Origin of the sequence: Priestia sp. FSL P4-0332, assembly GCF_038005845.1 — a bacterium.
Classification (GTDB): domain Bacteria; phylum Bacillota; class Bacilli; order Bacillales; family Bacillaceae_H; genus Priestia.
In genome coordinates, this window is sequence record NZ_JBBOUA010000001.1 from 455,001 (window position 1) to 512,671 (window position 57,671).

Annotated in this window: 55 protein-coding genes, 1 pseudogene and 2 riboswitches (1 of these 58 only partly in view); of the genes and pseudogenes, 38 read left to right on the forward strand and 18 right to left on the reverse strand. The window is 37.2% G+C overall.

Features of this window, described 5'->3' with window-relative positions; all coding sequences use genetic code 11:
• Positions 1-46: 46 nt before the first annotated feature.
• The 5 genes from MKY06_RS02440 (at position 47) to MKY06_RS02460 (ending at position 5,426) form a co-directional block, all read left to right on the forward strand.
• Positions 47-544 (forward strand): GNAT family N-acetyltransferase, encoded by a 498-nt coding sequence (locus MKY06_RS02440; RefSeq protein ID WP_098448877.1) that lies wholly within the window; start codon positions 47-49, stop codon positions 542-544.
• 249 nt (positions 545-793) lie between these two features.
• Positions 794-2,566 carry an extracellular catalytic domain type 1 short-chain-length polyhydroxyalkanoate depolymerase gene (locus MKY06_RS02445; protein ID WP_289910827.1) on the forward strand — a complete coding sequence of 591 codons (1,773 nt, stop codon included), beginning with the start codon at positions 794-796 and terminating at the stop codon, positions 2,564-2,566.
• Between the two features lie 279 nt (positions 2,567-2,845).
• The gene (locus MKY06_RS02450; protein ID WP_340960185.1) at positions 2,846-4,099 is read left to right on the forward strand and encodes a LysM peptidoglycan-binding and 3D domain-containing protein; all 1,254 of its coding nucleotides are present in this window, start codon (positions 2,846-2,848) and stop codon (positions 4,097-4,099) included.
• Between the two features lie 209 nt (positions 4,100-4,308).
• Positions 4,309-5,070, forward strand: a complete 762-nt coding sequence (locus MKY06_RS02455) for a M15 family metallopeptidase (RefSeq protein WP_098288033.1) — start codon at positions 4,309-4,311, stop codon at positions 5,068-5,070.
• 227 nt (positions 5,071-5,297) lie between these two features.
• A complete protein-coding gene (locus tag MKY06_RS02460) occupies positions 5,298-5,426 on the forward strand; it encodes a YjcZ family sporulation protein (protein WP_013055210.1) in 129 nt (42 codons plus the stop codon).
• A 53-nt stretch (positions 5,427-5,479) separates the two neighbouring features.
• Here MKY06_RS02460 and MKY06_RS02465 read toward each other — a convergent pair whose 3' ends face one another.
• On the reverse strand, positions 5,480-6,016 hold the full coding sequence (locus MKY06_RS02465) for an SH3 domain-containing protein (RefSeq protein WP_025601874.1): 537 nt from the start codon (positions 6,014-6,016) through the stop codon (positions 5,480-5,482).
• A 160-nt stretch (positions 6,017-6,176) separates the two neighbouring features.
• Positions 6,177-6,350, reverse strand: a complete 174-nt coding sequence (locus MKY06_RS02470; RefSeq protein WP_164796970.1) for a hypothetical protein — start codon at positions 6,348-6,350, stop codon at positions 6,177-6,179.
• Positions 6,351-6,498: 148 nt separating this feature from the next.
• Here MKY06_RS02470 and MKY06_RS02475 point away from each other — a divergent pair, with 148 nt between their 5' ends.
• From MKY06_RS02475 to MKY06_RS02490, 4 genes are all read left to right on the forward strand, one after another.
• Positions 6,499-7,329 carry a GNAT family N-acetyltransferase gene (locus MKY06_RS02475; RefSeq protein ID WP_013055213.1) on the forward strand — a complete coding sequence of 277 codons (831 nt, stop codon included), beginning with the start codon at positions 6,499-6,501 and terminating at the stop codon, positions 7,327-7,329.
• Between the two features lie 477 nt (positions 7,330-7,806).
• Positions 7,807-9,258: a cardiolipin synthase gene (cls, locus tag MKY06_RS02480; protein ID WP_025601335.1), complete on the forward strand. Its 1,452-nt coding sequence runs from the start codon at positions 7,807-7,809 to the stop codon at positions 9,256-9,258.
• A 174-nt stretch (positions 9,259-9,432) separates the two neighbouring features.
• Positions 9,433-9,924 carry a general stress protein gene (locus tag MKY06_RS02485; RefSeq protein ID WP_025601333.1) on the forward strand — a complete coding sequence of 164 codons (492 nt, stop codon included), beginning with the start codon at positions 9,433-9,435 and terminating at the stop codon, positions 9,922-9,924.
• 75 nt (positions 9,925-9,999) lie between these two features.
• The gene (locus tag MKY06_RS02490; protein ID WP_013055216.1) at positions 10,000-10,227 is read left to right on the forward strand and encodes a hypothetical protein; all 228 of its coding nucleotides are present in this window, start codon (positions 10,000-10,002) and stop codon (positions 10,225-10,227) included.
• A 230-nt stretch (positions 10,228-10,457) separates the two neighbouring features.
• Here MKY06_RS02490 and MKY06_RS02495 read toward each other — a convergent pair whose 3' ends face one another.
• Positions 10,458-10,667 carry an alpha/beta-type small acid-soluble spore protein gene (locus MKY06_RS02495; RefSeq protein ID WP_016762907.1) on the reverse strand — a complete coding sequence of 70 codons (210 nt, stop codon included), beginning with the start codon at positions 10,665-10,667 and terminating at the stop codon, positions 10,458-10,460.
• Positions 10,668-10,844: 177 nt separating this feature from the next.
• Here MKY06_RS02495 and MKY06_RS02500 point away from each other — a divergent pair, with 177 nt between their 5' ends.
• A complete protein-coding gene (locus tag MKY06_RS02500; RefSeq protein ID WP_013055218.1) occupies positions 10,845-11,843 on the forward strand; it encodes a LacI family DNA-binding transcriptional regulator in 999 nt (332 codons plus the stop codon).
• 63 nt (positions 11,844-11,906) lie between these two features.
• On the opposite strand, the gene MKY06_RS02505 is transcribed toward MKY06_RS02500, so the two are convergent.
• On the reverse strand, positions 11,907-13,187 hold the full coding sequence (locus MKY06_RS02505; RefSeq protein ID WP_057242142.1) for an MFS transporter: 1,281 nt from the start codon (positions 13,185-13,187) through the stop codon (positions 11,907-11,909).
• A 423-nt stretch (positions 13,188-13,610) separates the two neighbouring features.
• Here MKY06_RS02505 and iolG point away from each other — a divergent pair, with 423 nt between their 5' ends.
• The 7 genes from iolG to MKY06_RS02540 all read left to right on the forward strand — a co-directional run bounded on the left by iolG (position 13,611) and on the right by MKY06_RS02540 (position 22,285).
• A complete protein-coding gene (gene iolG / locus MKY06_RS02510; RefSeq protein WP_025601329.1) occupies positions 13,611-14,633 on the forward strand; it encodes an inositol 2-dehydrogenase in 1,023 nt (340 codons plus the stop codon).
• Positions 14,634-14,709: 76 nt separating this feature from the next.
• Positions 14,710-15,717 (forward strand): 5-dehydro-2-deoxygluconokinase, encoded by a 1,008-nt coding sequence (gene iolC / locus MKY06_RS02515; protein ID WP_013055221.1) that lies wholly within the window; start codon positions 14,710-14,712, stop codon positions 15,715-15,717.
• A 73-nt stretch (positions 15,718-15,790) separates the two neighbouring features.
• Positions 15,791-17,248, forward strand: a complete 1,458-nt coding sequence (locus MKY06_RS02520; RefSeq protein ID WP_078081438.1) for a CoA-acylating methylmalonate-semialdehyde dehydrogenase — start codon at positions 15,791-15,793, stop codon at positions 17,246-17,248.
• A 112-nt stretch (positions 17,249-17,360) separates the two neighbouring features.
• The gene (iolD, locus tag MKY06_RS02525) at positions 17,361-19,295 is read left to right on the forward strand and encodes a 3D-(3,5/4)-trihydroxycyclohexane-1,2-dione acylhydrolase (decyclizing) (protein WP_025601324.1); all 1,935 of its coding nucleotides are present in this window, start codon (positions 17,361-17,363) and stop codon (positions 19,293-19,295) included.
• 84 nt (positions 19,296-19,379) lie between these two features.
• Positions 19,380-20,276 carry a myo-inosose-2 dehydratase gene (gene iolE / locus MKY06_RS02530; protein WP_013055224.1) on the forward strand — a complete coding sequence of 299 codons (897 nt, stop codon included), beginning with the start codon at positions 19,380-19,382 and terminating at the stop codon, positions 20,274-20,276.
• 60 nt (positions 20,277-20,336) lie between these two features.
• Positions 20,337-21,362, forward strand: a complete 1,026-nt coding sequence (locus MKY06_RS02535; RefSeq protein WP_013055225.1) for a LacI family DNA-binding transcriptional regulator — start codon at positions 20,337-20,339, stop codon at positions 21,360-21,362.
• 134 nt (positions 21,363-21,496) lie between these two features.
• Positions 21,497-22,285, forward strand: a complete 789-nt coding sequence (locus tag MKY06_RS02540; RefSeq protein ID WP_013055226.1) for a 5-deoxy-glucuronate isomerase — start codon at positions 21,497-21,499, stop codon at positions 22,283-22,285.
• A 255-nt stretch (positions 22,286-22,540) separates the two neighbouring features.
• Here the strand turns inward: MKY06_RS02540 and MKY06_RS02545 are convergent, their stop codons facing one another.
• From MKY06_RS02545 to MKY06_RS02555, 3 genes are all read right to left on the reverse strand, one after another.
• Positions 22,541-22,759, reverse strand: a complete 219-nt coding sequence (locus MKY06_RS02545) for a hypothetical protein (RefSeq protein WP_013055227.1) — start codon at positions 22,757-22,759, stop codon at positions 22,541-22,543.
• Positions 22,760-23,108: 349 nt separating this feature from the next.
• Positions 23,109-23,975 (reverse strand): YitT family protein, encoded by an 867-nt coding sequence (locus MKY06_RS02550; RefSeq protein WP_013055229.1) that lies wholly within the window; start codon positions 23,973-23,975, stop codon positions 23,109-23,111.
• 382 nt (positions 23,976-24,357) lie between these two features.
• Positions 24,358-24,768: an Lrp/AsnC family transcriptional regulator gene (locus tag MKY06_RS02555; RefSeq protein WP_013055230.1), complete on the reverse strand. Its 411-nt coding sequence runs from the start codon at positions 24,766-24,768 to the stop codon at positions 24,358-24,360.
• Between the two features lie 196 nt (positions 24,769-24,964).
• Positions 24,965-25,009, forward strand: a riboswitch (PreQ1 riboswitch).
• Between the two features lie 9 nt (positions 25,010-25,018).
• On the opposite strand from MKY06_RS02555, the gene MKY06_RS02560 reads away from it, so the two are divergent.
• Complete coding sequence (locus tag MKY06_RS02560; protein WP_029320702.1) at positions 25,019-25,507, forward strand: QueT transporter family protein; 489 nt, start codon at positions 25,019-25,021, stop codon at positions 25,505-25,507.
• Between the two features lie 436 nt (positions 25,508-25,943).
• A complete protein-coding gene (locus MKY06_RS02565; RefSeq protein ID WP_025601723.1) occupies positions 25,944-26,393 on the forward strand; it encodes a hypothetical protein in 450 nt (149 codons plus the stop codon).
• A gap of 470 nt (positions 26,394-26,863) precedes the next feature.
• Here MKY06_RS02565 and MKY06_RS02570 read toward each other — a convergent pair whose 3' ends face one another.
• Together MKY06_RS02570 and MKY06_RS02575 are read right to left on the reverse strand one after the other, a co-directional pair.
• Positions 26,864-28,300: a DHA2 family efflux MFS transporter permease subunit gene (locus MKY06_RS02570; protein WP_025601721.1), complete on the reverse strand. Its 1,437-nt coding sequence runs from the start codon at positions 28,298-28,300 to the stop codon at positions 26,864-26,866.
• Positions 28,301-28,321: 21 nt separating this feature from the next.
• Positions 28,322-28,897, reverse strand: a complete 576-nt coding sequence (locus MKY06_RS02575) for a TetR/AcrR family transcriptional regulator (RefSeq protein WP_013055235.1) — start codon at positions 28,895-28,897, stop codon at positions 28,322-28,324.
• A gap of 339 nt (positions 28,898-29,236) precedes the next feature.
• On the opposite strand from MKY06_RS02575, the gene rluF reads away from it, so the two are divergent.
• Positions 29,237-29,944: a 23S rRNA pseudouridine(2604) synthase RluF gene (rluF, locus tag MKY06_RS02580; RefSeq protein ID WP_025601719.1), complete on the forward strand. Its 708-nt coding sequence runs from the start codon at positions 29,237-29,239 to the stop codon at positions 29,942-29,944.
• A gap of 36 nt (positions 29,945-29,980) precedes the next feature.
• Here the strand turns inward: rluF and MKY06_RS02585 are convergent, their stop codons facing one another.
• Complete coding sequence (locus tag MKY06_RS02585) at positions 29,981-30,934, reverse strand: TRM11 family SAM-dependent methyltransferase (protein ID WP_013055237.1); 954 nt, start codon at positions 30,932-30,934, stop codon at positions 29,981-29,983.
• Positions 30,935-31,194: 260 nt separating this feature from the next.
• Between MKY06_RS02585 and MKY06_RS02590 the strand changes: the two genes are divergently transcribed.
• From MKY06_RS02590 to MKY06_RS02610, 5 genes are all read left to right on the forward strand, one after another.
• Positions 31,195-31,353: a hypothetical protein gene (locus tag MKY06_RS02590; protein ID WP_013081614.1), complete on the forward strand. Its 159-nt coding sequence runs from the start codon at positions 31,195-31,197 to the stop codon at positions 31,351-31,353.
• A gap of 167 nt (positions 31,354-31,520) precedes the next feature.
• On the forward strand, positions 31,521-31,910 hold the full coding sequence (locus tag MKY06_RS02595) for a tautomerase family protein (RefSeq protein ID WP_014461740.1): 390 nt from the start codon (positions 31,521-31,523) through the stop codon (positions 31,908-31,910).
• Positions 31,911-32,269: 359 nt separating this feature from the next.
• Complete coding sequence (ftsZ, locus tag MKY06_RS02600) at positions 32,270-33,274, forward strand: cell division protein FtsZ (RefSeq protein WP_013055240.1); 1,005 nt, start codon at positions 32,270-32,272, stop codon at positions 33,272-33,274.
• A gap of 2 nt (positions 33,275-33,276) precedes the next feature.
• Positions 33,277-33,468, forward strand: a riboswitch (cobalamin riboswitch).
• A 142-nt stretch (positions 33,469-33,610) separates the two neighbouring features.
• Positions 33,611-35,152, forward strand: coding sequence for a nickel ABC transporter substrate-binding protein (gene nikA / locus MKY06_RS02605; RefSeq protein ID WP_025601716.1), 1,542 nt, complete (start codon positions 33,611-33,613; stop codon positions 35,150-35,152).
• A gap of 69 nt (positions 35,153-35,221) precedes the next feature.
• Positions 35,222-35,749 (forward strand): GNAT family N-acetyltransferase, encoded by a 528-nt coding sequence (locus tag MKY06_RS02610; protein WP_025601941.1) that lies wholly within the window; start codon positions 35,222-35,224, stop codon positions 35,747-35,749.
• Between the two features lie 524 nt (positions 35,750-36,273).
• Here the strand turns inward: MKY06_RS02610 and MKY06_RS02615 are convergent.
• A complete protein-coding gene (locus MKY06_RS02615) occupies positions 36,274-36,717 on the reverse strand; it encodes a YfmQ family protein (RefSeq protein ID WP_013055243.1) in 444 nt (147 codons plus the stop codon).
• Positions 36,718-36,910: 193 nt separating this feature from the next.
• On the opposite strand from MKY06_RS02615, the gene MKY06_RS02620 reads away from it, so the two are divergent.
• The gene (locus MKY06_RS02620) at positions 36,911-37,048 is read left to right on the forward strand and encodes a lmo0937 family membrane protein (protein WP_013055244.1); all 138 of its coding nucleotides are present in this window, start codon (positions 36,911-36,913) and stop codon (positions 37,046-37,048) included.
• 32 nt (positions 37,049-37,080) lie between these two features.
• Here the strand turns inward: MKY06_RS02620 and MKY06_RS02625 are convergent, their stop codons facing one another.
• Together MKY06_RS02625 and rarD are read right to left on the reverse strand one after the other, a co-directional pair.
• Positions 37,081-37,851 carry a TatD family hydrolase gene (locus MKY06_RS02625; RefSeq protein WP_013055245.1) on the reverse strand — a complete coding sequence of 257 codons (771 nt, stop codon included), beginning with the start codon at positions 37,849-37,851 and terminating at the stop codon, positions 37,081-37,083.
• Between the two features lie 62 nt (positions 37,852-37,913).
• Positions 37,914-38,798, reverse strand: a pseudogene (gene rarD / locus MKY06_RS02630) (EamA family transporter RarD); the annotation flags it as partial.
• Between the two features lie 360 nt (positions 38,799-39,158).
• On the opposite strand from rarD, the gene MKY06_RS02635 reads away from it, so the two are divergent.
• Positions 39,159-39,554: an SET domain-containing protein gene (locus MKY06_RS02635; RefSeq protein ID WP_013055247.1), complete on the forward strand. Its 396-nt coding sequence runs from the start codon at positions 39,159-39,161 to the stop codon at positions 39,552-39,554.
• A gap of 35 nt (positions 39,555-39,589) precedes the next feature.
• Here the strand turns inward: MKY06_RS02635 and MKY06_RS02640 are convergent, their stop codons facing one another.
• Entirely contained in the window at positions 39,590-40,732 is a 1,143-nt protein-coding gene (locus tag MKY06_RS02640; protein ID WP_013055248.1) for an AI-2E family transporter, read from the reverse strand.
• A 127-nt stretch (positions 40,733-40,859) separates the two neighbouring features.
• On the opposite strand from MKY06_RS02640, the gene MKY06_RS02645 reads away from it, so the two are divergent.
• Positions 40,860-41,123 carry a hypothetical protein gene (locus MKY06_RS02645; protein WP_013055249.1) on the forward strand — a complete coding sequence of 88 codons (264 nt, stop codon included), beginning with the start codon at positions 40,860-40,862 and terminating at the stop codon, positions 41,121-41,123.
• Positions 41,124-41,371: 248 nt separating this feature from the next.
• On the opposite strand, the gene MKY06_RS02650 is transcribed toward MKY06_RS02645, so the two are convergent.
• The gene (locus MKY06_RS02650) at positions 41,372-41,902 is read right to left on the reverse strand and encodes an IseA DL-endopeptidase inhibitor family protein (RefSeq protein ID WP_013055250.1); all 531 of its coding nucleotides are present in this window, start codon (positions 41,900-41,902) and stop codon (positions 41,372-41,374) included.
• Positions 41,903-42,318: 416 nt separating this feature from the next.
• Here MKY06_RS02650 and MKY06_RS02655 point away from each other — a divergent pair, with 416 nt between their 5' ends.
• On the forward strand, positions 42,319-43,311 hold the full coding sequence (locus MKY06_RS02655) for a zinc-binding dehydrogenase (RefSeq protein ID WP_289910940.1): 993 nt from the start codon (positions 42,319-42,321) through the stop codon (positions 43,309-43,311).
• A 97-nt stretch (positions 43,312-43,408) separates the two neighbouring features.
• Here MKY06_RS02655 and MKY06_RS02660 read toward each other — a convergent pair whose 3' ends face one another.
• Entirely contained in the window at positions 43,409-44,989 is a 1,581-nt protein-coding gene (locus tag MKY06_RS02660) for a lactate permease LctP family transporter (RefSeq protein WP_053486800.1), read from the reverse strand.
• A 62-nt stretch (positions 44,990-45,051) separates the two neighbouring features.
• Positions 45,052-46,008: an L-lactate dehydrogenase gene (locus MKY06_RS02665; RefSeq protein ID WP_013055253.1), complete on the reverse strand. Its 957-nt coding sequence runs from the start codon at positions 46,006-46,008 to the stop codon at positions 45,052-45,054.
• Positions 46,009-46,340: 332 nt separating this feature from the next.
• On the opposite strand from MKY06_RS02665, the gene MKY06_RS02670 reads away from it, so the two are divergent.
• Together MKY06_RS02670 and MKY06_RS02675 are read left to right on the forward strand one after the other, a co-directional pair.
• Positions 46,341-47,216, forward strand: coding sequence for a cation diffusion facilitator family transporter (locus MKY06_RS02670; protein ID WP_013055254.1), 876 nt, complete (start codon positions 46,341-46,343; stop codon positions 47,214-47,216).
• A 140-nt stretch (positions 47,217-47,356) separates the two neighbouring features.
• Positions 47,357-49,375: a methyl-accepting chemotaxis protein gene (locus MKY06_RS02675; protein WP_061859884.1), complete on the forward strand. Its 2,019-nt coding sequence runs from the start codon at positions 47,357-47,359 to the stop codon at positions 49,373-49,375.
• A gap of 295 nt (positions 49,376-49,670) precedes the next feature.
• Here the strand turns inward: MKY06_RS02675 and MKY06_RS02680 are convergent, their stop codons facing one another.
• Positions 49,671-50,582 carry an RluA family pseudouridine synthase gene (locus tag MKY06_RS02680; RefSeq protein ID WP_029320717.1) on the reverse strand — a complete coding sequence of 304 codons (912 nt, stop codon included), beginning with the start codon at positions 50,580-50,582 and terminating at the stop codon, positions 49,671-49,673.
• 155 nt (positions 50,583-50,737) lie between these two features.
• Between MKY06_RS02680 and MKY06_RS02685 the strand changes: the two genes are divergently transcribed.
• The 7 genes from MKY06_RS02685 to glpK form a co-directional block, all read left to right on the forward strand.
• On the forward strand, positions 50,738-51,130 hold the full coding sequence (locus MKY06_RS02685; protein WP_013055257.1) for a YhcU family protein: 393 nt from the start codon (positions 50,738-50,740) through the stop codon (positions 51,128-51,130).
• Positions 51,131-51,534: 404 nt separating this feature from the next.
• Positions 51,535-52,329 carry a SurA N-terminal domain-containing protein gene (locus MKY06_RS02690; protein WP_013055258.1) on the forward strand — a complete coding sequence of 265 codons (795 nt, stop codon included), beginning with the start codon at positions 51,535-51,537 and terminating at the stop codon, positions 52,327-52,329.
• 189 nt (positions 52,330-52,518) lie between these two features.
• Positions 52,519-53,289, forward strand: coding sequence for a L,D-transpeptidase (locus MKY06_RS02695; protein ID WP_289910957.1), 771 nt, complete (start codon positions 52,519-52,521; stop codon positions 53,287-53,289).
• A 123-nt stretch (positions 53,290-53,412) separates the two neighbouring features.
• Entirely contained in the window at positions 53,413-54,951 is a 1,539-nt protein-coding gene (locus tag MKY06_RS02700) for a carbon-nitrogen hydrolase family protein (RefSeq protein ID WP_013055260.1), read from the forward strand.
• Between the two features lie 113 nt (positions 54,952-55,064).
• On the forward strand, positions 55,065-55,619 hold the full coding sequence (locus MKY06_RS02705; RefSeq protein WP_013055261.1) for a glycerol-3-phosphate responsive antiterminator: 555 nt from the start codon (positions 55,065-55,067) through the stop codon (positions 55,617-55,619).
• Between the two features lie 178 nt (positions 55,620-55,797).
• Positions 55,798-56,625, forward strand: a complete 828-nt coding sequence (locus tag MKY06_RS02710; RefSeq protein ID WP_013055262.1) for an MIP/aquaporin family protein — start codon at positions 55,798-55,800, stop codon at positions 56,623-56,625.
• Positions 56,626-56,692: 67 nt separating this feature from the next.
• Positions 56,693-57,671, forward strand: the 5' portion of a protein-coding gene (gene glpK / locus MKY06_RS02715) for a glycerol kinase GlpK (RefSeq protein ID WP_057274975.1). Its footprint extends 512 nt past the window's final position; 979 of the gene's 1,491 nt are visible here — the first part of the coding sequence; the start codon lies at positions 56,693-56,695; its stop codon lies off the right edge, out of view.

The following is a 57,671-nucleotide window of genomic DNA, read 5'->3' on the forward strand; positions in this document are numbered from 1 at the left end:
AAAATGTCTGCTGACGTATGGGATTATAAATAAAGAGGGGATGTTCATGTTATTAAGAAAAATAAAGTCTGAAGAATTGGCAGAAGTCTATCAAATGGGATATGCCGCATGGCCTAAAGGCAGGACGTACAAAGAGTATGTGAGAGATAATCAAAAAGAAGAAACATATGGAATTCGGTATGTATACGTAAATGAAGAGAATCAAATTATTGGTTCATTTATTTTGCTTCTTTTACAAACTCCTCGATTAAAGTTTGCTTTGCATGGTATTGGATCAGTTGTTGTACACCAGCTTTATCAACGAATGGGGTATGGCCGTGATATGCTTGAAGACTTTTTTAAAAAGATGAAGGTAGAGAAGCGCAGCGCTATTTTTATGCTGTATAGCGATATTCTTCCTGAATATTATCATCAGTTTGGGTTTAAGGAGCTCCCTTCTCATTTACAACGTTATCCTCAATCCATTGCTATGGTAAATTGCAGCGAGTCACAATATGAATACTTAAGTAAGCAATCCATAGAAGACATACCGGCCTATTTTTAAAAGGTATGTCTTTTTTATAGTATTTATCGGCACAATCGTTTACAATTTTATGTAAGCGTTTTCTTTATTTGGAAGATAAATGATTTTATTCGTCCTCATAAGCGTAGGCAAATCGTGCAGTTAATATAAATTTTATTACATAAAACCTTGCTATCATCTTACTAGTAACTCTTATTCATTTCCCTACCATACCGATATGTACGTTTGCTGCCAAGTATAACCATATCAATATAAGGAGGAAGCAGGAAGATGAAACGATTATTTATAGCAGGGATGATTTTTATACTTTTTTTATCTTTAGGTGCTGTATCTTCTTCAGCCGCAGGAAGTTTTACCTCTAAAACATATAATGGAAGGACATACAAACTGTACGTACCTAGCAGTTATCAGAGAGGTGCTGCCTTACCTCTAGTAGTTATGCTACATGGCTGTACTCAAGACCCTGATCAATTTGCAGCAGGAACACAAATGAATGAACTGGCGGAGACAGAGAAGTTTCTTGTTCTTTATCCAGAACAACCTTCTTCTGCTAATTCAAATAAGTGTTGGAACTGGTTTGATACGGCTCATCAATCAAGGGGAAGCGGTGAACCAGCGTTAATTGCTGGAATGGTCAATCAAATAAAAAGCAGTTATTCAATAGATGCCGACCAAGTCTTTGTTGGAGGGCTATCTGCTGGTGCAGCTATGAGTGTTATTATGGGAGCTACTTATCCAGACATATTTGCAGCTATTAGCGTTGGAGCTGGCTTAGAATATAAAGCAGCGACTAATGTGACAGGTGCTTATACAGCAATGAGCAGTGGAGGTCCTAATCCTATCCAACAAGGAGATTTAGCCTATTCAGCCATGGGAGATCATAAACGAGTGGTTCCAGTTATTTTGTTTCATGGGACGGCCGACTACACTGTTGCGCCTATAAATGCGCATCAAATATTATCGCAATGGGCTCAAACAAATGATAGAGCGTCTGATGGGCTGGATAATAACAATATTGATGATACGGCAGATCAAACTGCAACAGGTACAGTATCTGGTGGAAGAAGCTATACGCAATATATTTACAAAGATACAGCTGGAAAAACAGTAATGGAAAAGTACATGATAGAAGGAATGGGACATGCTTGGTCAGGGGGAAGTACATCCGGTTCTTATACAGATCCTAAAGGACCAAATGCAACTAAATTAAGCTGGAACTTTTTTAAAAGCCATCCGAAAAATGGTGATGCTCCTAATTCAGGAGATATATCCCCACCGGTTACAGCTGCTTCACCAGCGGGAGGAACGTATGGAAGTTCTGTTTCTGTTTCATTATCAACCAATGAACCTGCCATCACTTACTATACATTAGATGGAAGCATACCAACTGTTAATTCTCTAAAGTACTCAGAGCCTATTACCATCAACTCTAGCAAAACAGTAAAGTTTTTTAGTGTAGACGCAGCAGGCAACCAAGAGGAAGTAAAGACGGAAGTTTATCAAATTTCTGGAACTTCAGAGAAACCTTCAGTATTTTCTTCGCTTGCTGCTGAAGATGGATTTATCGGAAACTTATCAGCTGACGGTATGAGTAGTTCTATTCATAAAATTGGGGATAAAGGAATGTACAATACCGACACATACCGAACCATTTTATCTTTTGACACAAGTTCTTTACCTGATGATGCAATCATTACGGATGTATCTTTAAAAATTTATCGCAAATCTTCAACTGGTAATATTTCATCTTTGAAATGCGATATTAAAAGCGGTGTATTTGGAACTAGCAGTGCTTTAGAACAAATAGATTATCAGGCTTCACCATCTATTTCAGCGGGCTTCCAAATGTCAGTGCCTTCACTCAATAATGGATATACAACTATTCAACTTCCTTCCTCACTTTGGGGATATATGAATAGGACCGGCAAAACTCAATTTCGCTTGTCAAGCTCAGGTCCAGCGGACTTTTTAAGTGACGTAGTTGAAATTTATGGGGGCGACAGTCCTGCATATGCTCCAACTTTAACTGTTTCATATCAGTAAAAAAACCTTCTAAAAGCTAACTGCTTTTAGAAGGTTTTTTTTGCTGATAAGTTACTTTTATCACCGAATACAACTCCAACTTTTTATAGAGTTTTCTTCAAATTTTGACATGATTTTGATGAAATTTAATCATTATTCAAAAATGAATTGTCAGAAATATTACAAGAAAATGTTTAAAATTAATTAAATCCGTAATAAAAGTAAAATATTCCTGTAATGGAAGTGAAATGAACAGGTGGTATCATTCAGTCATTGAGTAAATAAGGAGGTATTCGGAAAATGAAGAAATTTGTATTTACTCTAGGGACAACGGCAATTCTTTCAGCAGGATTTGTAGGTGCAGCATCTGCCTCTACAAGCGGAACGTATGAAGTACAAAAAGGTGACACTTTATGGAAAATCGCTCAAAATCATAATGTGAGCGTAGACGAGCTAAAAGATGCTAATAACTTAACATCAACACTAATTTATCCAAATCAGACACTAAACTTATCTAGCATAAAAGAAATTGTACATACTGTAAAACGTGGTGACACTTTGTGGTCAATTGGTCAACATTATGGCGTAACAGTAGAAGAAATTAAAGAATGGAACGGTTTAACATCAGACTTAGTTTTCCCTGGAGAACAATTTAAAATTAAAACGGCACAAGCAGCTCAATCTCAAACAGCTAGTGCGCCAGTAGCAAAGGCAGCTCCACAAGCGCAGCAGCCTCAAACGGCACAAGCTCAGCAAGAACAAGCAGCACAAGAACAAACACAAAAAGAACAAGAGCAAGCTCAAGTAGCAGCACAAGAGCAAGCACAAAAAGAACAAGAACAAGCTCAAGTAGCAGCACAAGAGCAAGCACAAAAAGAACAAGAACAAGCTCAAGTAGCAGCACAAGAGCAAGCTCAAGCAGCACAAGCACAGGTAGCACAAGAGCAAGTACAAAAAGAACAAGAGCAAGCTCAAGCAGCAGCACAAGCACAGGTAGCACAAGAGCAAGCACAAAAAGAACAAGAGCAAGCTCAAGCAGCAGCACAAGCACAGGCAGCACAAGAGCAAGCACAAAAAGAACAAGCACAAAAAGAACAAGAGCAAGCTCAAGCAGCACAAGCACAGGCAGCACAAGAGCAAGCACAAAAAGAACAAGAGCAAGCTCAAGCAGCAGCACAAGAGCAAGCACAAAAAGAACAAGCAGCTCAGCAACAGCAACAAGCAGCTCAACAGCAGCAACAGCAGTCTCAACAGCAAGCTAGCGGCAAGTCTATGACTGTTGAAGCAACAGCTTATACAGCTAACTGTGCTGGATGCAGTGGTACAACAGCTACTGGAGTAAATTTAAAATCAAATCCAAATCAACGAGTAATTGCGGTTGATCCTAGCGTTATTCCATTAGGTTCAAAAGTATACGTTGAAGGTTATGGTCAAGCTGTAGCAGCAGATACAGGTGGCGCAATTAAAGGAAATCGAATTGATGTATTCGTTTCTTCAGATAGTGCTGCACAAGACTGGGGCAGAAGATCAGTTAAAATTACAGTTATCGACTAATACTAGTCTTATAGAATAGAAGTAAAGAGAGATGTCTTTTAGGAGACATCTCTTTTTTTTATGCTTAAAATGAACGTTTGAAAAAATTAGGTCCGGGCATACTAAAATTTATAGTAGGAATTAGTTTGTTATATTAGTAATTATTTCTTGATTTATATACAATGTTTGAGTGTCCTAAAAAGCTGAAAATATGTCAGGAGTATAGAAATATGAAACTTTATAAAAAAATGGCTTTACTAATAGTGCTGGGTGTTATTGCAGGATTCTCGTATCTAGGCTATCAGGGATTATTTCAGCACGACGATCATTTGAATACGTCTGATCATAATCCTTTATCTTCTTCTAAACAGAAGCAGAATAGTATAGAAATTGTAGGGAACCCAGAATCCATTGCTGTGTTAGTAAATAAACAAAATCTTCTTCCTGATCACTATGAACCCACTGACCTTGTATACCCAGACGTTCGGTTTATATTTAAAGAAAAAATTGAAAAGCGCCAAATGCGTACAGAAGCAGCAAAAGCGTTAGAAAGGATGTTTTCAGCTGCTGAACGAGAAGGAATTTACCTAGCCGGTGTTTCTGCCTATCGTTCTCAAAGCCGTCAAGAATCTCTTTATCAAGCGTATATAAAACAAGATGGAGAAGCGGCAGCTAATCATTACAGCGCTCATCCAGGCAGCAGTGAACATCAGACTGGTTTAAGTATAGATGTATCAAGCAGCACCGGTAAGTGTGCAGCTCAAGATTGTTTTAAAGGTACTCCTGAAGCCAAATGGATTGAAGCAAATTCATATAAATACGGATACATTGTTCGCTATCCAGAAGGAAAGCAGCAGATTACAGGTTATAAATATGAGCCGTGGCATATACGATTTGTCGGGAAAGAACTCGCCTCTAAAGTGTCTAAGAAAGGAATTACGTTAGAAGAATATTATAATGACTACATGCAAGTTGATAATCCAGTTCAATAAAAAAGAAGAGTTATATAAACTCTTCTTTTTTGTATTGCTCGAATATACCCTTACTTTAAAAGGGGGAACGAGGGAAAGATGTAGAGATGAACCACGGGATGCTATATCCTATGCCTTACTAGTAAAAGAGTTAACGTTTATAAATTATAATGAATTTTGTGATAAAGAATACTCATGTTCGTTTTCATTTTCCTTCACATATTCTACAAAAAAGGAGGTGAAAGAAAATGAGTTTTTACGGAGGTTATGGTTATGGGTACGGATACGGAGCAGGTCACGGAAGTAGCTTTGCGTTAATCGTTGTGCTATTTATTTTACTAATTATCATTGGTGCTTCATGGGCAGGGCACTATTAATACGGTGTCCATAAATAAGCTCCCTTGAAATAATTCAAGGGAGTTATCTGTTTTTATCTATAAGTAGGTAACTGTAAGTACGAAGTGCTTACATATCCTTTAAAGCCGTTGTATTCTACAAAAGCCCAATCAAATGAAAGCTTGTTATCTTTTGAGTAGCCCCAAGCTAAGAAGCTGACGCTTTTTCCTTTAGGAATAGTTGTTACAACTTTGTTGCTTGTGCTAGGTCCTGTACGTAAATTAAGGTTAGCAGCTGTATGAACAGTAGAAGGGACTTTCATTAAATAGGAAGTACTGATATATCCGGTGCCGCCAATTATTTTAATAGCAGCCCAATCTGCATTTACAAACTTGACTACTTCAATTTGATCTTTTTTTCTTAATGTATCAAGAATCTTTCCCTGAGTGCTAGGTTTTGAACGTATATTGAGTACGTTTGCGGTCACTTCATATACGCTGAACGGTGCGTTTATTTTTTCTGCTGCACTTGCTGTTTGCTCGTGAGTGAATGGCAGTGTTCCAGATAGAGATGAAAAAGTAAAGCCCGCTGCTAATGCTAAAACCGATATAGATTTTATAATTGTCTTCATACAAATATCCAACTCCTTAGTGAAATAGGTAATAACTTTTCTATAACACTAAGAATAAGGAATACTTGTTTCTAAATTGTTACCAACATATATCCCAGTTGTAAATTTATAAAAGGTCTGTAAAAAGGTTTATTTTACAGACCTTTTAATAGCATTATCGTTACTGTTCCTCGCGATCTTCCGTTGATTTGTAAAAAGAAAAATATACAAAAACAGATAATACTGTTCCATAAATGCTCCACAAAGCTAAAGCGAAAATAAATTCTTTCTGCAGGCAATAAATAATGGTTAAAGCAACTAGTGCAATAAAACTTATTAAAATGGTCTTTTTCATAAGCACCCCGCCTATTTAGTTTGATTACTCTATATGCTTTTTGATCTTGCTTTTACCCTATAATTATTCGACTGTTGCGCTAAAGATGAAAGGAAAAAGTTAAATAAAGCCGAACTTATAATAAAAAGAAGAATGCAGGGGGCGTTTTATGTTAGAACAACATGTGTTAGAAGATATACAAAAGCTACAGTCTATTTGCGAACAAGAAGAGCACATAGAGCTGAAGCTGAATTTTGATATGCTACGAAGTCGAAAACAAAATGAAGTTAACGATTTTTTTCATTATGAAGATAATCAGCTTGTTGGGTTTATTGGTCTTTATGGGTTTGGGAATACAGTAGAAATATGCGGAATGGTCGCTCCTAGCTATCGCCGAAAAAGGATTTTTTCAAAGCTGTTTTCTCAAGCTTTACATATATGTAAGAAGCGTGGGTATACAGAGATTTTATTAAATGCTCCTGGCGATTCGGTTTCAGGCAGGGAGTTCTTAAAGCAAATTCCATGTTCATTTACTTTTTCAGAATATCAAATGAAGTGGACACAAAAAGAATTGGAAGATGATAATCCCTTTGTTACACTTCGCTCTTCCCAATCAGATACCGATATGAAAATGGAAATACAAGTTGATGTGGAATGCTTTGGTATGTCTTTAACAGAAGCAGCTGCTTATTATGAACAAACGAAAACGGAAGAACAGCAAAATCATTTTATCGTAGAGTACAATAGTCAAGCGGTTGGAAAGTTAAGGGTATCTTATGATAAAAGCGAGGCATGGATTTATGGATTTGGTATTTTACCTTCTTATCAAAAATTGGGAATAGGAAAAGCTGCTTTAAAACAAGTTGTTTTAAAGCAGCTTCGGCTAGGATATGATATATTTCTTGAGGTTGAAGCGAAAAACAAACGCGCTTTGCAACTCTACGAAACATGCGGTTTCAATTCATATCACGTGCAGGATTATTACGTATACAGCTTGTAAATAAAAAACACGGAAATCTTAGATTTTCGTGTTTTTTATTTACATATTAGATGATATGTGCTTTTTTGAGTAAATAATGAGAAAGTAGAGAAAAAGTGATATGCCGGTTGATAAAAACAGGAAAGGCCATACAAACATGATAGGAGCGCTGCAAGCAAGGATACACGTAAGAATACCTCCAATAAATGCTTTTCTAAATAATTGATAAGCCGTATACCCCAGGCTAATACTGATAAATACATTGATGAGGCTAAGAAAAATAAAAGAAAAAAACAAATTATTTCCCCCTTGTTTTTAATACACAATAAAAGCGAATATTTTACATTTTTAGTGTGGCAAAAAATAAAAAAACAATAAAATTTGGATACTAAAGATGAAAAAGGAAGCGATCTGTGTTATGTATAGTAAAGTGAATGAGAACGTTAAAAACGGGAATGAGTTAATAAAGCAATGCAGTAGAAAGAAAGGAGTAAAAGGATGGAATTTGCCCATATCTTTACACTAAGTGTATCTGTTGTAACAGCTATTAATATTTTATTAGCCGGTATTCTTATTTTCATCGAACGAAGAGATATAGGATCTACATGGGCGTGGCTTCTTATTTTATTTTTTATACCGATTGTCGGCTTTATTGTATATCTATTCTTTGGAAGACAGCTAAAACAGAAGAACTTTTATAAGTTATCATCTGATGAGCGGGAATATTTAAGATCTTCAGTAGATGAACAATTAAAAGAACTTAAAGCTACCCATGAATATCGAAATGATGTATTAATTCAACATAATAAACTGCTGTTCACTAATTTAAATTCTTCTAAGTCACTCGTGCGCACCGACAATGAAATTGATATCTTTAGTGATGGTAATCAGAAATTTGATGCATTGTTTGAGGACATTCGAAATGCTAAAAAAGAAATTAATATTCAATATTATATTATTCAACGAGATAATCTTGGGAAAAAATTAAGAGATGAGCTAACAAAAAAAGCAAAAGAAGGCATAAAGGTTCGCGTTCTTTATGATGAAGTAGGATCTAGAAAAATGACGCCATCATTTTTTAAGGAGCTTATTTCATATGGCGGCGAAGCACAGGCATTTTTCCCTTCAATTCTTCGCTTAATTAATTTTCGGATTAACAATCGAAATCATCGAAAGCTTTGTATTATTGATGGTGAAGTAGCATACATAGGAGGATTTAACGTAGGAGATGAATATTTAGGGTTAGATCCAAAAATGGGTTATTGGAGAGACACTCATTTTCGCATTAAAGGAGAGTCAGTGAACGATATTCAAGGGAGATTCATTTTAGATTGGCATCAAGCAACAAAGCAGCCAATTGAACTGGAACAATTTTTGCATCGTACAGAAACTCATTCTGGAACGGTTCCTGTACAAATTGTAGCAAGCGGGCCAAACTCGACTACCCAGCATCTGAAAAACATGTATATCTCATTGATTATGTCGGCCAAAGAAAGCGTGTACCTTCAAACGCCTTACTTTATTCCTGACGCAAGCTTTATGGATGCTTGTAAAATTGCTTTATTATCTGGAGTAGAGATTCATATTATGATTCCAAACAAACCCGATCATCCTTTTGTTTATTGGGCTACGTGGTCTCACGTAGGTGAACTGCTGACGTATGGTGCGAATATTTATCTCTATGAAAAAGGCTTTTTACATGCTAAAACAATTGTAGTAGATAGTGAAGTGTCTTCTGTAGGAACGACGAATATTGATCCACGAAGTTTCAGCCTTAATTTTGAAGTGAATGCAGTTGTATATGACCAGCCTATTGCCAAAAAATTAAAGAACCTGTTTCTTGAAGATGTGCAGTGCAGTTCAAAATTAACGCTCGAACGATATAAAGAGCGCTCTCTTCTTATAAAATTTAAAGAAGCGGTATCTCGCTTACTGTCACCAATTTTATAATACAAATCATTGATATCATGAAACAGACTTGAATTTTTAGATTCAAGTCTGTTATTTTATTGGTTTCTCCTTGTAAGGAGAGCTAGAGATAAAGTTAAAAAGTTTTACCAAAAAATCCAAGGGTATTAATACTATAACAAGCTAAAAAATGATAATACCTAGGAGGAATAGAAAATGACAAAAAATGTAGTAGGTACGTATGATTCAGAGGCAGCCGTTATTACAGCGATTCGAAATTTAAAAACACAGGGATATCCGGACAGTGCACTTTCTGTTTTGACAAACAGTGGTCCCCATCATGAAAATACAGAAGCGATTGAGCATTCTGCAGGAATTGATGTGCAAACAGTTGATACAGATCAACACTCAAAGCACCATCAACCCTTTATGGAGAAAATAAAAAATGCTTTTACGCCGTCTGAAGAAAAAATGGATCAAGATGTTAATCGAATCGAAAATCAATTAACCGAATATGGTGTACCTGCTGCAGAAGCTTCCTCATATGTATCTGATCTTAAAAAAGGAAAAGTTTTGCTGATGGTAGACGCAGTTGAGCATGATAAACACAATTCATCTCTAGGACAAACAGTGACACCTGCTGAAAAATCAGCTGACCCGATGAATGAAAAAATGTTATACGGCAATCACGAAAATAAAATAAGGTAATGTTGAAGTAACTAAATGAGATAATAAAAGACTGCGTTCTTAAATAAAAGCTAGTTAACGAAAGGAAGGGGACCGATGAGAAATCTAGAAAAAACGGAATATGAACTTGACTATTTAAAACAGCAGCAAGAAGTTAATCAAGAGCTCATCAAAGTTTCACAGTCTCTTGTTGCTACGTTAAAACAGTATGAAGAAGAACCAGAGAATACGGAAGTGTTAGCTGTTCTTGCTGACTTAGAAGGTCAGCAAGAACAGCTAAAAGCAAAGACCGAAAAGATATCTAAAGAGCTTGCACATTTATAAAGTGAGATAAAAGAAGTTCCTATAAAAGGAACTTCTTTTTATGTTTTATCATAAACACTCTATTGTGAGAGAAAGAGAACCTTATATAACGGGATGTGAACGTTATGGGGTAGTGGTTTTGTTTTAGATACATATAGAGTAGAAGGAACGCGATAAGAGATTATGTAAAAATTGGAAAAGGAAGAACGGTCATTCGCTCTTCCTCCAGCCGTATTGCTTATGATAGTGATTTAGAAACGTCCGCCGCCAAGTTGCTGTTCAGCCATTTGCACAAGGCGTTTTGTGATTTCGCCGCCTACTGAGCCGTTTGCGCGTGCAGTTGTGTCAGGACCAAGAGTTACGCCAAATTCGCTAGCGATCTCATATTTCATTTGATCGATTGCTTGTTGAGCACCGTGTACTGCTAATTCGTTGCTGCTCTTATTTCTGCTGTTTGCCATCATAATCAACTCCTTTTATAAGGTTAAGATTATGATTTGATTAATAGATAGTTTTTATACATAAAATAAAAAATTTTTTTCAGGGACTTATAGAATATGCTTATGGTAATATATAAAACGATTGAATACTTTCGTGATAAAATAAAGGAAGAGATCACGAAGAAAGGAACAGTGAAAGTGAAACCAACCATTTACGATGTTGCGAAAAAAGCAGGGGTATCGATAGCCACTGTATCCAAAGTAATCAATCAAACAGGCCGTATTAGTGAAAAAACGATAAAAAAAGTGAATGAAGTAATGATGGAATTAGATTATCAGCCTAGCAGTGTCGCAGCGGCGTTAACAGGAAAAAAGACGTACACGATTGGTGTTCTAGTTCCTGATATCTCGAATCCTTTTTTTGCAGAGGTAGCAAGAGCTTTTGAGAATAGTGCTAGAGCAGCCGGATACACGCTTTTTTTATGCAGTACAGATCATCAAACTGCGCGCGAACATGAATATATAGATCTTTTATTTAAAAAACAAGTAGATGGAATCATTATCGCAACCGAACTAAATGATACGAAGCTCGTAAAGAAAATTGTGAAGCATGATGTACCGCTTGTATTGTTTTCAGTTGACCATCCTTCTATCTCAACGCATGTAGTGACAATTGATAACGTTCGCGGAGGATATATTGCAGGTACGTATTTAATAGAAAAAGGTCATCAATCGGTAACGATTATGACTGAAAAAGATAGAAAAAGCAGCGAGGGGCGATTAGCGGGATTTAAACAAGCGCTCACAGAAGCAAATTTATCACTAGAAAATCAGTCCATTATCAGCTGTTATTCAACAGTAGAAGATAGCAGGAGAGCAAGTAAACAGCTGCTTTCCTTGCCTAATAGGCCAACAGCAGTCTTTGCATGTACAGATCTAATTGGGGTATCGCTCATAAACGAGGCAAGGAAGCAGGGGCTTTCGATCCCTGGAGATCTGTCGGTAATTGGATTTGATAATACGATATATGCCGATATTGCTGAGCCGGGTTTGACAACGATTGAACAACCTATTTCTCAGATGGCTACTAGTACGTTTGAACAGCTGTTAAAGTCTATGAAAAAAGAAGAGCATGCGAAACAGAGAGTAACGATTATTCCCGAACTAGTAGAACGTGCGTCGGTAAAAAAGTTATAAAGGAGAGAAAATAAAAAAGCTGCAGGTGTTGAGGCACCCGCAGCTTTTTCGGCTTAAGCATATTTATAGAGAGACTGGACTTTTGACTTCGTTTATTGTTTCGCCTTTGATAGTTGTCTCTGTTGGAATCGTAAGGAAACCAGTTAGAAAAGCACCAAAGAAGTATAAGCAAGCAAAGATCCAAATCACGCCGCCCGTGCCCAAAAGACCAATAAAAACGGTCACAATTAAAGGACCTACAAAAGCAGAAAGTCCAGATCCTAAGTTCAACACAGACATTGCCGCTCCTTTATTCTCAGGAGCTAAAGAAGGCACTAACGCTGTAAGAGGAACATATCCTGCTAGTGTTGCACCGTAACAGCATGCGACAATCATCATCACCCAATAATTATGTCCGACGAATTGCGGTACATAGTAGAGAGCAAGTGTTACAATTCCGCATCCAACTCCGCCAAACCATTTGATTGTATTTACCCAGCCAAACTTATCTCCAACAATACCAAAAATAATATTAAAAGCCATATTCACAAAAAACAATGTACCCCAGATTTGCAACCATTCACTCATCGTAAAATCATGTTTCATCATATATGTTGGCAAGAAAACAACAAATCCAAATTGAGCAGCAGAGTTAATAATCTTTACGATGCCTCCGATGCCTACTTTAGGGTTCTCAAATGCGATTGTAATCCCTTTCATTAATTCTTTTGTTTTATTATCGTTTACTTTTTGAACGGTAAACTTGTCTTTATTCATAATAATCGAAAAGGTTCCACCGATCAAAACAAAAAGTAAACCACTCCACAAGGTAGCGATTTCGCCAATTTTCGGAACCATATAACTTGAATAAAAGGCTCCGATTACGCTTAATCCAAGCTGGAAGACAAACCAAAACCAGCCTACTGCTTTTGAAAGCATTTCCTGGGGCGTGCGGTAAGACACCCAGACCAAAAATGAGTAGGCAAATAAAGGGTAACCAAATCCTCTAAGAGCATAACAAATTAGTATAATTGTGTAATTCATAATATGAAGTCCTAAACCTATAAATCCAATTGAACCAATAATAAAGGATATCAAGCCGAATGCCATTGCTTTTCTAGGACCCCACAGCTGAACCAGTACGCCGGAGAACCAGGAAGAAACAGAGACCGTAATGCCGTAAACAGTAAACAGTAAAGCAGCATGTTCAATGGTTAAACCTCGTTCTACAAGATAAGGAGATAACCATCCTTGTTCTAAACCATCGCCAATCATAAAAACAATAATACCTATGTATCCCCACGTTAAATGAGAAGGGATCCCAATCCTGTCTAAAGCCGTTTTTCTGGAAATAAATTCATTCATTTTCCACACCACCAGATCGATTATTTTGTGTAAAACATCAAACTAATTTGGTTAAGCGCTTAATCTATTTGATAAAAAGTATACGCTTACATTTTTTGAACGTCAATTAAAATTTTAAATATATATAATTTTCAATTAAATTATTTTAATCATAAAAATATTAGTACGTAAGGCAATAATCACTGAATTCATGATAAAAATACTGAAATATAAAGAATTTCTTTATATTTCATTGATAAATAGATAAAAATAGTTTTTTTATCGTATACGTTTAGATTGTTAAAAAACCAATATTCTAAATAATCTATAAAAAAAGTTTGCATTTCAGAAAACGTTATGTATAATTGGGATTAGGAAAGCGCTTAACCCATGTAAAGGTTTGAGCGAATGTTTTCTTAACTTTTAATTAAAGGGGAAAATAAGATGGGGATTCTTACAATTGGAATAATTGGTGCTGGACGCATAGGGAAATTACATGCTGATAATTTAAAATTAATGCCGCAAATAAAAATTAAAGCGGTTTCAGATGTGGTAGTAGATCATTTGCATGAATGGGCTGCAAGTAAAGAAATTTCGACGTTAACAACAAATTATCAAGATTTATTAGCTGATCCAGAAGTTGATGCCGTTTTCATTTGTTCGCCAACGAATACGCACGCATCGATTATTAAAGAAGCTGCTCGAGCGAAAAAACATATTTTCTGTGAAAAGCCCGTTAGTTTTTCAGTAGAAGAAACAATCCAAGCGTTAGAAGTAGTAAAAGAACATGGCGTACAGCTTCAAGTTGGCTTTAACCGACGCTTTGATCCCAACTTTAAAAAAGTGCATGATCTTGTACAGCAAGGAGAAGTAGGACAGCCGCACATTCTAAAAATTACGTCTAGAGATCCTCAGCCGCCGAGTCCGGAATATGTTCGCGCTTCAGGAGGATTGTTCATGGATATGATGATTCATGATTTTGATATGGCTCGTTATGTAATGGGAAGCGAAGTAATAGAAGTATCGGCTTACGGCACGACGCTCATCGATCCTGCTATTGAAGAAGCGGGAGATATAGATACAGCCATTGTGTCATTAAAATTTGCAAATGGAGCTTTAGGTGTAATCGATAACAGTCGTCAAGCTGTCTACGGTTACGATCAGCGCCTTGAAGTTTTTGGTGAAAAAGGTGCAGCTGCCGCTGACAATTGCCGTCCTACTACAGTGGAAATATCAACAGGCGAAAATGTAGTTAAAGAGAAGCCGCTGTATTTCTTTCTTGAGCGCTATACACAAGCGTACATAGCGGAAGTGACACAGTTTGCAAGAGCAATTATGGAAAATCAAAGCGTTATTTGTACAGGGAACGATGGGTTACAAGCAGAACGAATTGCTAAAGCAGCAAAAGAATCTTTACTATCCGGGCAGCCAGTAAAGATTGAACATAAAAAATACGCAGTGAATTAATGACGGTAAACGTGGGGATGAAAGAAATTGGTCTTTCTACCCTTTTAGGAAAGCGCTTAACTAAGGAGGAATAAAGATGAATCCGCTTGTTTTTAAAGAAAATCGTGGGTTAGATTTCATCGCTGTTGGCCGTTTATGTATTGATTTAAATGCAAATGAAACGCAGCGTCCAATGGAAGAGACTAAAACATTTACTAAATATGTAGGAGGCTCTCCGGCTAATATTGCGATTGGAGCAGCAAGGCTAGGCTTAAAAACCGGCTTTATCGGAAAAGTATCAGATGATCAAATGGGCCGCTTCATTACTGGCTATCTTCAAAAAAATAAGATTAATACAGATGGCATTGCTGTTGATAAAACGGGGGCCGTAACGGGGTTAGCTTTTACGGAAATCAAAAGCCCTACAGATTGCAGCATCTTAATGTATCGAGATAATGTAGCGGATTTAAAACTAGATCCTACAGAAGTATCAGAAGAATATATTAAGAAGTCAAAGGCTCTTTTAATATCTGGAACCGCTCTTGCCCAAAGTCCTTCTCGTGAAGCCGTGTTTTTAGCACTAGAACACGCACGCAAGCATGAAGTTGTAGTGTTTTTTGATATCGACTATCGTCCATATACATGGGAATCAGAAGCTGAAACGGCAGTCTACTTTAATTTAGCCGCTGAAAAATCAGATGTGATTATTGGTACGCGAGAAGAGTTTGATATGATGGAAAAACTTTTAAATTATAAAGAATCTAATGACCAAGTAACAGCAGAGCGCTGGTTTTCTTACCATGCTCAAATCGTCGTGATTAAGCACGGTGGAGAAGGATCTATTGCCTATACAAGAGACGGCGATTCTCACCGTGGAGGAATATTTAAAACAAAAGTTCTGAAAACGTTTGGCGCTGGTGATTCTTATGCTTCAGCCTTTATTTACGGATTGATGCAAGGGCTTGAAATTCCGCAGGCAATGCGATTGGGAGGTGCCTCAGCTTCGATTGTAATTTCAAAACACAGCTGTTCAGATGCTATGCCGACAAGCGTTGAGCTCTTCAACTTTATGGAGACAGCAACGGAAGTTTTGCAGGAAGCTTAATAAACAAAGGGAAAATCTTGAGAGATTAAAGGAATAGAAGTTTATTAAAATCAGATAAAGGGAGAGATATTCTATGACACAAACAGCAGTAAAAACAGTAAAAAACTATATTGGTGGACAATGGATTGAATCAGCTACATCACAAACAGAACCTGTGTATAACCCAGCGACAGGTGAATTAATCGCACAGGTGCCTCTTTCTACAAAAGAAGATGTGGATCAAGCGGTGCAAGCAGCAAATGAAGCTTTCAAAGGGTGGGCAAAAACAGCCGTGCCTAAACGCGCACGAATTTTGTTCAAGTATCAGCAGCTATTAGTAGATAACTGGGATGAATTAGCAAAGTTAGTGACGGTTGAAAACGGAAAAAGCTTTAACGAAGCGCGAGGCGAAGTGCAGCGTGGTATTGAATGTGTAGAATTTGCGGCGGGTGCTCCTACGTTAATGATGGGGAAACAGCTTCCTGATATTGCAACAGACATTGAGTCTGGCATGTACCGCTATCCAATTGGTGTAATTGGAGGAATTACGCCGTTTAATTTTCCAATGATGGTTCCTTGCTGGATGTTCCCGCTTGCGATTGCTTGCGGCAATACATTTGTGTTAAAGCCGTCTGAGCGTACACCGCTTTTAGCTGCAAGATTAGCTGAGCTGTTTGAAGAAGCTGGTTTGCCAAAAGGCGTGCTAAACATTGTAAATGGTGCTCATGACGTAGTGAATGGCCTTCTTGAACATAAGCTCGTAAAAGCGATTTCGTTCGTTGGTTCACAGCCTGTAGCTGAGTACGTGTATAAAAAAGGTACGGAAAACTTAAAACGTGTTCAAGCTTTAGCTGGTGCTAAAAACCACTCGATCGTATTAAATGATGCAGATTTGAACGTAGCAACAAAACAAATTATCGGAGCCGCTTTTGGTTCAGCTGGTGAACGTTGTATGGCAGCATCTGTTGTTACTGTACAAGAAGAAATTGCGGATCAGCTAATTGAAAGATTAGTAGAGGAAGCAAATGATATTGTAATTGGCGACGGCTTAGAAGAAAATGTCTTCTTAGGACCAGTTATTCGTGAAAATCATAAAGAGCGTACGCTCAGCTATATTGAATCAGGCGTGCAAGAAGGAGCAGAGCTTATTCGTGACGGTCGCACAGATGCAGCAGTAAATGGCAATGGCTACTTTGTCGGACCAACGATTTTTGATCATGTTACGCAAGAAATGAAAATTTGGCAAGATGAAATTTTTGCACCTGTGCTGTCCATTGTACGTGTGAAAACATTAGAAGAAGCTATTGAAGTAGCTAATAACTCTCGATTTGCAAACGGTGCTTGTATTTATACAGATAGCGGCGCAAGCGTACGTGAATTCCGTGAAAATATTGAATCTGGTATGTTAGGAGTAAATGTAGGGGTACCGGCACCTATGGCATTCTTCCCATTCTCTGGCTGGAAAGACTCTTTTTATGGTGATCTTCATGCAAATGGTACGGACGGCGTGGAGTTTTATACAAGAAAGAAAATGGTAACAACGCGCTGGTAAGTGATTCGTTAAAAATCGCATCTCATTTAAAAAGGAAGTATCAGGAATTAAAGATATTCCTTATGCTTCCTTTTTTAAAATCGCAATCTAGTACTAGAAGGGAGAAAGAAGCATGGAAACAGTTAGAATGACGACGGCACAAGCATTAGTGAAGTTTTTAAATCAGCAGTATGTTGAATTTGATGGAAAGCAGCATCAGTTTATTAAAGGGATTTTTACAATTTTCGGGCACGGAAATGTGGTAGGTCTTGGGCAAGCTTTGGAAGAAGACCCAGGAAATCTAGATGTATATCAAGGACGTAATGAACAAGGAATGGCCAATGCAGCGATGGCTTTTGCAAAACAAAAACATCGAAAGCAGATTATGGCTTGCACATCTTCAGTGGGGCCGGGTTCAGCAAATATGGTTACAACGGCAGCCACTGCTTCAGCTAATAATATTCCAGTTTTGCTGCTTCCTGGTGATGTATTTGCAACTAGACAGCCGGATCCCGTTTTGCAGCAAATTGAACAGTCATATGATTTATCTATTTCTACAAACGATGCTTTTCGACCAGTGAGTAAGTACTGGGATCGCGTAAGCCGCCCTGAACAATTGATGACAGCTATGATTAATGCGATACGTGTGTTAACGAATCCTGCAGATACGGGAGCTGTAACTATTTGTTTGCCTCAAGATGTGCAGGGAGAAGCATGGGATTTTCCAGTTTATTTCTTCCAAAAGCGCGTTCACCGCATTGAGCGCCGCCTTCCGACTAGGGACAGTCTAGCAGATGCAATTCAATTAATGAAAACAAAGAAAAAGCCAATCATCATTTGCGGAGGAGGCGTTCGCTATTCAGAAGCTGCAAAAGAGTTAAAACAATTTGCTAGTGAGTTCCATATTCCATTTGGAGAAACTCAAGCAGGGAAAAGTGCCGTTGAAAGTGACTATCGCTATAATCTGGGCGGAATAGGTGTAACAGGGAACTCAGCTGCTAATACAATCGCTAAAGAAGCAGATTTAGTAATTGGAGTAGGCACTCGATTTACTGATTTTACAACAGCATCTAAACAGCTTTTTCAACATCCCAACGTGCAATTTCTTACCATTAACACGTCTGAATTTCATGCAAATAAACTTGATGCCGTGAAATTTGTAGCTGATGCAAAAGAAGGGTTGCTTGCTCTTAGGGAAGAGCTAAAATCAATTGGCTATCAGTCTGTTTATACAACAGAAATTACAAGTGCTAAAGACGCATGGGATACAGAATTAGAGCGTCTACATAGCATACGTTTTACTGGTGCAGATTTTGTTCCGGAAATACAAGGTCATTTAGATGAAAGCTTAGCTGAATATGTAGAATCACTTGGTACCCAATTAACGCAAACAGAAGTAATTGGAGCGGTGAATAAGCTCCTTGATGACAACTCCGTCATTGTTGGTGCAGCAGGAAGTCTTCCAGGCGACTTACAGAGAATGTGGAAGTCTACTAAACCTAATACCTATCATATGGAATATGGATATTCATGTATGGGATATGAAGTATCAGGCGCACTTGGAGTTAAGCTGGCAGAACCAGCTAAAGAAGTGTATGCGATGGTTGGAGATGGAAGCTATCAAATGCTTCATTCAGAGCTTATTACAAGCCTTCAAGAAAGAAAGAAGATAAACATTTTACTGTTTGATAACTCAGGCTTCGGGTGCATTAATAACCTTCAAATGTCAAACGGTATGGGTAGCTTTGGCACAGAGTTTCGTTATCGAAACGATGAAACAGGAAAACTAAACGGAAACGTGATGAAAATTGATTTTGCAGCCAGCGCCGCAGGCTACGGTGTAAAAACGTATCGCGTAAGTTCTCTTGAAGAATTAAAAACGGCGATAGAAGATGCACAAAAACAAGAGGTTTCTACGCTAATTGATATTAAAGTGCTGCCAAAAACTATGACGAACGGTTATGAATCATGGTGGCATGTAGGAGTAGCAGAGGTATCTAAAAATCAGCATGTACAGGAAGCTTATGAAGATAAGGTGAAAAACCTTGAAATGGCAAGAGTTTATTAAGGAGTAGGAGAAAATGAGGTTGTTGAAGAGAAACATTCGATAAATATAAAAGAGGTTTTAATTTTATATAAGGGAGAGGAAGAGATGTTCAAGGAAAATACGGTCAAACTGGGGATTGCTCCAATTGGTTGGACAAACGATGATATGCCTGAGCTAGGAGCTGAAAATACATTTGAACAGTGTATCAGTGAGATGGCCTTAACTGGTTTTAAAGGAAGTGAGGTAGGAAATAAATATCCGCGAAATGTTTCAATCTTAAAAAAGGCATTATCGCTTCGAAATTTGGAAATTGCAAGTGCCTGGTTTAGTACATTTTTAACAACAAAGCCGCTGGAAGAAACGGTGACGCCATTTATTGAACATCGCGATTTTTTATACGAAATGGGAGCAAAAGTAATTGTTGTGTCTGAACAAGGGCACAGCATTCAAGGGCTGCTGGATGTTCCTTTATTTAAAGAAAAGCCTGTGTTCACATCGCAAGAGTGGAACAGACTTGCAGAAGGCCTGCACCATCTTGGGAAACTAGCACGAGAGAAAGATATGCATATTGTCTATCATCACCATATGGGCACAGGTGTACAAACAACAGAAGAAATTGAGCAGCTAATGGAGCTTACCAATCCGGAGCTTGTTTCGCTGCTATTTGATACTGGTCATCTTGTCTTTTCAGGAGAAGAACCTCTTTATATCTTAAAAAAATATCTGCACCGTATTAAGCATGTTCATTTAAAGGATATTCGTCAAGAAGTAGTTGATCGAGTCAAAGAACAAGACTTGAGCTTCTTGCAAGCGGTAAAAGAAGGAGCCTTTACTGTTCCAGGTGACGGAGCTATTGAATTTGATGAGGTATTTACTACGCTTGCCACTTCGGATTATAGCGGATGGTTTGTCGTAGAAGCAGAACAGGATCCAGCCCTTGCTAATCCTTTTGAATATGCTTTAAAAGCAAGAAACTTTATTAAAGAAAAAAGCGGTCTTTAATTTCCATTGTAAAAGATTTTACGCCTTTTATGTGTTTATGAAAGGAAAGGAGGAGAGGAAATGAAGCCAACCATTTATAGTGTGGCTGAAGAAGCAGGTGTATCAATTTCTACCGTATCAAAAGTCATCAATCAAACCGGTCATATTAGCGAAAGAACAAGACAAAAAGTAATTGAGGTTATGGCGCAGTTGAATTACCATCCAAGCGTCGTAGCATCTGCTTTAACAGGAAAACCCACTAAAACGATTGGGCTTCTCGTACCTGACATCTCCAACCCTTTTTTTGCCGATTTGGCAAGAAGCATAGAAGACCGAAGTCATGAGCGAGGTTTCCATGTTGTAATGTGCAATACCGATAACGATGCGGAAAAAGAGAAAAAATATCTATCGCTGTTAATACGTCAGAGAATCGACGGTTTAATTGTAGCTTCTGCTTTTCGCAATGCTAATCTTTTAAAAAATATGCTTAAGCAAGATATACCGATTAGCGTTATTGCTTCAGAAATTCCTCACATATCCGTTAATACAGTGACAGTGGATGACTACAAAGGGAGCTATTTAGCGACTGATTATTTGCTGTCTTTGCATCATAAAAAAATTGCGATTATTACAGAAAATGCAAAAAGTAATCACGCCCGTTTAGATGCTTTTCGAGAAGTTATGCAAGAAAATGGAATCATCGTGCCGCCTCAGCACGTTATTACGACCGAAGCAAGTATTCAAAAAGGATATGAAAGTGCTAAGCAAATTTTTTCAATGAAGGAGAAAGTGACGGCTATTTTTGCTTGTAACGATTTACTGGCTATCGGCGTTATGCAAGCCGCAAAGGAACTCAAAATTGATGTGCCGCAAGACTTATCAGTGATTGGCTTTGATAATACGGTTCTTTCTACTACCATCACGCCCATGTTGACAACGGTAGCACAGCCGACAAAAGAAATGGCTGTAAACGTAGTGGATTTGCTGGTTAGAGAAATGAAATATCCAGCGATGCATAAAGAACATTTGCTTCTTGAGCCAAAATTGATTGTTCGGAAATCAACGGCTCCGTTACGAAGGGAAGCCACAGCATCTACAAATAATTGAACACAATCAAGAATATTGCCGTTAATAAAAAATCCTCATAGTCACATATTCAAAAGAATTTAGAGAGTCTATGAAGAAAAAATGAGTAATTAGTAAATTCTTATTGCGCTACTACATAAAGGAGGAATTTAAGCATGTTAGGTAAATTAGGTGAATTAAATAAAGGATACAACGTACTTACAGAAATGACCGGTCAGCACAAAGATATGCTGATGGATATTGGGATTTATAAAATGGCCCAAGGAAAAGAGGAAACTTTACTAGACAGTAGCAGTGAAACGGCTATTCTTTTACTAGAAGGAAAGGTAAAGCTAGAGTGGGAAGGCCATTCGAAAGAAATTCAGCGCCAGTCCCTATTTGAAGAAGAGCCTTGGTGTTTGCACGTTTCAAAAAATGTGGAGGTTAAAATTACCGGGCTTGCCGATAGTGAAGTGCTAATTCAAAAAACGGATAATGAAAAAGAGTTTTCATCAAAATTATATACGCCTGAAGATTGTCAAAACACAGTGGCTGGTGAAGGAGTATGGGAAGGTACTGCTCAGCGTGTAATTCGAACAATTTTTGACTACAATAACGCTCCTTACTCTAACCTTGTTATTGGAGAAGTTATTTCTTATCCAGGAAGATGGTCGAGTTATCCGCCTCATCATCATGACCAGCCCGAAGTGTATTACTATCGTTTTGACAAGCCCCAAGGATTTGGCTGCGCAATGGTTGGAGAAGATGCGTACCGTGTAGTTGATAATAGTTTTATTACAATTCCTGGTGAATTGGATCATCCTCAAGCAACGGCTCCTGGCTATGCGATGTACTTCTGCTGGATGATTCGCCATCTCGACAATAATCCGTGGACAGACCGTATTATGGAAGAAGAGCATAAGTGGTTATTAGAGCCGGATGCAAAAATTTGGCCTGAAAAATAAATAAAGATCTTTATACGAAATGGGTTTCAAATGTTGAAAAACCTCGAATGAAAAATAATTATGCGTAAAATAATAGTTTATTTTTGTAAAATATGTTTTTATATGTTAAAATGTAGCTTGTATTAATATTCAGGCGATGATATCGCTCTTTGCTGCAGATTCCTTTTTAGGAGTCTCTTTTTTTTGGAAACTGAAGCAAAAGATACAGACGATTCGTATATAAATTAAAAGGAAAAGGAGATAAGCGTAAGCCGCTTATCTCCTTTTCTTTTTAGCGTTATCTAACGCTAAGTTCTTTTTCACTACTTTTTCTAAAGCAACTTCCACGTGAACATTTTTTTCATCGATGTCATTCACAAGCACGACGGTTCCTTTTCGTCCTTTAATCTTTAAATCATCACCCGTAGAAGGAATGTTTTCCCTCAGCTGGCTTAATAGAAGCTTTCTGTTTTCAAAAAAGTGGACAGCCACCATTTTATCTCACCTAATTTCATATGATATGTGTGATACAAAGATGTGTATATGAAATCCTTCCTATACATTATGTCGTCAGGGGTGGTTTTAGAACACATTGAATAGACAATTGTTGCATCGATATATGAAATAAATAGGATGGCATAGTTATAAATCTCCTATCCTTGGACATACTTATACTACTAATCTAAAAAGGGATGTGGATGAAAATGAAGGTGGCTATAGGATTAAGTGTATTTACGGTCGTTACAGGAGCAATTGCGTTAGGGTCTGTTTACTTTTTAGCAGGTATCTTTTCGTTTTTCTTAACGGTTTTTTCATAAAAAAATCCACCAAGAGGTGGATTTTTTTATTTAGCAGCGGCTTTTGTTTCATGAGGCGAATTGCCGATAAATCCAAATTTTCCGCCGACAACTTCTTTTACTTCGTGGATGACAATAAAAGAATTCGGGTCAATTTGCTGGATTTTCTTTTTAATTTTTAATAACTCGTTCTTTTTAATAACAACGTAAATAATACGTTTATCTTTGTTGGCGTAGTAGCCATATCCGTAAAAGATGGTAGCTGCATTTCCAAATTCACTGGTGATGACTTGTGCTATGTCTTTGTATTGATCAGACATAATCGTCATTGCTTTTTTGTTGTGGAAACCTTCAATAACGACATCTACGATTTTGGCACAAAGATAGACGAATATAAAAGTATAGAGTGTGTTGTTGACGCCAATAGCAAAAACCGATGCTAAAATAATGACGCTGTCCATATAGAACATGCTTTTAGAAATATTATAGCCTTTTGTATAGTTTAATAAATAAGCTAAAAGAGTTGTTCCACCGGTAGATCCATCTGCGATAAAAATGAGAGCAAGTCCTGTTCCCATTAGTAAAGCCCCGAATACAATTCCTAAAATCATGTCGTGAACGTGAAAAGGAATATAGCTGACTAGACCGAGGAAAACGGACGTCATGACGGCTCCTAGAATCGTATAAAGAATCGTTTTTTTGGTTAGAAATTTATAGGCTAAGGCAATAAATATAAGGTTTACAAGAAATGTGCTGATACTTGTAGGGATATGAAATAAATAATATAAAACAAGAGCAATACCAACTGTACTGCCGTCACCTAATTTATTTGGAATGACGAAAAAATCAATGGATGCAGCAACTAAAAGTGCTCCAACAATAATTAAGATGATGTCTTTATAGATTGTTTTCAATATACAAACCTCCTTGATTATTAGGATATTTTCACGTGGAATCTTGTTTTTACTAGTGTTTCACAAATAATGAAATAAAAAACGTCTTAGAAATTGTCTAGTTATAAAACTGATCAACTTCTAAGACGAAGAATTACGATACGTGTATAGGTCTTGATCCTGCTTTTCTATGCTTCGATGTCACCGATTATATAAACCTCTGACCGCTATGTCAACGCTGTGAGAGATGTTCAACTTTTCAAAAAATAGAAGGCGGTTTCCTACATAAAAAAAGAATCCTTTGCAATGGCGCAAAGGATTTTCAAATTTATTGGAATAGGGGGAATACGTTATTAGGATTACCATTTTCATAAATTAATATACCTTTATTTTTTAAAAAAATTTATTTGTTAATGACGATTGAAAGTTTGTAATTCACATGCTGATTTAGCTCTGTCAAAAAATCATTTAGTTCTTCATTTGAATGAAATTTGCATTCTAATAAGTAGCAGCCATCGCCGCTGATTTTAAAGTTGTTGATAACGTACTCCTGCTGACTTTCTAAAAATGTAAGGTAGGGGTGATGATGAATGCTCTGCGTATAGATATTTAAAAATGCATGGATGATGTAGCCGAGTTTTCGTTCATCAATGTTAATTGTATAGTCTTTGATAATGCCTTCATCTTCTAACTTTAATACTCTAGCAGAAGCGGCTTGTCCGGTTAAATGCACTTTTTCTCCTAATTCTTTCATCTTTATACGTCCATTTTTTGATAGCTCTTCTAGTATGCGCTTATCTGTATTGTCTAACATCGCTACAAATCCTTTCGTATTTCAAATCAAAAGGGTTAACTACTTGATGTCACCTATGTATACTGATACGTCTTTTATTTTATACTAAAGAAAAGTAAGAAAAAAGAGCAGTCAATATGCAAGATATAGAAACCGGCAGTAGTTTGTAAACAGCTAGATTGACGAAAGCTTAAGCTTGCTGTATGATTCTTTGAGTGTTTACGTGGTTCGTAACCATCCCACGTTAAAAAACTAAGGAGAGAATAGTAAGATGAATATAAGAACACTTTGCGTCAACGGTCTTTTAGCTGCTATGTATATTGCTGTCAGCATGTTAATTCAGCCGTTTGGCTTCACCAATATCCAATTTCGTATATCGGAAATGTTCAATCACTTAATTGTGTTTAATAAAAAGTACGTGTACGGCATTGTGCTAGGAGTATTTCTGACGAATTTGTTTTTTTCACCAATGGTCGCTTATGATCTGGTGTTTGGGGTAGGACAATCCGTGCTATCATTACTCATTACCATTTTTTCTATGCGCTACATTAAAAATATGTGGGCTCGTATGCTTGTTAATACACTTGTATTTACGTTCACGATGTTTATTATTGCGTTTGAACTGCACTTAGCATTTGATTTACCATTTTTCTTTACATGGTTAACAACGGCTGTTGGTGAGTTCATTGTTATGCTTGTAGGAGCACCAATTATGGCGGCAATTAATAAACGTGTACAATTTAACAAGCTAGTTGAATAAAAAAGATGCGGCTGTGATAAATCTCACAGCCACATCTTTTTTTCTTTGTTATTCTATAGGTGTAGTGATAAACCCCTTATTTATTGAAGAGCTTTTCACGCATGGACAAATTACCCATATCTAGCATGTAAAAAGAGCAGATCGCGTTTGCGTTCTGCTCTTTTTGCTTAAGACAATAGGAAGTATCCGGTTAGATTATTTTGAAACAAGGAGTGACAAATCTCACAGCGCATTCTTTTTTCTTTTGTTACGATATACATATAGTTGGCAAACTCCTTATCGAAAAGTTTTTCGCACAACAACACATTACCTATGCGTAGCAATTAAAAAAGCAGACCGATGACGGTTTGCTTTTTTAATTGTATTTTTACCATTAAATAACTTTTTTGAGTTATGATTGTAAAATAACCTTTGTTACTAGAGAGGGGATTATTTTTTGAATAGAAAGTTAGGAATTCTTGTTTTATTAGCGTTAGTCATCTTATTTGCCGGGTGTTCAAAAGAAGAAGACAACGTTCCTTTAAGAGAACTAGAAAAGATAAGTATTAACGTAATCAAAGAACAAAAAATGAAGCAAGGGATTTCATATGAAATGGAATTAGTAAACAAGAGCGATTTGACCATCAAACAAAATAATGTATTTTTATCGTATCCTTTAAAAATGAAAAACGGTTATTCTGATAATAAATTTAAGGTGTTAGCAGAAGGAAATAAATTAAATATCAAGCCAAAACAAAAGGTTAAGTTAACGGCATTTCTTCCTTATAAAGGAACTAATAAAGCAGCGTTAGCTATTGATGAGCCTGACGTAAAGTGCATAGGGTATTGGAATAAGCTTGATGACTACCATCAATTTTCTTTTGGAGGATCCTTGAAGCAAGAATAATATATAACTATTTGTTAAATGGTGGAACTGAGCGTAAGGGATTGATAAAGATGGTGAATGAACAGTGAGTGTAGACACCGATAGATTGATTAGCTTCTTTATTTTATAGGGAACACCCGCTGTTTTTAGTATAGTAGATTACTTTAAACTGAGTAAAACTGAAAAAAAGAAGCTATAAGAGACTTAACATCTGTAAAATCTATTGTAACAACAGGATTTATATTGACCGGAGGAGTTATAGCGAGTTTAGGCAAGCTGCAAGCTGTTATCTCTGCTGCCTCTGCACGTTATAGGTACTTTTATTTTAGTCATTGGTGGTGTCGTGGGCGCTATTGAAGCATGGAAGATAGAAAGAAAAGTATTGTTATCCTTGTTTTAATAGTATCTATGATTGCTCTTACATTTATAATATAAATTCTGCATGTAACAAAAGCTGCTCAAATTGTGAGCAGCTCTTATCAGTTTCTTACTTATTGTGTTTCAAGCTGCTGGTCTTTTTTCTTTAACGTAAGAGCGAGCAGGAACGAAACGACGGCGAAAGCGATGGCTACATAATAGACGGTATGAACCCCGCTTGTCATACTTTTTATTTGTAACAGCGTTTTATTCGTTTCATTTGATTGTTGAATAAAGTGCTGAGAAGCCATGGTCATAATACTTGTATACAAAGCGGGTCCAATCGCGCCTGAAACTTGGTTAATCGTATTTGAAATAGCTGAACCGTGAGCATGAAGCGGTTTTGGTACTTGATTTAAAGCAAGCGTCATCACGGGCCCGATGCTTAAACCTACGCCAATTGTAAAGGCTGCGTATAAGATGGCTGCAGTCTTCGTGTTTGTTCCGCTTGAAATAGTAGTGAACAAACTTAAGATAATTGTTAAAAGGACTAAGCCCGTTAAAAGCAGCGGTTTAAATCCAATTTTGTCAAACAAACGTCCTCCCACCATAGCTGTTAGAGCCAGCGTTACGCCGCCTGGAAGCATAAGAAACCCTGTTTGCAAAGGAGACAGTCCCGCAGCCGTTTGGAAATATAGCGGCAAAATTAACATCATTGAAAACTGAATCATCATAATAAGAAACATTAAGAAAATCGATCTTGAAAACACAGACGATCTAAAAGGCTTCATATTAATCATAGGAGAATTCAGCTTGCTTTGCTGTCTGACAAATAAAGCAAGAGCTATGACGCCAATTATGAGCGTAAGCCATACGATAGGATTACTCCATCCCGTCTCTTCACCAGCTGCGCTAAATCCATAAACAACTCCTCCAAACCCAATTGTAGAAAGAATCACAGATGGGATATGAATTGTTGGTTTAGATGTTTCAGAAACGTTACTGAGCTTGAAAAGAGCAAATAGGAAAATAAGCGCCGCTGCAATTAAAAGACCTAGAAATATAATTCGCCACGAATAATATTGAATAATTAATCCTGAAAGAACCGGTCCTATTGCCGGTGCAAATAAAATAGCTACGCTAAAAATCCCCATTACGGTGCCGCGTTTGCTAACAGGCACGAGTGTTAACATTGTGCTCATCACAAGAGGTAAAATAATGCCTGTCCCTAATGCTTGAATCATACGGCCCACAAAAAGCAGAGAAAACCATGGAGTGATAAATCCAATGAAGGACCCAATTAAGTAAAAGCTCATAGCCGTCACAAACAGCTGTCTTAATGTGAATCGTTGAGTTAAGAAAGCAGACACCGGAACAGAGATGCCGATTACAAGCATATATCCGGTAGTTAACCACTGAGCTGAGCTCGTTCTAATGTGAAAATCTGAAATGATACTTGGCAAGGCCACGTTCATTACCGTTTCACTAATTAAGCATAAAAAATTTCCTAGAATCAAAATGAAAAGGATAAGCTTACTTTGTGTACTCATTTTTTCTTCTGTTTGTGTCATAAGTGACCTCCTTTTACTAAATTAATTTTTGTTTGCAAACAGCTTACCAATTTGGTCAGCTGCAATTTGCATAGGGACTGTACTATTTTTAGTTAATGAAAGAGTATAAGCACCTTCAATCCAAGACTGTATAGCTGAACCTAGCTGTCTTGCTTCCTCTTGTTCATAACCTGAACAAACTAACTTATCTGCATAAACTTGCTCCCACTCGTTATACACGTCTTCACAGGCCATACGAAGCGTTTCGTTTGATGACCATACTTCACTCGACATAGCAGCGAGAGAGATATCCGCTTCATTTTCCACTTGTTCAAACATTCGATCAGCCATCATTTTTATATGATATTGAATAGCTGCCGCGGCATCTTCATGAGAAGCGAGGGATTTTTCGATATAAGCTTTGACTCTTTCTCCCGTTTTTTGAATAGCTTCTTTTGCTAACTGTTGTTTTCCATCCGGAAAATAATAATAAATAGATCCTCTCGGAGCGCTGCTTTCTTTTGTAATTTGACTTAGACTGGTGGCGTGATAGCCTTTTTTGCGAAAAAGTTTAGCAGCTGCGCTTAAAATTTTTTCTTTTGAATTGGTTGGTTCCATGAAAACAGCTCCCTGATATAATTACTAGTTGATCGGTCAGTATAATAGTAGCAACTCTATACTGATCAGTCAATCCAGACGTCTAGGTCTTGTATATAAGTGAAGATTGATGCAAGCTTCACAGGTGTAAGCATTGATTGAAATGTTAAGAATAAGGTTACAAAGTATTTTGGAGCTATACTTCTATTACTGTTAAAAAAATATGATTAAGTAATGAAATTAAAAGCAGACGAGAAGCGTATAGCATGTTACGATAGGGACGGTATAGAAATTGGCATATGTCTGTTTCTAATAGAAGAGACAAATTTTAAAATTTTTAAATGTAAGGTTGTGATTCACCTGAGACTGAATAAATTTATTAGCGAATCTGGAAAGGCGTCAAGACGCGGGGCAGATAAGTTAATTAGTGAAGGAAGAGTAACCGTTAATGGAAAGGTTGCAAAAGTCGGAGATCAAGTTAAGCCTGGCGATGATATTCGAGTAAGCGGCCAACAGCTTCGGATTGCTCGAAATAATGTATATATTGCGCTTAATAAACCAGTCGGCATTACAAGTACGAGTGAAAAAAAAGTAAAGGGAAACATCATTGATTTAGTCAATCACCCTTTGCGTATTCACCACGTTGGACGACTTGATAAGGATTCAGACGGCTTAATTTTACTTACAAATGACGGCGATATTATTAATGAAATTTTACGTGCAGAAAACAAGCATGAAAAAGAATATATTGTTGCAGTAGATAAGCCAATTACACCAGAGTTTATCAAAAACATGTCTGAGGGAGTAAAAATTTTAGGCACAAAAACGCTTCCTTGTGAAGTGACACAGCTGTCTAAGTATGAGTTTCAAATTATTTTAACACAGGGTTTAAATCGTCAAATTCGCCGTATGTGTGAAGTGCTCGGATATGAAGTATACCGCCTTCAGCGCACGCGTATTATGAATATCCATTTAAACAACTTACCTGTTGGGCAATGGAGAGATTTAACGAAAAAAGAGCGTACGCAGCTATTCAAAGAATTAGACTATGAACCTAAAGAGTGGTAAATAAAAAGACACCAGCCTGTTAGACTGGTGTCTTTTTTATTCGCATACAACTACTTGTCTAGAAAATACGCTTTTGCGCGCTACGCAGCGATCTGAAATAGAAAAGCCAGCTTCATGAATCATATGGTCGATCGTATCTACTGTAATCACGACTACTTTATCCGCAAAGCGGCGAGCGTGTTTTAAAATAGAAAGCTGATCTTCAGGCGTCGCGTGGGTGTAGAGATTGTAAGGCATGTCGATGATAGCTACATCATAGTGAGTTGTAACATCTGAAATCGGTCCAGTTTTGACATCACCGCTTAAGCCGAAATGTGCAATATTTTCACGAGATCCGTCGGTCACAAGTGGATTGATATCGCGTCCTACAATATCAATGCCCATTGAAAGGGCTTCTACAAGGACTGTACCGATACCGCAGCATGGATCAATCGCTTTGATTCCTTCAGGGTTTGGAACGGCAATGTTAGCTACAGCTCTTGCAAGGCGGGTACTGAGTGCTGTAGAGTATTCACGCGGTTTCTTCAAATGATGCAGCCATACCGCTTCGCTTTTTTGATATTTCCCAAAATACCAGCGTCCTTCAAATGGAACAATGCCAAACAAATGGTCAGGGTTATGCAAGTCTGCTTCTGCTACAAAATGCCAACCCACATCACGTTCAATAGCACGCTGACCTTTATAACTTATTTTTTGATCTTTTTCCAAGTCATTAATTTTCATGAAAATGAGTTTAAATGTTTTGTCTCCAAGGTCAATATCTTCTACTTGTTTACAAATATCTGCAAGGTCATCTGATTCATACATAATATCTAATCGCTCTTTGATAAAAGGGCTTCTGCTTGGATCAATTTTAACGGCACTTTTTATGATAGGTTTCTCAGTTTCAATTTCAAAAAGAGAGCGTCTCTCTAATTGACATAGTGAGAGTTCCTCTTCGCTGCATGCGTATGTGTAGATATACTGAGGCAGCTGCGTATGGTTATTCAATATCGTATCATCCTTTATCGTATCTAATTATCCTTCTTCTCAAACAATAGCGAGAAAAGAAGAGAAAAGCAACGAATTTAAATATATTTGCCCGTGAATACTAAATTGAAGCGCTACATAGTCCACTTATTTGACAAAACATGCTAAAATAACTGGTGATAACCTGCATGTGCTGCTGTCTATACAAAAGAACTGGATCAAGGTTTCTCAAAAATCATTTACACACTGCTGACATTTTGATGAATAGGAGAGGCTACGTGATGTCTAAAAGTGATCATGAAAAGCAACAGATGAGTCGGGCTGATATGAAAAAACAAGCCAAAACATCCTCGCAAAACCTTGTGATGAACGTACTCATTGCCATTGTATCTGTATGTATTTTAGCTCTTATTATAAATATTTTTGTACTAATGAAATGAGCCGTTATGTTGCTCATTTCTTTTTATTAGGTTCAGCTTTTATTGAAGCGTTTGAGGTCTCTTTCACTAGAGAGCACATTGTGAATAGCATATCTTTTTTTAACAAATGATAGTTGTGATATGATGAAGCAATAATACATTAGACAAAAAGCTGGAGGTTACTTAGTATGCCATTACTTAGATTTGATGTAATAGAAGGAAGAGATGAAAAAGAGTTAAAAACATTACTAGACGCTACTCACCGAGCGATGCTAGAAGCCTTTGGCGTCCCGGAGCGCGACCGTTATCAAATTGTACATCAGCATCCTGCTCATGAAATGATTATTGAAGATACAGGTCTTGGCTTTGAGAGAAGCAAGGATTTGGTTATTATAAGTGTAACGAGTAAACAGCGGACAGAAGAGCAAAAGCAAGCTCTTTACAGATTAATTGTAAAAGAGCTTGGAGAGAGCTGCGGCATTCAGCCAAACGACATTATGATTTCGATTGTTGAAAACGGTAATGCTGACTGGAGCTTTGGCATGGGAGAAGCTCAATTCTTAACTGGGAAATTATAAAACGGTTTATTATCTAGAGAAGCCCTTATTTCTAAGGGCTTTTTCTCATTTTGTCTATAAAAATATTATTCTCTTAGTCACATCTTACTCAAAATTAAATACAGACATCTGTCAAATGAATGATACAATAAGCTTATATGCCATTTTGAGTGGAAAAACCATAAAAGAGTTCGGCGTACTAATTTTAGAACAACAATAAATTTACATAAAGATGTAAAGATTTAAAGGTTAAAAGAGAAGTGTATAAAATCTGTAAAACAAAAGAACAGTTACGCGTTAAACATAGGAGTAAAAGGTTCTTCACGTGTTTTTTCGGATAATAAGAGAAAGTAATTTTGATCATTGAGGAGGAACTTAGAATGTTTGGATTTGATGCAGATGTATCGCCACTAGTGCGAATTAAAGTAATTGGGGTCGGCGGTGGAGGAAATAACACCGTTAACCGTATGATTGAACACGGTGTACAAGGAGTAGAATTTATCGCCGTTAATACGGATGCTCAGGCGCTTAACTTATCTAAAGCAGATGTGAAAATGCAGATTGGTGCGGCCTTAACGCGAGGATTAGGTGCAGGAGCTAATCCAGAAGTGGGAAGAGAAGCAGCCGAAGAAAGCAGAGAACAAATTCAAGAAGTACTGCAAGGCGCAGATATGGTATTCGTAACAGCTGGCATGGGCGGAGGAACCGGTACTGGAGCAGCTCCGGTTATTGCCCAAATTGCCCGTGAACTAAATGCTTTAACAATTGGAGTAGTCACTCGCCCGTTCAAGTTTGAAGGAAATAAACGTACGAAGCAAGCAGTAGGCGGTATTACTGCGATGAATGAATCGGTAGATACCCTTATTGTGATTCCAAACGACCGCTTGCTTGAAATTGTCGATAAAAAGACGCCTATGCTTGAAGCATTCCGTGAAGCAGATAATGTTCTTCGCCAAGGTATTCAAGGTATTTCAGATTTAATCGCTGTTCCGGGGCTGATTAACCTTGACTTTGCTGATGTAAAAACCATCATGTCTAATCAAGGATTTGCGCTTATGGGTATCGGACGAGCTTCCGGATCAGACCGGGCAATTGAAGCAGCGAAAAAAGCGATTTCTAGTCCGCTGCTAGATGCATCGATTGATGGAGCAAGAGGCGTGCTGTTGAACATTACGAGCGGCAGCAGCTTGAGTCTTTACGAAGTACAGGAAGCAGCAGATATTGTCACGTCTGCTTCTGATCAGGACTTAAATATGATTTTTGGGTCCGTGATCAATGAAGATTTAAAGGACGAAATGATGGTAACCGTTATTGCCACTGGATTTGATGATGAAGATGTTTCACCATCAGCTTCTACTTCTAGAGTTTCAAGAGCACGCTACTAAATTAAATAACCAGCTTTTATGGTGGCAATTGTTTTTCAATTGCCTTAAAAGGGAATCCGGTGCAAATCCGGAGCGGTCCCGCCACTGTAACAAGGAGCCTTATGTCAAAAAAGCCACTGTCTATTTAGAGACGGGAAGGCGGTATAAGGCAGTGACTTGAAGCCAGGAGACCTGCCATAAATCGCAGCACACAATAACCTACGAGGATAGGGAGGTGTTTTGGCAGAACCAAAAATAGGATAAACAAGGGATACGTTTATCTGAATTTGTTGTGAAGACAAGCACTTCTTTTTAGAAGTGCTTTTTTGTGTATTAAAATAGAAGGTGGAAAAATCAATGATAAATAATAAAAAACTCGTATCTATGATATTTCTTGTGGTACTTTGCCTCACTGCTTGCGCTCCTAATGAAGAGAGCATAAGTATAAAAGAAAGAAAGAAAACGGATAAAAGTGTGACGTTTTTATTTAATTTTACATCTGCAACGCTTGATCCTCATACGGATGATAATTATACAGCAGTTCGTGCGGGAGTAGGGGAGACGCTTGTTAAAATCAGCAATGATTTAAAAATAAAGCCCTGGCTTGCTGAAAAGTGGGAAACGAAAGATAACGGTCTTACGTGGACATTTACGATAAGAAAGAACATTACGTTTCAAAATGGCAAAGCGCTAGATGCAAATGCCGTTAAGTCTTCTCTTCAAAGAACGATAGATCAAAGTTATGCGATGAAAAACGCTTTAAATATTAAAGAAATGAAAGCGAACGGTCATGCGCTGACAATTACATTAAAAGAACCAATGCCTAAATTTCCTTCTGAGTTAGTGCATCCAAACACAGCTATTATAGATGTTGATGTTTCTAGTATAGCTAAGAAGCCCATTGGCACAGGGCCATTTCACGTTTTGACTTTCGATCAAGGAAATCAAGTGAAGTTAGAAAGATATGAACATTATTGGAATGGGAAAGTAAAATTGAAAAATGCGATCTTTGCATTTAACGAAGATGCTAATGCGCGAGTTGCGGCTCTTCAGTCCGGGACAGCCGATATTATTTATCGCCCGCCTTTAGAAAGCTTGAGCACTTTACAAGCGAATTCGTCTTTCAAAGTAAGTGGAGTACCTAGTGTGCGTACTCATTTATTGCTTTATAATCAAACCAATGACGCATTAAAAGACGAAACTGTAAGAAAAGCTATCGATACCTTACTGAACCGAAAAGAAATTGTCAGCAGCATAATGAACAATCAAGCGGCAGCGGCTCGAGGTCCATTTTTACCCCAATTTCCTTTTGCTGATAATACTGCTAGTGAGACAAAAGGAATAGCATATGCTAAAAAATATTTAGAGAAAGCAGGCTATCAACTCAAAAATGGCAAAGTAATCAAAAATGGAAAGCCATTATCCCTCTCTCTTGTCACATACAGCTCATTGCCAGAACTTCCTTTGATTGCTCAGCTTATACAGTCTAATGCGAAAGAGTTAGGAATTAATATTAAGATTCACCTAGTTGAAGACAGCGATGAATATGTAATGGCAAAAGATGATTGGGATTTAGCATTGTACAGCCTTATCACAGCACCTAGAGGGGATGCCAGCTATTATTTAAGCACGAACTATTTGCCGGGCGGTGGTTTAAATGCTAGCCGGATTAATGACGATACGCTAACAAAAATGATAGAACAGTTAAATTCAACAGTAGATGACGCAAAACGAGATCAGCTAGCCAAGCAAGCAACCGCTTTGATTAATGGGGAAATGCTGACGTCATCGATTGTACATCCAAACATTGTTGTTGCTTATAATCAAAAAGTGAAAAACTGGACAACAAATCCAAGCGAGTATTATATGCTGACTCAGCATTTAGACGTAACGCCATAGTCAATATTGTTGTTCCTATAGGAAAAAGAGAAAGGATACAATGATAGATAAAAGGATGTGACAGTAAACGTGCAAGAAGTACAAATGTATCAAATTAAAGAAGTAAAAGAAAAGGATGCTGAAGTGATTCAGTTTGTCATGAATATGCGGAATGAGCTATTTCCTATGCTGGAAAAAAATCAGCTTTCTGTGGATTTGCTTCATTTTAATGAACATTATGTTCAAGCGAAAGGCGCTGCTTTTTTTGCAGCTGTCACGGAAAATCAACAAGTAATTGGAACAATTGGTTTATACGCTTACGATGGAAGGTTTCATGCATTAAAAAAGCGATATGAACATAAAACTGCAGCCGAGATTGTAAAATGCTATGTCGATCCAGCATACCGGCGTCTAGGCATTGGACAGCAGCTGTTAAAGGAAGTGGAACAATTTGCTCAAAATCATTTTTATGACACGTTGTATCTGCATACTCATCCTTTTTTACCGGGGGCTATCCCATTCTGGATTTCACAAGGTTTTATCGGAAGGCTTGCTGAACAGGATGAGCCATGGAATACGCTGCATATGGACAGAAAAATACAACCGGTCGTAATGTAACGATATTATACAGTAATTACCATGGAATCTAGATAAGAGCTCATGCTATAATGAACGTACTTACATTTATAGCCTGTAGGGCAAGTCCTTACAGAAAAGAACCACGTTTCGAATTGGCTGAAACGTGGTTTTTTTCTATGAAAAACAAATAACAAAATATTTTTGAAAATATATATGAAATCGCTTTCAAAATAATGAAATATATTATATAATTACTAGTGTTGTGTTGTACTTTGTTAGTGTTAAATCAATATCCTACATGTGTGAGCCGATTGCCTTATGGTAGTCGGCTTCCTTTTTTATGGTAGGACTCTAAAGGGAAATAGCATTTGTTAAAATGGCTGTAATTGTCATGACAATAGTTGTCCAAAAGGCCCACTTGAAAAGAAACTTTTGATGCTCGCCGAAATCTACTTCAACCAATTAATTTATATTATAGCATTAGAATTAATGTTAAAGTTTGGAATTTTTAAATAAGATAGCTTCAACCTAAAACTAAAAAAGCCGCCTTATAGGCGACTGGTTTAAGCTAGGTCAGCTGTTATGGACTGCTTTTGAAGGTGATCAGACAGCAGGCTGTAAGCAATAATTTTCTTTTTATACTGTTTTACGACATCGACATGATCATCATAACTGTATACGCATAATCGAACATCTTTTTTTCCTTTTTTCGTATCGATAACCAGTGGAGTTTCACTGTCTTCTAGGTGTTTATAATAGTCCTTATTTCCTTCATGGACATAATATTGTTTTAAAAATGTTGCTTTATTAAAATAATCAATCACTTGCATTTTGTCTTTGCCTTCTAAATGTTTCCCATCAACTGTGACAGTAACATTTTGATCATCAAGTGTTGGATGTAATTGAAATTTAGTCATAAGCCATTTGACCACTGGAGTTGGAAGACACGTTACTAATATTTTGAGTGCACTTACAAGAATGATGGAAAGTAATACAATCCACGTCATAGTTAATCATCTCCGCTATAGTTTAAATGAAATAAGATTACATACTTATTTTACCACAGAGAACATGAGTACTTTTTGTACATTATGTGAACCTTCCTTAGTGAAAAGATGTATATGAAATGCGTTTATTTATGCACATTTAGGGAAATATAGAATTATAACAAATACTACATATAAAAAAGGAGAAAAAATTATGTTGTGGACGATTATTGGACTTTTATTTATTTTTTGGTTATTAGGATTAGTTTTTCATATTGGCGGCGGCATCATTCACATTCTTCTTGTCATTGCAGTGATTGTGCTAATCGTAAAACTTGTGAAACGAATTTAGATATAAAAGGCCTTTCCTTAGGGAAAGGCCTTTTATGTGGAGAGATTATAAAAACAAGACGTATTTTGATATAAAAAATCATATGCTTCCGTTCCAGAAACTCCTTTGAGACGTGCTATTTCCTCAACGGACTGATGTATCATTGATGGAACCGTTGTCTGGTTTTGAAAAGGTCCTTCAAATGGCCACGGACCATCTGTTTCGACCATCAAGTAGTCAAGAGGGTATTCCATGGCAAGCGCTTGGATTTTAGGCTTATATACAATATCAGGTGTAACTGAAATATAGTAACCGTTGTTTTTCATTCGTTCAACGGTTTTTTTAGCTCCTTTGAACCAGTGGAAGTGAGCTTTAGACACGGAATGTTTTTCTAGTAAGTCACACACAATTTCAGCGTCTTCATATACAGCGTGAAGAATTAACGGTTTTCCCCACTTTTTTGAATGAATAATAAAAGCTTCAAGCAGCTCCAAATAGGGCTCTAGAGAAAGAGTATAAGTCTGATTTAAGTAATAAGGTAGACCAACCTCACCAACAGCTATCATTTCTTCATTGTTTTGATCAATCCAGGCAAACAGCTCCGCTAATTCATTTGAAGAAGGCAGTATTTGTTCAGGATGAAATCCGTAGGCGGGTTTCACACAGGAATACAATTGGCTGATTTTTTGATTAAGTTGGCAAGACTGTAATGTGGAAGATACAGAAATAAGCGCTTGTAACGAAGGATCCTTCTCTATTATGTCCTTCCAGCTTTTCGGTTCATATTGATCGAGGTGAATATGAGCGTCAATGATTTGTTTCATAAGTATCGCTCCTTTCAGCCCAATTTGTTTAGAAATAATACGTAAGAAAATGTATGCTTCTGTTAGGCTTCCATCTTATTTTTTATGTGTTTTTTGTTCCCCCATTTAGTAATAGATGAAAACGTATAAACAATAAGAGCTAACCAAATAAAACTAAAAGCAATAACATGAGCTTTTGTTAGCGATTCATGGTATAGAATTACTCCTGCTAGCAGAGATAAGGTTGGTGAAATATATTGAAGAATACCAAGCATTGATAATGATACTTTTTTAGCACTTTTTGTGAATAATAAGAGTGGTAGAGCTGTGACCATTCCACTTCCCATTAATAAAAGACTTGTTGAAAAAGAATCAAAAAACTGCAAGTGTGATTGAAACGTGAGGTAGCCTATGTATGCTAATGAAATAGGGGAGATGACCATCGTTTCAAGAGTTAATCCGATTGTCGAATCAGCTTTAATCTTTTTCTTTGCCAAACCATATAATCCGAAAGTAAGAGCTAAACTAAGCGAAATCCAAGGAACAACACCATAATGAAGACTGAGTGTTAATACGCCGATCCCTGCTAGTATAAATGCAAAAATTTGAGCTCCGCTTAATCTCTCTTTTAAGACAATAACACCTAATAAAACACTTGTTAGGGGATTAATATATTGTCCAAGGCTCGCTTCTACTATTTTTCCATCAATGACAGCCCACATAAAAATGCCCCAATTTGCACTAATAAGTACAGACGCAGTAAAAAGGGACCAGAATAAGGATGGTTTTTTCATTATTTCTTTTACAAACGTAATGTATGTACGCCATTTCTTTGTTATCAATAAAAGAATAAGCATAAAAATAAAAGACCAAAAAACGCGCTGAGCTAAAAGCTCCCCTGGTGCTACGTGGTGAACCAGCTTCCAATAAATTGGCGTAAGCCCCCACATAAGATAAGAAAGGACTGCATACGTTACACCATCTTAAGTTCATTTAAAACCTTCTTTCTAACATGAGATAAATTTGGTAGTAAGAGTGATAGATTAACATAAAAAAACAGCATAAACGATTATATCACAGAGAAAAACGATTCTTCACATGTTGAATGGCTCAAAAAAGCGCTATGCGCAAGGTCATTGCTTTTCCATGTCTAAAATAAAATCAAATTGCATGTTTCTAACAAGGTAAGTGCTTACACAAGTGTGCATGATAAGCGCTCCTTCAGCTTATATTCAAGTGGTTATGAAAAACAGTTGATTTCCCCATTAGAAACTGTCAAGCTTAAGGAAGAAAAAAATCTTAGAGGAAAGAATATATAGGTGACGAATATGATCGAAATAAAAGTGTCTGCGATAAGCGACGGAGAATTTAATAGAGGTGTATTTGCTAAGCAAGATATTAAAAAAGGAACGCTTATTCACGAAGCTCCTGTTATCGCTTATCCTAATAAAGAGCATGATTTTATTGAGAAAACAACACTAGCGGATTATGCTTTTGAATATGGAGTGAATCATACGGCTATTCTTTTGGGATACGGTATGCTGTTTAATCACTCGTATACACCCAATGCTACGTATGAAATTAATTTTGACAATCATACCTTTGATTTTTATGCATATACGGATATCCAAGCAGGAGAAGAAATTCTCATCAACTATAATGGAGATGAAGATGATCAAGAGCTCCTTTGGTTTGATCGTGAAGATGAAGAAGAACAAAAGTAAAAAGTTAAGCCCATCGAAAATCGATGGGCTTTTTATTATGCTTTTTTATCTGGATACATAGTAGAATTCAAACGGATGAATTGATAAATATGCGTAATAATAACTTTTAAAACGGCATATCCAGGGACGGCTAAAATAATACCGATGATTCCGAATAAGTTTCCGGCGGTTAGAATGACAAAAATGACTGTAATCGGGTGAATGTCTAGGCTTCTTCCCATAATTTGCGGAGATATTACTTTACCTTCAAGCAATTGAACAACTGCCCAGACAATGGCTAGTTTTACAAGCATGAAAGGAGAGGTAATAAACGCAATAATAATTGCTGGTATGATGGCGATAATAGGACCAAGGTAAGGCACAACATTGGTTACCATGGCGATAATCGCTAAAAGTAATGCATAGTCTAATCCAATAATCAGATAGCCAATGAAAAGCAGTACACCTATACAAATTGCAACGAAAATTTGCCCGCGAATATATGCGCTTAGTGCATGATTCATATCGGCTAAAATAAACTTAGCCTCAGAACGAGAACGATTTGGAAGCAGCTTCACAATGTAATTAGGAAGATTTTTTCCATCTTTCAACAAGTAAAAAAGAATAAAGGGTAAAACGGCAACCGATAATATTATTTCTGTGATGGTTCCGACAAAATTAACGATACCGCTTGAAAATCCAGAAACATATTTACTCAAGTGTTTGGAAGCATCTTTTGAAAGCTTGTCTAGGTCCGTGTTGGCCGACTGAAGACCCTGCTCGACATATCGGTTATTTGAAAGATTCGTCACCGCATGCTGAACGTCATGCGTCAGCTCTGGGATATTATCAATAAGACGGTCAACTTGATTTTTTAGAGGCGGAATAACCGAGGAAATAATAATGGCTAATGCGCCGATAATCACTATGTATAAAACAAGAATGGAAATAATTCGTTTTACACCTTTTCGTTCTAAAAAGTCAACAAGCGGATTAAATAAATAAAAGCAAATTCCTGCTAAGATAATCGGCAGTGCGATTGTTTTAATAAAAATAGAGATAGGAATTAAAATAAATCCGATTTTTGATAACGAAAAAATAGTCATGCTGAGAATAAAAATAATAATTGTATATACAACAAATTTATTATTTAAGATTTTTTCTCGGAAAAAAGTTCCTTTCTGAGGTCTAGGTTCCAAGCTGTTCAACTCCTTTAAAAAATAAATGTATAGTTATCATACCCTGATTTAGACTAATTTAAGAGGGTTTTTTACAAAGAAGTGTGCATACTAGTAGAAAATCTTCTAGAAAGAAGGGGTGAAATCATTGAAAGAACACAAACCGTATGATGATTTCTCTACAGTAGAAAAAAGCCACGAGTATATAACCGCTGAAGAATTTCCAGACGGTCCTTTCGGCTCTCCTGTTAATCAAAAACTTGGGAAATCTACTTCATGGGAAGAAGGGCAGCGAACGTATAGCGCATTTAATTATGAAAACAAAAATCTTCATGAAAAAGCGCAAAGATTATTTCCAGGCGCGCATCCTGTACATGATAACCCAGAGGAACATGAACAAAATCCAAGTTAATGTCTTTATTATGCTCTGAATATATTGCCCTATCTTTTTGCTGAATTATGTTGACAATAAGCAATTTAGCCTGTAATATAAAACGTAACTTATCACTGTTTCTACAGGATTCGACAAAATTTGATTTACTTAAACTTGTGATCTCAACTTCTATTTACAGCTATTAGAGCGCTGTAAGTAGAAGTTTTATTTATGTTATCGATAAAAAAGAAAAAAGCAGGTCTGCTCAAGCAGGCCTGCTTTTTTTATTATTGAACAGCGTCAAATTTATTTACTTTCCACTGAGAATTAGATTTATAGAATGTGACAGTGCGTTTTACGCTGCCGCCATCTACAGTTGGAACTGTGAATTCATAAGAGCGAACTGTTGCTGTTTGATACACAAGCTTTGTTTTTGCTTTTGACCACTCTAACATGCTGAATCCGTCGCCGATTGGATGTGCAAGTTTGCCGTTATATGTGATATAGCCGTAATTTGTTAATCCTTTTTCTACTGCACTATTTGTAAATGTCTCAGATAAGTAGCTTGATAGCTCAGCTTTTGTATCAAATTCAGGGCAAAGATACACGTACTCAGTTCCTTTATATTCAAATGTACGTTCTGTACATGGTTTGTTTTTATAACCGTGCAGAGCACTCCAGAAATGATTGCTGGCACTAGCTGCAATTTTGACAGCATTTGCATCCGTTAGTGTTGTAGATGTTGTTTGTGCTGTAACTCCAGTGCTTAGTGTAAAGAAAATAGCGATTGATGATAAAACTAGTCCAATTTTTTTCATTTCTAACTCACTCCTAATTAATTAACCTTATTTATGTAACAATTATGTGTTTTATATTTCTTTTGTTACATTTATATTACAATAAATCTATAACAAAAGAAAGTGTTTTGTCTTTTTTTTCTTAAATTTTTTTAGTTTTTTACTAGTTTCTAAAATAGATATAGTAAGGGAATTACCAGTTAAATGTTGATTTATCAACGTTTTCAGGCGTTTCTTTCTACTTTTTAATCTTTTTGTTACAAAAATATTGTTTGTAACAAAACTGTAATAAAAGAAGCTTAATACCTTTACGATACAGAAAAATAAAGATAAAACGGTGAAAAAGTGAATGTGAAAACTGTTTTTTTCCTTTTTTAGGCATATTTCTTTTACCATTTTCAGCTTTTTAGTAGGGTAGATTAAGAGGAGGCGAAATGATGAAAGGCATTATACATAGTGAAAAAAGTGGAATAGCAGGCATGAATTACAGAGATCTTCAGGAGATGCAACCTCAAAGAGGAGAAATAAAAATAAGGTTAAAAACAGCAGGTTTAAACCGGAGAGACTTGTTCGTTATGAAAAATCGAGGTAAAGGAGATAAGCCGTTTATTCCCGGTTCAGACGGTGCAGGTATTATAGAAGAAGTGGGAGAAGGCGTAAAAGGTTTAAAAACTGGAATAGAAGTGATCATTAATCCAAGTCTGGAGTGGGATCGTGTAGAGGACATTCCGTTTACACCTAAAATTTTAGGTGGTCCATCGAATGGAACATTTACAGAGTATGTAATCATAAAAGCGGATAATGTTGTGCAAAAGCCATCTTATCTATCTTGGAAACAGGCGGGGGTTCTTTCATTATCTGCTTTAACTGCCTATAGAGCTCTATTTACAAAAGGGCAGTTAAAAAAAGGAGAGCACCTCCTTATTCCCGGTATAGGAAGCGGAGTCGCGACCTATGGATTGTTATTCGCAAAAGCTATCGGAGCTAACGTAACAGTCACTTCTAGAAGTGATGAAAAAAGAAAGCAAGCTCTAAAGCATGGAGCGGATTATGCTTTAGATAGCGGAAGCAGTCTAAAAGAAGAAATCAACAATAGAAAAGTAGATATCATACTTGATAGTGTGGGGGCAGCTTTATTTCCTACTTATTTTGAAATATTAAAGACAAATGGAAGAATTGTTAATTTTGGGGCGAGTTCTGGAAATGAAGTTGAATTGCCTCTAAGAACTATTTTTTATCCTCAATTCAATATACTTGGCACGTCTATGGGAAGTCAGGAAGAATTTGTGGACATGATGGATTTTATAGAGAAACATCAAATTAAACCAATCGTCGATCGATTCTATCCGTTGTCAGAGGCAGTTGCAGCTTGCGAACGATTAGATAAAGGAAAACAATTTGGCAATATAGGTTTACTTATTTCAGAATAAAAAGGTCCCCAGCGCTAACTGGGGACCTTTTTATATAATCAAACGTTTGTTTAAATGAAAGAAACAAGGTAATAACAGGATTTTTAGCAGTTTTTTATCATAACCACCAAGCTAACAAAAAGGTAACAAATCCCCCTAGTATCAAAAATCCCATGCTGTATTTGAGCGTGTATTTGAACAGTTCACTTTCTTTTCCAGCCAGTCCCACTGCTCCGGCAGCGACGGCAATTGATTGAGGAGAAAGCATTTTAGCCATCACTCCGCCGGCAGTATTGGCCGCTACAAGAATAATTGGCAAAACATTAATTTGCTGAGCTGTAGTTAGCTGCAAGTTGCCGAACAGCGCATTATTTGATACGACAGACCCCGTTAGAAATACGCCGATCCAGCCAAGAAATGGAGATAAAAATGGAAAATAAGCAGCTGATGTAGCGAGCGCTAATCCAAGTGTAGAAGACTGTCCTGAATAATTTGAAATAAAAGCAAAAGCAATGACCATCATAATAGTAATAATAGGTCTTGATAATTCTTTTACGGTTTCTAAAAGAGTGGTCCATGCCACTTTTGGCGATACGTTAAGCAAGAAAACTGAAAGGATACAAGCAATAAGAATTGCTGTACCTGTTGCTGCAAATACGTCTATTTTTAAGACAGCAGCGTAAGGCGTAGGATCTTTTACTAAAGGCGCTGCTTTAATTACGTGATTGTGTAAAAATGGGACGTTAATAAGCAGGTTCATATGTTCAAGCATCGTTTTGACAAAAGAAATGCTCCAAGCCGTAACGAGTATCGTTAATAGAATAAAAGGAGACCAAGCCTTTAAAATCTGTTTTGGTGACAGGCTGAAGCTTTTAGCTGCTGCCGGGCTTGTTCGTTTAATATAAAAAGCAAGAGCAAGCAAACTCACAATAGAAGATGTGATATTTGGAAGTTCAGGGCCAATGTATGTAACAGTTAAATACTGTGTCAGTGCATAGGAAACGGCTGTGATGCTCGTTGCTTTCCATACGTCTTTTAATCCTTTTATCCCATCCATAATAAAGACAAGTAAAAAAGGGATAAGAAAAGAAATAATCGGAAGCTGCGTGCCAAGAAAATGAGCAATTTCTTTTGGATCTATGCCAGATACTTGTCCTGCAACAATGACAGGAATCCCCATGGCGCCAAACGCTCCTGAAGCTGTATTAGCAATTAAACATAGCGCCGCTGCTTTTAACGGTTTGAACCCAAGTCCAACTAGAAGCGCTGCTGTAATGGCAATTGGAGCTCCAAATCCCGCTGCCCCTTCTAAAAAAGCATTAAAAGAAAAAGCAACAAGCAGCATTTGCAAGCGGGGGTCATCGGTTATTGAAATAATAGATTGTCTGATGGTAGTAAACTGTCCGCTTTTGACAGTTAGCTTATATAAGAACACCGCTCCGATAATAATATAGCTGATGGGCCAAAGTGCATACAGAAACCCATAGCCTGTGGCTCCTAAAACCATTGAGGCAGGCATATCATAAAAATAAATAGCAATAATCATAGAAAGAAGCACCGTAATACCGGCAGCAATGTGTCCTTTTAATTTCAAAAGAGTTAAAGCAATAAAGAAAAAGATAATGGGAATGAGTGCAATTAGTGCAGAAAGCCAAATATTATCTAACGGATTATATACCTGAGTCCATGTCATATTCATACACCTCTACTACATATTTAAAACAAGGTAGCGGGGGAGTCCCCCGCAAAAATCTTTAGATGTTACACAAAAGCTCTGTCGCGAGTTTGCTTAAGAATGCTAGCAGAGTGCTCGAGCTGCTGCTGTTCGTGAGGAGTTAAATTCAATTCAATAATTTGACGCACGCCGTTTTTATTAATGATAGCTGGTACGCCGATATACACATCAGAAATACCGTATTGTCCTTCTAATAAAGCAGATACTGTTAAAATAGAATTTTCATCATCTAAAATAGCCTTGGTAATGCGTACAAGCCCCATTGCAATTCCGTAATAAGTCGCTCCTTTTCGATTAATAATATGGTAAGCCGCATCGCGGGTTTGTTCGAATAGATGCTGCATATCCGGTTCTTTTTCAATAGCGGCAGTATTGATAAAATGTTCGAGCTTCACACCGCCAATTTGCGCGTGGCTCCAAACAGGAAATTCCGTATCTCCATGTTCCCCCATAATATAAGCGTGGACGTTGCGAGAATCTACTTCGAAATAGTCGCTTAACAAGTAGCGGAAGCGAGCTGTGTCAAGAATCGTTCCTGAACCAATTACCCGTTCGTTTGGTAATCCTGATACTTTTTGTGTAACGTGTGCGAGAATATCAACTGGATTTGTTGCCACTAAAATGATGCCGTCAAATCCGCTGTTCATAATATCTTTTACAATGCATTCGAAAATTTTAACGTTTTTTTCAACTAGATCTAAGCGTGTTTCCCCTGGAGCTTGATTAGCGCCCGCTGTAATAACTGCTAAATCAGCGTCAGCACAGTCTTTATAATCTCCAGCCCAGATTTTCATCGGTGTGGCAAATGGCATTCCATGATTGATATCACGTGCTTCACCTTCTGCTTTTTCTTTGTTCATATCGATTAACACTAATTCATTGGCAATACCTTGATTCACCATTGAAAAAGCGTAGCTTGAGCCAACAAAACCAGTTCCGATAACGGCAACTTTTCGTGTTTTTGGTGTAAATTGTGTTTTCATTTGTATCATCCTTTGAATTTTATTTTGTGATGTTTTTCACAATGTTAGTGTAACAAGAATAAATAGCTTCAGCTGTGATAAAAATCACACCCTTTAAAAAATAGTAAACAATTTTACAGGGTGATTTAAAAAAATGTCCTTCTACATGAAGTGCCACATTTAGAAAGATCTTAAACGTTTAAAGTGTTGAGTAAAGGCAACTTGTTTTGCAGAAAGCTAAAGAGTTTAACATTCTCTATTTGTATGTTAGCAGCCAATAATGTTTCTATAGACCCACACGAAATCCATTTGTTACACTAAGTTTGCTTATTTTGAATAAAGGAGTGGAAAGGATGGAGAACTACTATGAGCAAGCCCAAAAAGGTGCTTGGGTTAGTATCTTATCATATATCTTTTTATCAGCATGTAAACTTATCATTGCGGGTGTCACCGCTTCCTCTGCATTAAAAGCCGACGGTCTTAATAATGTTACAGATATTATTGCATCAATTGCCGTCTTAGTCGGCTTAAAAATCTCTAAAAAACCTCGTGATAATGATCATCCCTATGGACATTCCAGAGCGGAACATATCTCTTCACTTATTGCTTCTTTTATCATGATGGTCATCGGACTAGAAGTATTGGTCGATGCGGGTCAGTCATTATTTATGGACAAATCTGAAGCGCCTAATTTACTGGCTGCTTGGGTAGGTCTTGGAGCGGCTGCTGTTATGGGTGGTGTCTACCGATATAATATTAAGCTTGCTAAAAAACTTGATAGCCAGTCCTTATATGCGGTTGCTAAAGATAATTTGTCCGATGCACTTGTGAGTATAGGGGCTGTTGTGGGAATTTTCGGCTCACAGTTCGGCCTGCCCTGGCTGGACGTGGTAGCTGCTTTTGCTGTGGGAATTATTATTTGTAAAACAGCCATCGAGATTTTTAAAGAAGCGGCTCATTCCTTAACAGACGGATTCGACGAAGAGAAGTTAGGGCACTACAAAGAAAGCATCGAGCTTGTAGAAGGTGTAAAAGAAGTAGAAGATGTGAAAGCGCGCAAGCTTGGTAATCAAGTCGTGATTGATGTAACTGTTAAAGTAGATCCCCATTTAAATGTTATCAAAAGCCATGAAATTGCTGATCAAATTGAACATATGATGAACGATGAGCATCAAATTAAAGATACGCTTGTTCATATTGAACCTGATGCATACGAAAAGCAAAAATAAGACCAGCACGTTCTTTCGTTATGAAAGGATGCGCTGGTTTTATTTTGCGGGAATTTGAAATAAATCACAAAAACTTCTTCAAAAATGAAAATGAAAAGCCGTTATTAGTAATATAAAGATTTTTGTAGAAGGGTGAGGGAATGAAGAGGTTAAGTGCAAAGCTCGTAGTATTTTTTAGTATTTTTATAGCTATTTTATTATTAGTTGTTTCAGGGGCTGTTTATCAATTTACCAAAACGCAAATAGAAAAAGATGTAGAAGTACAGTCTCAAAGTCAAGTGAAAGAGTTAAAAGAAACGATTCATACGTACTTAGACATGTATAGTCGTTCTTTGCTGACGTATAGTGAAAACGATGTAATTGTTAATTTTGTTAAGCAGGAAGGTGATCAAACAAACCAAGAGAAAAATCCGTATTTTACATGGAACACAGTTCAAAAAGAGTTTACACAGTTTAAAGAAAAGTATCCAAACCTAGCACTTGAATACATAGGCACTAAAAATAAAGGAATGTATTCTGTTCCTAAACAAGAGTTTGGTTCAAACTATGATCCGACTTCAAGGGTATGGTACAAACAAGCAGTAGAATCACCTGAAGAGGTTATTTATACGGATCCATATGAAGATGCAGCAACAAAAAAGACGGTCGTGACAATTGCAAAGGCTATTTTAGATCCAGATACTAAAAATGTGCTGGGCGTTATAGCTACTGATTTAGACTTAGATGCATTAAAAAACATTGTAGGTAAAGCAGAAGTAAATCACGGTGGGTATGCATTTTTATTTGATCAAAATGGCACAGCGCTCGTTCATCCAACAGAAGCTGGGAAAAATTTAATGAATCAGCCATTTATGAAAAAAATGTACGAAGCAGACCGGAATAGAGATTTCATGAAGTATACCTTTCAAGGTGAAGAGAGAGTGATGGCATATGATACTCTCGAAGGGACGAATTGGAAGATAGGAAATGCCTTTATTTATAATGAAATGCTCTCAAGCGCTCATCATTTACTGACTGTTATTGTCTGGATTGCGTTAATTGGCATCTTATTATCAGTGGTGTTAACCATCTTTTTCTCAAGAATCATTACTAATCCGATTCGCCGCTTGAAAAATGAAGTAGCCAAAGTAACAGCTGGCGATTTAACGGTTCAGGTGAAGACGAAGTCAAAAGATGAAATTGGTGAGCTTACTCATTTATTTAATGATATGGTAGCCAAAATGAAAACATTGATCGGCACGGTTCAGACGTCTGTTGAGACAGTGAAAACGTCTGTTGAAGACTTGAGCGCCGTATCTGAAGAAGCAACTGCATCCAGTGAGGAAATTGGCCGGGCTATCCATGAGATTGCGAGCGGTGCCACGCAGCAAGCTTCGGATGCTGACTCTACTAATCATAAAACGATGAGTTTATCTTCGCAAATTGAAGAAGTCATTGAACAAAACGCACAGATTAATAAAATGACGATTGAAGCTGTAAGCATCAATGAAAAAGGTTTAAAACAGATGCAGCTCCTTCGCAACCAAACCACTGAATCGTCTCAAACGATTCACGCTGTTCAAGCTGTAATGGAAGAATTAACAAATAAGATGAAAAAAATTGAATCTATTATTTTCACGATTAATAGTATTTCAGATCAGACAAATTTACTTGCATTAAATGCTAGTATTGAAGCAGCTCGTGCAGGAGAACATGGCAAAGGATTTGCGGTAGTAGCTGAAGAAGTGCGAAAACTTGCTGAACAGTCCTCTCAGGCCACTGAACAAGTTCGCCATACGATCGGAGCGATTCAAGGGGAAGTCGCTGCTGCGCGTGAAGAATGCAACCGTACAGAAGAGCTTTCAAAGTCTCAAGACTTTGTGGTAGGAGATACAGAACGAGCTTTTCATGAAATTGCAACTACGATTGAACAAGTGGCAGCGGCTGTCGAACATGTGACAAGCAGCATGGACAGTATCGATGAGCATAAGGAAGACGTGGTAGCGGCAATTCAAAGCATAGCAGCTATTGCACAGCAATCAGCAGCGGGAACTGAAGAAATTACCGCTTCTACAGAAGAACAAATTAGAGCTATTTCTACTGTTTCTCAATCAGCTGAACATCTGCAAGAGATTAGTGAAGAATTAGCTAACTTGATTCGTCAATTTAAAATTCAATAGAAAAAAAGAGGCTAGGACAAAAGTATTTTAGTTAAAGGAAAATCCGAACGGTGAATTGAGATTCTTGATAAAGAATCCAACTTGTTCGGATTTTTTTTATTGATATGGTGAACGCAGGTTTCATGTATGTTGCTGCTTCTAGCTGGTGATTGGAGGGCAAGACGAAGACTCCGGCCGCCCGCGGAAAGCGAAGTCTTGCACGGAAATCAGCAGCGGTGTCTCAAGCGATCCATATGAGCATATTTCTCCTATTTGTTTGCCTTTAGCTGGTTGTGTCTTAATCTCTCTTTTATGTTTAATAGGAAAACAACTTGCTGTAAGGCAAAAAGACTTGCTGAGTTGGAGGTGCAACAGCTGACACATGCTGATGTGTAAACGGGTGTATAAAAGAAAGCTTAATGGCGTGTAAAGCTTGCTGCTGCTCTTTTAATCTCTTTCCTCCATAAAGCGTATCGCCAAGTAATGGATAGCCGATGTGACTCATATGAACACGAATTTGGTGAGTGCGTCCGGTTTCGAGCGAAAGTTCAATAAGCGTTTCGTTTTTTGCCGTATTGCGTTTTAACACCCGATAACGTGTTTTGGCAGCTTGTCCCGTTCTAGATACTCTTCTTCTTGTAGCATGATGACGATCGCGTCCAATGGGTTCATTGACGATTCCGTCCTCTTTTTTTATGATTCCTTGGACGAGGGCAATATAAGTCCGATTAATTTTACGTTCAGCCAGCAGCTGATCAAACACAGAGCTTGCTACAAAATGCTTCGTGAATAAGATAGCACCTGATGTATCGCTGTCCAAACGGTGAACGTGTCTAGGCTTTGTTTTGAGGCCTACTTTTTGAAAATAAGCAGCTACAGCATTTAAAAGAGTTTTTTGGTCTTGCTCTGATGAAGGATGAGTATCTAGGTTTATTGGTTTGTTTACGATTAGTACGTGCTCATCTTCAAACAAAATCTCTATATCAACATTGTAAGGTGTTATTTCATCAGGCTCTGCTTCAAAAAAAGGGAGTGACATTTTATCATGTTCCTTAAGAGTGTTTCTCCATGGTAAAGGCTCACCGTTTATAAGGACATTTTTATTCATCCGAAACTGATGCAACGTTTTTTTAGGAATACGCCATTTCGTTTTTAAATAATCTTCAATTGTTTGCCCTGCATCATTTTTTGCGATTTTATCTTCTAGCCATTGGCTGTGTATACTCATATTTAATCCCTTCCTTACATACTAGTAAATATCCTTTAATCTTTTAAAAGAACTTGTAAATAATTAGGAGGAAATAACTACCTGAAGTTCTCGTTTTATGTTTATGTTATGCTAAATAAAGAGACATAAGTTAAGAGAAAAAAGGGGGGGTAACCATGAAAATTGCCCAAGCAGCTCCGCCAGAAATGGAGAATTACATAGAAGAGTTGACTGAACAGCTTCGCTATGACTTGTTACCTCGGTATGTATCTGTAGATAAGCTTAATCCTGATGAATTATTAAACCCAGATTATTGTACAGACCATTTATATAATGGCTTACTCGATGAAGCATTGCAAGTCATTAGTAGCCTTCAGACAATAATTGCCGTGATTGAAGCGATTCAACATCGGCCGATTGAAGAAAGCGACTGCGAGCAATTCGAAAAAAATATTTCAATTTTAAAAAAATACGGGTTCTTATTTCCTGTTTCCATTGAGTGTTTTGCAAAAGAAAACAATTTGATTACGTATTCGTATGAATCGTTTTATAATTCATACATAAATTGAAAAGAAAAAAGCATGATTATCCCATGCTTTTTTCTTTTTTTTTTTTGAATTTCGGCTTTCAATTGGATAAAAAAAGAACTTGTGATATCGTTAAGCTCGTATAAAGTTCTTATAGAAATATGAAATCAAATACTATCGTTTTTCATATAACAAATAAATTGAAATAATACAGATGTATAACGAACTGTAAATTATGTAAATCATACTAAATAATGTTATGATTAGACAGGCCGTATAAAGAAGAGCATTTATCTTTCATAAGATTACAAAACGTTTCAATCTTATTACATATGTTTAAAATTAGCCTAAATGGTTTCTTTTTACGCCTATATCATATACAATGCCCCCTAGATGATTTTTTCGAATAGCTAATAATCGTTTAGGATTATGAAAGGAGATTAATCATGAAAAAACTGATGTATACATTGCTCATTGGGTTAATTGCTGCAGCTTTAACAGCATGCGGTTCAAACGATGATGCAAAGCAATCAAAAAGTGATGATCAGAAAACTGCACAAACTGAGAAGCAAAAAGAGGCTCAGGAAAAGCAGGAAAAGCAAGCAAAAGAAATGCAGAAGAAATTAGATAAACAAAAAGTAGATGAGAAGAAAACCGTAGCGGTTGTAAACGGTAAAAAAGTTTCTGGTGAAGAATATAATGCTGCATTATCTTCATCACAAGCCCAATATCAACAAATGGGACAAGACCCAACATCTAAAGAAGCAGCTAAACAAGTAAAGCAGCAAACAATTGACAATTTAGTGGGTCAAACGCTGCTATTGCAAGAAGCTGAAAACAAAGGCTATAAAGCAACTGATGAAGAAGTAAATAAAAAGTTAAAAGAAACGAAAAAGCAGTTCAAAACAGATAAACAGTTTAAAGCGGCTTTAAAAGATGCAGGACTAACTCAATCACAATTAAAGTCTGAGCTGGCTGACAGCATTAAATATCAGCAGTACGTAGATAAAGACATCCAAACACCAGAAGTAACAGATAAAGAAATTCAAGATTATTACGATCAATTTGCAAAACAAAGCCAAAGTCAAGCAAGCGGCGGTAAAGAACAATCTCAAATGCCAAAGCTTGAAGACGTAAAGCCACAAATTAAGCAGCAGCTTGAACAACAAAAGAAACAAGAAGCATTGGAGAAAAAAGTTGAAGAACTTAAGAAAAATGCAAAAGTTGAAGTGAAGCTTTAAATACAAATGAAACGGCTCTTTAAAGGGCCGTTTTTTTGTTATGTACATTTATTGTTTCTTGTCAGTAAAAAGGGGTGCGTGAAAGATTTTATTGTATTTTGACTTATAAGGTAAAAAGTGTTCTGATGGTTTGCCTTTCATCCTATACTTTTCTTATATAGATATAAGAGAAATTGGGGGAGTCGATAAATGAAAAAGGTGGCTGTTTTTTTTGTTGGGCTTGTTTTTTTACTCGCGGGGATGGGTCTGACAGGCAATGCGTCTGCGGCGTCAAATCAACTTATTATTATTAACAAATCTACTAACACCCTTGCTTTTTATGATAGAGGAAAATTAGTAAGGACGTTCAAAGTTGCGACGGGGAGGCAGATGAGTTATACACCAGAGGGTACCTTTAGCATTGTGAATAAAATTAAAAACCGGCCTTATTATAAAGACAACATTCGGGGAGGAGATCCTAGGAATCCGCTAGGTGATCGCTGGCTAGGATTAAATGCGCGCGGAACATATGGAACGACGTATGCTATTCATGGAAATAATAATCCAAGTTCTATCGGGACTTACGCAAGTTCTGGGTGCATTCGTATGTATGATGAAGAGGTACGCTGGCTGTTTGACCGTGTTCAAACCGGTACAAAAGTGGTTATTGGTCAATTCCATTCTCAAAGTTTTGATTCAATCGCTGTTAAAAACAAATACAAAGTAAGCAGTGCTTCAGTCGCCCAGAATCTTTGTAAAACGAAAAAGCTCTCAAAAGGCCAAATTGGTTTTGTAACGATTCAATCACCGATGATTTTATTGAAGGAAGAAAAAGGAAAATGGGTAAAGATTCGTACGTTAAATCGCGGTGAACGCTATAATGTATATAAAATAGATGACATTAAAGTCTCTTTAGGGCCAGGATTTATTGAAAATTATCCTAATAAAAAAACATCCATAAAATTAGATATTTGCAAATAGAAAATACCGTTCATATAGCTGACTATATGAACGGTATTTTTTGAATTTTTAATAATGTTTATTATAATAAAAAACAGGGAAACTAATTGCCTAATGAAGAGAGAGAAAGGGTTGTTTGAGCGTATGTCTACAATAGATTTATCAAAATTCGAGAAAAAAATGATTATTCGTAACATCAAACCGGACGATATAGATGAAATTTTAGCACTTCAAAAGCTATCATTCCCGGGAATGGATCCGTGGAAAAAAGAACAGCTTGAAAGTCACCTGGCCATTTTTCCAGAAGGACAAATATGTGCAGAGTACGACGGGGAAATTATCGGATCTTGTTCAAGCTTGATTGTGAACTTTGATGAGTACGATGATCAGCATACGTGGGACGATATTACAGACGAAGGATACATTACAAATCATAACCCGGAAGGCTACAATCTGTATGGAATTGAAGTAATGGTTCATCCAAAGTATCGCGGCATGAAAATAGGACGCCGCTTATATGAAGCGCGTAAAGATTTAGCACGTGAATTGAACCTGAAAAGTATCATCATTGGAGGAAGAATTCCTAATTACCATAAGCATTCAGCTGAAATGTCGCCTAGAGAATATGTAGAGCAAGTTATTCATCATAAAATTTATGATCCAGTGCTATCTTTTCAGCTAATGAACGGATTTACGCTTATGCGTATAAACCCTGGTTATCTTCCGGATGATCTAGCTTCTAATAAGTATGCAACGTTGATGGAATGGAACAACGTAGATTACGTTCGCCGTTCAAAACGCCATTTTAAAACATCATTCCCAGTGCGTATTTGTGTTGTTCAGTATATGATGAAACAGATCAATTCATTTGAAGAGTTTGCAACACAGGTAGAATATTATACAGATGTTGCTTATGATGCAAAAGCCGACTTCTGCGTATTCCCGGAAATTTTCACAACTCAGCTAATGTCTTTCTTGAATGAAAAGATCCCAAGCAAAGCGGTTCAGCGCGTAGCAGAATATACGGAAGAGTACATTGAGCTATTTACTAACTTAGCGGTTAAATATAACGTAAATATTATTGGAGGATCCCACTTTGTCGAAGAAGATAATGGAGATATCTTTAATATTGCCTATCTATTCCGCCGAGATGGAACAATTGAAAAGCAGTACAAAGTGCATATTACACCTAATGAAAGAAAATGGTGGGGAATTAGCCCAGGAGATAAAGTTGAAGTGTTTGATACAGATTGCGGTAAAATTGCGATCCAAATTTGCTATGACATTGAATTTCCGGAGCTTGCCCGTATTGCTACCGATAAAGGTGCAAATATTATTTTTACACCATTCTGTACGGAAGACCGTCAAGGTTATCTGCGCGTAAGATACTGCTCTCAGGCGCGCGCGATCGAAAACCAAATTTATACGGTTATCGCAGGTACAGTTGGAAACTTGCCTGAAACAGAAAACATGGATATTCAGTATGCTCAGTCTGCTATTTTTGCACCGTCTGACTTTGAATTTGCACGAGACGGTATTGTAGGAGAATGTAATCCTAATATTGAAATGGTAGTTATTGGAGATGTAGATTTAGAAATTCTTCGTCGCCAGCGTCAATCGGGAACGGTTCGTCAATTAAAAGACCGACGCCATGACGTTTACAATATTAAATATAAAAAATAACGCAGTTTCTAAAAACATCATGCAAATGCATGGTGTTTTTTATTTCAACTTTTGCCATAATAAAAACTATTACAATGAATTTTGTGGACTAACCATGGAAAAGAGGGGAAAACATGAGTTTTCATGGACAATCGGTATTACCCGCTGTTCGAGATATGAAGCAATTGGAAAAATTTTTAGTAAGTAATTATGAGTACGGAGTTCTTTTAGACAATCAAGTGGGCATGCTAAAAGGAATTATGAAAGAGGTCCATAAGCATGAAAAGAAGCTAATCATTCATTTAGATTTAATTCATGGCTTAAAGCACGATGAGTATGCGGTTGATTTTTTGTGTCAGGAGTTTAAGCCTGCGGGAATTATTTCGACAAGAACAAACGTTATTTTAAAAGCTAAACAAAGAGGGATTTATGCCATTCAACGGGTCTTTTTATTGGACAGCACAGCTTTGAAGAAAAGCTATGAGTTAATGAAGAAAGTAAAACCGGATTATATTGAGCTTCTTCCTGGAATTGTGCCCACTTTAATCCAAGAAGTTAAAGCTGAAACGGGCATTCCGGTGTTAGCTGGAGGCTTAATACGAACGGCAGAAGAAGTTCATAATGCTTTAGAAGCCGGGGCTTCTGCTGTTACAACATCAAACAGAGAACTGTGGAGTATTTCAACTTAAAAAAACTGTTTGACAACGCTTTCATCATCTAGTAAACTTCTAGATAAGTTAATAGATGTGAGGGAGAATAGGAGATCCACGGTATAGCCTTTTAATGATTTTATTAGGGGGATGTATTGTGGATTTTCTTATTTTCTTGTCATTTTAATCGTTTTCATACAAAGGGGAGGTTATTTATATGCAAGCATTCTTAGGAGAAATAATTGGAACAATGATTTTAATTATCCTTGGCGCTGGTGTATGTGCGGGCGTCAATTTAAAAAAATCGTTTGCTGCTAATTCGGGATGGATCGTTATCACAATGGGATGGGGAATGGCAGTAGCGATGGCAGCATATGCGGTTGGTAATATGAGTGGGGCACACTTAAATCCAGCGTTAACCGTAGCGCTTGCTATTACAGGTGATTTTCCATGGTCACAAGTACCGATGTACATCTTAGCTCAGTTTATTGGAGCCATTCTTGGTGCAACAGTTGTTTATTTACACTATCTTCCACACTGGAAAGAAACAAAAGATGCTGGTACAAAATTAGGCGTATTCGCAACGGGGCCAGCAATTGCTAACCCATTTGCAAACGTTTTAAGTGAGGCGATTGGAACGTTTGTATTAGTAGTAGGAATCTTAGCAATTGGAGCAAATAAATTTACAGATGGATTAAATCCTTTAGTAGTAGGATTTTTAATCGTAAGTATTGGTTTATCATTAGGAGGAACAACAGGCTATGCCATCAACCCTGCTCGTGATTTAGGACCTCGTATTGCTCATGCTATCTTGCCCATACCTGGCAAAGGCAGCTCGAACTGGAAATATGCTTGGGTGCCAGTAGTGGGTCCTTTAGTAGGCGGATCAATCGGGGCAGTATTTTACCAAGCGGCATTTTTAAATAAAATGTCAAGCAGCTTATGGGTTGTTTTAAGTCTAGCGCTGATTGTTTTAGCAGTTATCTACGCTGTTTCTAAACAAAAGGCAGCACAGATTCAATCAGCAGTAGTACCGAAAAAATGAATGAGCTTTACGATCTAACTATGTACAATAAAGAAACGACAATATACAGAGAATAGGGGATATTGATATGGAAAAATTTATTTTATCTTTAGACCAAGGAACAACAAGCTCACGAGCAATGTTATTTAATAAAAAAGGTGAAGTTGTACATGTAGCTCAAAAAGAGTTTACACAGTACTTTCCAAAACCAGGTTGGGTAGAGCATAATGCAAGTGAAATTTGGGGTTCTATCCTAGCAGTTATCGCATCTTGTTTATCTGAGTCAGGTGTTCATGCGGATCAAATCGAAGGAATTGGGATTACCAATCAGCGTGAAACAGCAGTAGTATGGGAAAAAACAACAGGGAAGCCGGTGTACAATGCAATTGTATGGCAGTCTCGACAAACGTCTGGTATTTGTGAAGAATTAAAAGCAAAAGGATTAAACGATACGTTCCGCGACAAAACGGGATTATTAATTGATGCATACTTCTCTGGAACAAAAGTGAAGTGGATTTTAGATAACGTAGAAGGTGCACGAGAAAAAGCAGAAAACGGTGAATTGTTATTTGGAACAATTGATACATGGTTAATTTGGAAGCTATCAGGCGGAAAGGCGCATGTAACGGATTACTCAAACGCATCCCGCACGCTTATGTTCAATATCTACGATTTAAAATGGGATGATGAACTGCTAGATATCTTAGGGGTACCGAAATCAATGCTTCCAGAAGTAAAGCCTTCTTCTGAAGTATACGCCCATACAGTAGATTATCATTTCTTTGGTAAAAACATTCCAATTGCTGGAGCAGCAGGGGATCAGCAAGCCGCTTTATTTGGACAAGCGTGCTATGAAAAAGGAATGGCGAAAAACACCTATGGAACAGGTTGCTTTATGCTCATGAATACGGGTGAAAAAGCAGTTAAGTCCGATCACGGCTTATTAACTACATTAGCATGGGGGATTAACGGTAAGGTAGAATATGCGCTTGAAGGCAGTATTTTTGTAGCAGGATCTGCTATTCAGTGGCTTCGCGACGGTTTAAGAATGTTTAAAAATGCGGCTG

Excerpts from the sequence above, each read along its gene's own strand:
- MKY06_RS02440 (WP_098448877.1), top strand. The coding sequence starts at position 47 with ATGTTATTAAGAAAAATAAAGTCTGAAGAATTGGCAGAAGTCTATCAA.
- MKY06_RS02445 (WP_289910827.1), top strand. The coding sequence starts at position 794 with ATGAAACGATTATTTATAGCAGGGATGATTTTTATACTTTTTTTATCT.
- MKY06_RS02450 (WP_340960185.1), top strand. The coding sequence starts at position 2,846 with ATGAAGAAATTTGTATTTACTCTAGGGACAACGGCAATTCTTTCAGCA.
- MKY06_RS02455 (WP_098288033.1), top strand. The coding sequence starts at position 4,309 with ATGAAACTTTATAAAAAAATGGCTTTACTAATAGTGCTGGGTGTTATT.
- MKY06_RS02460 (WP_013055210.1), top strand. The coding sequence starts at position 5,298 with ATGAGTTTTTACGGAGGTTATGGTTATGGGTACGGATACGGAGCAGGT.
- MKY06_RS02465 (WP_025601874.1), bottom strand. The coding sequence starts at position 6,016 with ATGAAGACAATTATAAAATCTATATCGGTTTTAGCATTAGCAGCGGGC.
- MKY06_RS02470 (WP_164796970.1), bottom strand. The coding sequence starts at position 6,350 with ATGAAAAAGACCATTTTAATAAGTTTTATTGCACTAGTTGCTTTAACC.
- MKY06_RS02475 (WP_013055213.1), top strand. The coding sequence starts at position 6,499 with ATGTTAGAACAACATGTGTTAGAAGATATACAAAAGCTACAGTCTATT.
- cls (WP_025601335.1), top strand. The coding sequence starts at position 7,807 with ATGGAATTTGCCCATATCTTTACACTAAGTGTATCTGTTGTAACAGCT.
- MKY06_RS02485 (WP_025601333.1), top strand. The coding sequence starts at position 9,433 with ATGACAAAAAATGTAGTAGGTACGTATGATTCAGAGGCAGCCGTTATT.
- MKY06_RS02490 (WP_013055216.1), top strand. The coding sequence starts at position 10,000 with ATGAGAAATCTAGAAAAAACGGAATATGAACTTGACTATTTAAAACAG.
- MKY06_RS02495 (WP_016762907.1), bottom strand. The coding sequence starts at position 10,667 with ATGGCAAACAGCAGAAATAAGAGCAGCAACGAATTAGCAGTACACGGT.
- MKY06_RS02505 (WP_057242142.1), bottom strand. The coding sequence starts at position 13,187 with ATGAATGAATTTATTTCCAGAAAAACGGCTTTAGACAGGATTGGGATC.
- iolG (WP_025601329.1), top strand. The coding sequence starts at position 13,611 with ATGGGGATTCTTACAATTGGAATAATTGGTGCTGGACGCATAGGGAAA.
- iolC (WP_013055221.1), top strand. The coding sequence starts at position 14,710 with ATGAATCCGCTTGTTTTTAAAGAAAATCGTGGGTTAGATTTCATCGCT.
- MKY06_RS02520 (WP_078081438.1), top strand. The coding sequence starts at position 15,791 with ATGACACAAACAGCAGTAAAAACAGTAAAAAACTATATTGGTGGACAA.
- iolD (WP_025601324.1), top strand. The coding sequence starts at position 17,361 with ATGGAAACAGTTAGAATGACGACGGCACAAGCATTAGTGAAGTTTTTA.
- iolE (WP_013055224.1), top strand. The coding sequence starts at position 19,380 with ATGTTCAAGGAAAATACGGTCAAACTGGGGATTGCTCCAATTGGTTGG.
- MKY06_RS02535 (WP_013055225.1), top strand. The coding sequence starts at position 20,337 with ATGAAGCCAACCATTTATAGTGTGGCTGAAGAAGCAGGTGTATCAATT.
- MKY06_RS02540 (WP_013055226.1), top strand. The coding sequence starts at position 21,497 with ATGTTAGGTAAATTAGGTGAATTAAATAAAGGATACAACGTACTTACA.
- MKY06_RS02545 (WP_013055227.1), bottom strand. The coding sequence starts at position 22,759 with ATGGTGGCTGTCCACTTTTTTGAAAACAGAAAGCTTCTATTAAGCCAG.
- MKY06_RS02555 (WP_013055230.1), bottom strand. The coding sequence starts at position 24,768 with ATGTTAGACAATACAGATAAGCGCATACTAGAAGAGCTATCAAAAAAT.
- MKY06_RS02560 (WP_029320702.1), top strand. The coding sequence starts at position 25,019 with ATGAATATAAGAACACTTTGCGTCAACGGTCTTTTAGCTGCTATGTAT.
- MKY06_RS02570 (WP_025601721.1), bottom strand. The coding sequence starts at position 28,300 with ATGACACAAACAGAAGAAAAAATGAGTACACAAAGTAAGCTTATCCTT.
- MKY06_RS02575 (WP_013055235.1), bottom strand. The coding sequence starts at position 28,897 with ATGGAACCAACCAATTCAAAAGAAAAAATTTTAAGCGCAGCTGCTAAA.
- MKY06_RS02590 (WP_013081614.1), top strand. The coding sequence starts at position 31,195 with ATGTCTAAAAGTGATCATGAAAAGCAACAGATGAGTCGGGCTGATATG.
- MKY06_RS02595 (WP_014461740.1), top strand. The coding sequence starts at position 31,521 with ATGCCATTACTTAGATTTGATGTAATAGAAGGAAGAGATGAAAAAGAG.
- ftsZ (WP_013055240.1), top strand. The coding sequence starts at position 32,270 with ATGTTTGGATTTGATGCAGATGTATCGCCACTAGTGCGAATTAAAGTA.
- nikA (WP_025601716.1), top strand. The coding sequence starts at position 33,611 with ATGATAAATAATAAAAAACTCGTATCTATGATATTTCTTGTGGTACTT.
- MKY06_RS02615 (WP_013055243.1), bottom strand. The coding sequence starts at position 36,717 with ATGACGTGGATTGTATTACTTTCCATCATTCTTGTAAGTGCACTCAAA.
- MKY06_RS02620 (WP_013055244.1), top strand. The coding sequence starts at position 36,911 with ATGTTGTGGACGATTATTGGACTTTTATTTATTTTTTGGTTATTAGGA.
- MKY06_RS02625 (WP_013055245.1), bottom strand. The coding sequence starts at position 37,851 with ATGAAACAAATCATTGACGCTCATATTCACCTCGATCAATATGAACCG.
- MKY06_RS02635 (WP_013055247.1), top strand. The coding sequence starts at position 39,159 with ATGATCGAAATAAAAGTGTCTGCGATAAGCGACGGAGAATTTAATAGA.
- MKY06_RS02650 (WP_013055250.1), bottom strand. The coding sequence starts at position 41,902 with ATGAAAAAAATTGGACTAGTTTTATCATCAATCGCTATTTTCTTTACA.
- MKY06_RS02655 (WP_289910940.1), top strand. The coding sequence starts at position 42,319 with ATGAAAGGCATTATACATAGTGAAAAAAGTGGAATAGCAGGCATGAAT.
- MKY06_RS02660 (WP_053486800.1), bottom strand. The coding sequence starts at position 44,989 with ATGAATATGACATGGACTCAGGTATATAATCCGTTAGATAATATTTGG.
- MKY06_RS02665 (WP_013055253.1), bottom strand. The coding sequence starts at position 46,008 with ATGAAAACACAATTTACACCAAAAACACGAAAAGTTGCCGTTATCGGA.
- MKY06_RS02670 (WP_013055254.1), top strand. The coding sequence starts at position 46,341 with ATGGAGAACTACTATGAGCAAGCCCAAAAAGGTGCTTGGGTTAGTATC.
- MKY06_RS02675 (WP_061859884.1), top strand. The coding sequence starts at position 47,357 with ATGAAGAGGTTAAGTGCAAAGCTCGTAGTATTTTTTAGTATTTTTATA.
- MKY06_RS02680 (WP_029320717.1), bottom strand. The coding sequence starts at position 50,582 with ATGAGTATACACAGCCAATGGCTAGAAGATAAAATCGCAAAAAATGAT.
- MKY06_RS02685 (WP_013055257.1), top strand. The coding sequence starts at position 50,738 with ATGAAAATTGCCCAAGCAGCTCCGCCAGAAATGGAGAATTACATAGAA.
- MKY06_RS02690 (WP_013055258.1), top strand. The coding sequence starts at position 51,535 with ATGAAAAAACTGATGTATACATTGCTCATTGGGTTAATTGCTGCAGCT.
- MKY06_RS02695 (WP_289910957.1), top strand. The coding sequence starts at position 52,519 with ATGAAAAAGGTGGCTGTTTTTTTTGTTGGGCTTGTTTTTTTACTCGCG.
- MKY06_RS02700 (WP_013055260.1), top strand. The coding sequence starts at position 53,413 with ATGTCTACAATAGATTTATCAAAATTCGAGAAAAAAATGATTATTCGT.
- MKY06_RS02705 (WP_013055261.1), top strand. The coding sequence starts at position 55,065 with ATGAGTTTTCATGGACAATCGGTATTACCCGCTGTTCGAGATATGAAG.
- MKY06_RS02710 (WP_013055262.1), top strand. The coding sequence starts at position 55,798 with ATGCAAGCATTCTTAGGAGAAATAATTGGAACAATGATTTTAATTATC.